We start from the raw sequence: 57,671 nt of genomic DNA on the forward strand, positions 1-57,671 counted from the left end.
CCTGCTTTCTAAGGACTTTATATTCTTGGTCCTGATTGGATTTGGCATCGCTACGCCCATCGCCTACTATTTTCTCAATAACTGGCTTCAGAAATACGATTACCGAACGGAGATGTCGTGGTGGATTTTTGCCGTATCAGGGGCTGGGGCGTTAGTCGTTACGTTGCTAACGGTAAGTTTCCAAAGCATCAAAGCAGCCCTAATCAATCCCGTTAAATCACTACGTTCTGAATAGCAGAGAGTGGGGAGCATGGAGCCAGGATAAACCATGCCCCTTGCTCCACACTCCCTGCACCCCGCTCCGGGCTTAAAGCTATGAAACATCCCCAAAACCTCGGACCGCCCCGCTGGGCTACCCGTCTCCTCACTGGGTGGGGCCATCCCGATACGCAGGAGGAAGTTCAGGGCGATCTGCTCGAACTCTACACGCATTGGGTTGAGACGGTGGGCGAACGTAAAGCCCGCTGGCGCTACGTCCTGAGTGTATTGAAACTGCTACGTCCGCTGGCTAAACAAACTAAATATCAATACCCAACCCCGGAACGTCCCGGAGAGGAACCGCGTACCACCTTTTTTTCAAGTCCTGATATGCTACGTAATTATCTGAAAATCGCCTGGCGGAATTTGGTTCTCCATAAAGCCTTCACTGCCATCAATGTTATTGGGTTAGCCGTTGGGCTCGCTACGTGCCTGCTAATTGTGCTGTTCGTTCTCCATGAACTCAGCTATGATCGCTACCACGCCAACGCCGACCGCCTTTATCGCATGACGATCCACGGTCAGGTTGGTGGCAAAGAAATCAACACTGCGGAGGTAAGTGTTCCGGCGGGTCCGGCCCTCATTCAGGATTATTCGGGCGTAGAAGCCTTCACGCGCCTGAGACAGGACGGTACGTTTATCGTTAAACATGATCACGAAAGCTTTAAGGAGGAACACGTTGTTTTTGCCGACTCCAATGTCTTCAATATCTTCTCGATACCACTATTGAAAGGCCGGGGCGCTGGAACGAATCCTAAAACGGTTCTGACCGAACCCAATACAGTCGTTATCACGGAAACCATTGCCAGAAAATATTTTGGCGAGCAGGACCCAATCGGACAAACGCTGACGCTGGGTACGGCGGGTCTTTTTCGGGTGACGGGTGTGTGTCAGGATGTGCCCTCAAACACGCATTTCCACTACGATATATTCGGCTCGATCCGTTCGATTCAACTGCGCAATACGTGGCTGAGCAGCAGTTGCTTCACCTACGTACTACTACGTCCCGGCTATTCCATCAACAACTTACAGGCCAAAATGCCGGAGCTGGTGAAGAAATACATCGGCTCGGAAATTCAGGAGCTTTTCGGCATCAGCCTGGCCGAATTTACCCGGAAAGGCGACGTCTTTGGCTTTCACTTTCAGCCGGTTACCAGTATTCATCTTCATTCTGACCTCGAGGGCGAAATTGAGCCGAACAGCGACATCAAATACGTTTATATCTTTTCGATTATCGCGGTCTTTATCCTGCTGGTGGCCTGTATCAATTTCATGAATCTGAGTACGGCCGGATCGGCGGGGCGGGCCAAAGAAGTGGGTATACGAAAAGTGCTGGGTTCAGTAAGGCAGCAACTTGTCGGTCAATTTCTGAGCGAGTCGATATTGGTGACCTTCATCGCTCTGCTGGTAGCGCTGGGCATCGTAGTGGCAGTTCTGCCGAGTTTCAATCAACTGGCGGGTAAGCAGTTCGGAATTAGCGCGTTTACGAGTGGCTGGATGTTGCCGGGTATCCTACTGACTTGTTTGCTCATCGGATTGCTGGCGGGTAGCTATCCCGCCTTTTTCCTGTCGGCCTTTAAACCCGTGAGTGTGCTGAAAGGAAGCGTCCGCGCGGGATTTCGAAGTGGCTGGCTACGCAACACGCTGGTAACGACTCAGTTTGTTGTATCAATTGGAATGATTATCGGGACGTTGGTCGTTTATCAGCAACTGCACTTTATCCAGAACAAAAAAGTAGGATTTGACAAAGATCAGGTACTTGTTCTCCACGATACGTATGCCCTTGGCCCCAAAGCAAACGCGTTTAGAGCCGAACTGACGAAACTGTCGCAGGTTCAGGCTGTTACGCAGGCGGGCTATTTACCCGCTGGGGCATCGAACAGTGGAAACGATGGGTTTCAATCGGAAAATGGATCGTCGCCCACAACAACGTATCGGGAAAAAACCTACTACATCGACGAAAACTACCTGCCTACGTTGGGGATCAGTCTGGCCCAGGGCCGAAATTTTTCAAAAGCCTTCCCTTCCGACAGTTCCGCAGTTTTGATCAACGAAGCGGCCGCTAAACGATTCGGCTGGAAAAACCCGGTTGGTCAGCGACTCTCGACCCTCGGGAATGGTAGCCCGGAAAGCAGGCATGTATACACCGTTATTGGTGTCGTGAAGGATTTTCACTTCGAGTCGATGCATCAGCGAATTGCCCCGTTGGTGATGGTGTATGGCGCAGACAATTACCAGATGGCGCTACGTATCCGAACGACAGATATACCCGGATTACTGAAAACCCTCGAGCAACGCTGGAAAGCACAAACGGATAACCCATTCGCTTATTCGTTCTTAAACGAACGCTTTAACACCGTCTATCAGTCTGAGCAGCGCGTCGGGCAGTTGTTCGGCATCTTTGCCGGATTAACGGTGCTTATTTCCTGCCTGGGTCTGTTCGGGCTGGCTATGTTTACGGCGCAGCAGCGCACCAAAGAAATTGGGGTTCGCAAAGTGCTGGGCGCATCGGTAGCCAGCGTGGTAGCGCTGCTGTCGAAAGATTTCCTGAAGTTAGTGGTGATCGCCATCGTTATTGCCTCGCCCCTGGCCTGGTATGCCATGAACCGATGGTTGCAGGATTTCGCCTACAAGATTGACCTTTCGTGGTGGGTATTCGCCCTGGCAGGCTTTCTGGCCATTGGCATTGCACTAGTAACGGTCAGCTTTCAGAGCATCAAAGCGGCTTTGACGAATCCAGTGAAGAGTTTACGAAGTGAGTAACCGAACGTAGCGATTCAGCCCGGACCATACCCTAACTTATTTGACAAAATAGTCGGACTAATGCGCAATGAATCAGTGAAATAATGTAACTTCTCTACAGCTAAATCAGGGGTCGTATGAGAACGTTGCGGATGCTAGTGCTGCTGAGTTTGTCGCTGATTGTTAATGGCCTATGGGCGCAGAAATCTAAACCAGCAACCAGCCTTGAAGCGGGTCTGAAAGGCGAATATTTTAACGGGCCAAACTTCGAACGGAAGGTACTGACCCGCACCGATCCGCAAGTCGATTTTAACTGGAACTGGCAACCGCCCGGACCTGGCGTGCAGCGGGAATATTTCTCGGTGCGCTGGACCGGAAAACTGTTCGCGCCAACTTCGGGCGCGTATCGATTCAGCGCGACGGTAGACGATGGGGTACGGGTCTGGGTGAATGGCAAGAAAGTAATTGACGAATGGCGCAAGCAGGACGACAGCAACTTCGTCGGCGAAATTTCCTTAAATGGCAAGCAGTTTTACGACCTACGGATTGAGTATTACAACGATTGGAAGGGAAGTGTCATTTCAGTGTACTGGGAATCGCCCGAAGACCGAAAGCTCTTTAGTTTTGCGTCAAGACCGCAGAAGACAATCCCAGCTAAATACCTGTTCAGCAAGCCAGATCGACCCAAGACAGCTGCTGCTGTACCGGTGGTGATGCGCCCCCCCGTCGCAGCGAAGTCGGAGACCATCCACACGCTTGTGACGCCAACTAACCGCCCCGCTACGTCGGTCATTAAACCCGCTAGGATCAAACTGACATCAGTGCAGCCGAAACAAGACGTAACACCTGTTTCGGCTGTACGGGTCGAGCCTACGCGGGCATCAATCTTGCCCGAAATGGGCATGCCAACTTCAGCTAATCAACCAGTCGAGCATCTGAAACCAGGGGAAACAGTTGTGCCAAGGAACGTAGTATTTTCGCAGAGCGATTATACACTGCTACCCGAATCCTGTGTCGAGTTGAATAAATTAGTAAAGGCATTACAGGCCACGCCAGCCCTACGGGTCGAGATTGCTGGGCATACTGACAATGTCGGCGATAAACGGTTGAATATGACTTTATCTGAGTTCCGGGCTAAAGTGGTAGCCAACTACCTGATCCGGCATGGCATTTCCGACACTCGCATTACGTCCAAAGGCTACGGTGGTTCGCGACCTGTCACAGACAACATTAGTGAAACCCAACGCGCCCAAAATCGCCGGGTCGAGTTCACCGTTGTTGAGTGATTTTTAGAATTCTTCTGAGGGTAATCGAATCTTCGGCGAATCGAACAACGCATTGGTTGCCAACATTGATTTCGCCTTTCGTCGCACTACGTTCATTCCAGCCCTTGCCCTTGGCCTGAAATTCCCCTGAGCTCTTTCTGTGGTGTCGAGTTTGAGAACCAGATACCACAGAAAGGCCATGTTCTCTTGTAGATCAGCGCTTTTATCAGCAACTTGCTGCCTTACCGTGCTCCGTTAAACTCGCATGAAGTCTGTTTTATTCACGCTGCTCCCATTTCTGCTTGGCGTTTTTTATCTGATCCATCCGTTTGCGCCGTCTGTACAAGTATCCGTTTTCAAAACGTCCGGCGTTACGCTGGAAACAAAGAAGCCCAGCCCGATTACCGGTGCCGATCAGATTTCGGCTTATCTGCCGTATCTGAAAGGAAAACGTATCGGCATGGTCGTTAACCAAACCTCGATTATTGGGAATAAACCCAGTGTTGACAGTTTGGTCAGTCTGGGTGTCAACATCGTAAAGATCTTTGGTCCTGAACACGGCTTCCGGGGTAATGCCAGTAACGGCACTAAAGTTGACGATAGCGTCGATGCCAAAACTGGAATTCCGGTTATTTCGCTGTACGGTAAAAACAAGAAACCATCGCAGGAACACTTAGCCGACGTCGATCTGATGATTTTTGATATTCAGGACGTTGGTTGCCGCTTTTATACGTATATCAATACACTGAACCACGTTATGGAAGCCTGCGCCGAACACGGCAAAGAACTGATGATTCTGGACCGGCCTAACCCCAACGGTTTTATTGTAGACGGCCCTATTCTGGAAAATCATCTGCATTCGGGTATTGGCATGCATCGGATTCCCATTACACACGGTTGTACTATTGCCGAATTCGCTCAGATGATTAACGGAGAAGGGTGGGACCTGCCGAAAAATAAGACATGTAAACTCCGAATCATCAAGGTAGCGAACTACACCCATGATACGCCTTATACGTTACCGGTAATGCCCTCCCCCAATCTCAACACGCAACAATCGATTTTGCTATATCCAAGTACCTGTTGGTTCGAGGGAACCATCATCAGTCAGGGACGAGGTACGTATATGCCCTTCACGGTTTTGGGCGCTCCGGCCTTAAAAGGCATTTATTCATTCTCGTTCCGCCCTGTCAGTCTTAAAGGCATGAGCGAAACTCCCTTGCATCAGGATACCGATTGCTACGGACTTGACTTACGGAACTATGATACCAGCGTATTTCGGAAAACCCGGCAATTGAATCTCCAGTGGTTAATGGAGTTATACAAAGCCTATCCCGACAAAGCCCGATTTTTTGATGCAAGCCAGAGCAAGCAAATCGGTAATTTCGATTTCCGGAGCGGTACGGAAAATCTGAGGAAGCAAATCATCGCGGGCAAAACGGAAAAAGAAATCCGCCAGAGTTGGGAGCCCGGTCTCTCGCAGTACAAGCAAATGCGGAAAAAGTATCTGCTGTATCCGTGATTCGGCTAATGCTTGTCTATCCCGAAAATCAAAGCTATCCTGACCGTTATTCGCTACGTATTGGTTTGTCAGTACGTCAGATCGAAGCGCTTTGAGTTTTGGGAGGCTATCCTTTAATTATCTACGTATCAATCCCTTACATCGAGTGTCCCATTCCTGGTTCAACAAAAGACTCGCCCTCATTCTTATACCAAAATCATCCCTAATTTCACTATAAAGAAACGCCAGAACAGGCAGATCAAAAAAAGCTCGTTCGTGCGCTCACAGGTGAGCGCACGTTTTGCGCAAAACAAAGTGCACTGCTTTTTCGAGCCGAAATCAGGGTCTGGATCGCGTCGGTGGCATGGCAGACAGCCGCCCAAAATAAAAAGACAGGTTCACTACGTTGCTTTCGCCAAAAAAAGATAAATCAGTGACGTAGATCGTTCGAGGCTTAAACTCAGGCTTTACCACGATCTGTTCCTATATACGTTCCTTCATACTTGTATCCAATCCATTCCAATTATGCTGTCTTTCAACGTGCAACACCAAGAATTTGAACCTCCTGAAGCGCTACGGGATGCCATAAAGTGCTTTTGGTACGACAGAAGAGACTCCGGAGAAGGACAATCAAGTTTTGAGGTAACACCTGATGGCTACGCAGAGATTATTTTTCATTTCGGAAGCGCCCTTAGCGTATCTCTCCAAGGAGACTTTCAGCCATTGCCGTCACCGTTTATGATGGGACTGCTTAATCAGCCTGCTGTTTTTTACACGAAAAACCGGTTAGAAATTATTGGGATCAGGTGTTTTCCCTGGACTGTGTTCGATTTACTCGGACTGCCGTCCGGTAAAGATGGGGTGTGCATCCTTGAGCACCCTATTACCCAGCTTCACTCTACGTTGGATGAATGCATAACTGCCGGTAGGCTGGATGAAGCGCTGGTTAAGGTAAGACAGTATTTCCTGAATGCACGGTCGCATGTTGGTACAGACAGTATGCTAGCTAAAGCGGGAGTGGCTATGCGGGAAGCAAACGGCACCATACCGGTAAGCCAGGTAGCGGCAGCGGCCCATGCGACGGTTCGTACACTGGAAAGGAAATTCAGGCAATCTTCCGGCTATACGGTTAAAGACGTGTCCGGCCTGATGCGCTTTGAGCAGGTACGAAACCACTTGTGGCTTGATCCAGATGTCAACCTGGCTGGCTTAGCGCATGAACTGGGCTATACAGATCAATCCCATCTAAGCCGGGAATTCAAGCGCTACAGCGGCACCACGCCAGCGGCATTCGCGCGAAACGCAAAGAAAGGTAAACGGGTTGTAAGTACTGATTTTGTTACGTTTACACAAGCCTGATGCAGGTGTATTTGCCCCCGCCGTAACCAAGCTTTCCCAGCCATTGACTTTATATCGTGGACTAAACAGATAATGCGTAAAAAAAACAAATTCATTCCTGTAAACCCGATGGCTGACGAGTTCGGCGCAGGCATTTCCATTGATAGACTGACTCTTTACGATGTAAGCATTTCGGAGCAAACAACATCAGACGGTTCTGAAGAAGCAACCCAATCCCACCGGCACGACAGTCATTCATTCTTCCTGCTTGAAAGCGGAACCGTTCACATTGAAATTGATTTTCAGCAATATAAAATCAAGTCTCCTTCTGTCATCTACATGCATCCAGACCAGGTGCATCGTACTACAGTATTAGAAAAAATAACCGTCAGCAGTTGGGCAATCAATACTGAAAATATACATGCTGAATACCTGAACTTACTCGAAGACATTACACCCGTAAAACCGTTAACGCTAGCCAAGGAAACGTTTTCTCTTATGTCAGAAGCGGTATCGCTTTGCCTAAAATTTGCCGAACGGAAAAACGATAAATTATATCATTCACTACTAAAAGATAGTTGCAATGCATTGGTTGCGTTGGTTCTTTCACAGTATTTAGCACAAGCTCAGCCAACCGATAAACTATCCCGGTTTGAGATTGTAACCAAAGCCTTCAGGGAAACACTGGAACGTAATTATACCGCGGCTAAACGACCGGCAGAATACGCTCAAAAATTAAACATCTCTATACCTTACCTGAATGAATGTGTGAAAAACACAACAGGCTATTCGGTTTCACATCATATACAGCAGCGTGTAATTTTAGAGGCAAAACGGTTGCTTTATTATTCGGATAAATCGGTAAAAGAAATTGCTACGGCCTTGGGCTATGATGACTACCCTTATTTTTCACGGCTGTTTGCCAAAGTTACGGGAATGACTGCTGTAGCCTTCCGGAACAAAAACCGCGATTAGTCCAATACTTACTTTGTATTGCTGTTTTCTGTCCCTGTCATACGATGTTGCTTTGTGCTATCAAACAAACTCGTACAAATGGAACCGTTAATAGAAAAAAAAGTACTCGTTTCGGGTGCAAGCATGGCCGGGCTTTCAACCGCTTATTGGCTGAACAGAATAGGATACAGAGTGACTGTTGTTGAAATGGCCAGCCAACCCCGGGTCAGCGGTGCGGCTGTTGATCTGCGTGGAAATGCCATAGACATCGTCAAGCGCATGGGCATTTTTGAGCAACTGAAAGCTGACCGATTGCAGGTGGAAAGGGTAGAATTTAAAAATGCCGACGATGGTACGGAAGGTTCAATAGCGCTGCAAAGCGAAGGTGAGGAACTTCCCAACGATGACATCGAAATTGAACGGGATAAATTTGTACGTATTTTATTGGATGTGTTAAAAAAGGATGTCGAATTTGTTTTTAACAACAGCATTACTGCGTTAAGCGAAACGAAAGACGATATAAGCGTTACGTTTAAAACTGGTCCGCAACGTTCATTTGACCTGGTATTTGGTTGCGACGGTATTCATTCGATTGTAAGAAAAATCTGGTTTGGTCACGAAACTGACTACAACCATTTCCTTAACGCCTATTTCTCGCTTACAATCGTAACTAAATTATTGATAAAAGAAAAAACAATGCAGATGTATAATGTGCCGGGCAAGGCTATTACACTTAATGCATATAATAATAAGACTGACATCATTTTTTGTTTCCTTTCAGAAGAAGAAATTCCTTATGATTATCGTGATGCCGAGGGTCAAAGAAAAATTATCCTGGAGCAGTTTGCCGGAGGAAGCTGGCGAACCGAAGAATTACTGGAAGAAGTACGGCATTCGAAAAATTTTTACTTTGATAAATTCTGTCAGATAAAAATGCCGTCCTGGACAAAAGGCAGAGTGGCGCTGGTAGGCGATGCGGGCTATTGTGCTTCACCTGCTGCCGGAATGGGTGCCTCATTATCGATGGAAGGAGCCGCAACAGTAGCCGATGCTCTGCAAAAACACAACGGAAATTTTGAATTAGCGTTCGATGAGTACAACCAAAATTTGCGTCCGTTTATTGAGGAAGTCCAGGCCACTGCCGAATTGAATGTTAGAGAAAATTTTATTCCAAAAACCGAAGAAGCTATTCGTAAAAGAAACGCCCAAACCATAGCCTTTTAGTGGTTGAAGCAGAGAAAGGAAACAAGCCGCAGGCAACGATTTTGTCGCGTTTATACAAGCCTGATGTAGGAGCATTCCGGAATTTTGCATTGTAATTAAACAAGGCAAACTATGTTACTCAACAATAAAAAAATCGCCATTATTGGTGCAGGGCCGGTTGGCCTTACTATGGCAAGGTTGCTACAGCAAAAAGGGGCAGAGGTAGTCGTTTACGAAAGAGACAAAGATGCCCAAACAAGGATTTCTGGCGGTACGCTCGACCTTCATAAAGGTTCAGGGCAAGATGCAATGAGAGAAGCTGGCTTGCTGGAGCGTTATTATGCAATGGCTACACCCATGGGAAGAACCGTGGTCGACGAGCAAGGCAACGTACTGCTCTCTAAAAAGCCTACGCCTGAAGACCAACATGACAATCCTGAGATAAACAGAAACGATTTAAGGCAATTACTGCTCGACAGCTTAGCCAGCGATACCGTTGTTTGGGACAGGAAGTTTACCGAACTTGACGAGCAGAACGGACAATGGCAGCTGCATTTTGAAAACAACGTATCTGCAACCGCAGACCTCGTCATCGGAGCCAATGGGGGAATGTCTACGGTAAGAAACTATGTTACAGACGCCGAAATCGAATACACCGGAACGCTTATTCTCCAGGGCGAAGTGCCGCAACCGGAAAAGAAATGTCCCAGGTTCTACCAACTGTGCAATGATAATATACTCATGACCGCCAGCAATGGCAATTTGCTGGTTGCCAACCCCAGGAACGGCGGAATATTGACCTATAACGTAATTTTCAAAACACCTGAAGAATGGAGTCTGAACAAGGCATCAAAGGCTCAGGATAAGGATAGCCTTATTACGTTCCTTTTGAACAGATTCGCTCAGTGGCATGAATTGTACAAAGAATTATTTCGCTCAACAGCTTCATTTGTGATATGGCCAACGAGAAAAATTCCGCTGGATAAACCCTGGAAAACGAATCGTCCTTTGCCAATAACGCTTATTGGAGATGCCGCCCATATAATGCCGCCCTTTGCCGGTCAGGGTGTAAACATCGGGCTGATGGACGCATTAATTTTATCCGAAAACCTGACTAACGGAAAATTTGAAACCATAGAAGCTGCCATCAACGACTATGAACAACAAATGGTTGTGTATGCAACAGAAGCCCAATCGGATACAAGCAGAAACGAACTAGCGATGCGTCATCCTGACTTTTCTTTCCAGAAATTTTATCAATAAACTAGACGACGCTTCCGGAATAGTCGTGAATACAGGACGGTCAATGAGTGCTGCGCCACTTTCCTACTCAAAACGTTGACGTGTGAATATGGGGGCTGAATCAAATGTAGTTCAGGTAGTGCAGAAAACCGATTACCTATAAGCACTGTAATTATTCTCGATGGCCAGACCACCGTTAACGCTAATCTTGAGCACAATGGTAATGGCCCGAAACTAAGACTACGACAATTTATGTTCGTACCTTTGTGTGTTGTTTTCAACCACTAACGACATAGTAAAAACTAAAATCGGAGGGCTTTGAACCCTCGCAGATCACGAAATGAGTAAACACGGACGAATTTTAGTCGCCATGAGTGGCGGCATTGATTCTTCACTGGCAGCGGTTCTGTTGCACGAAGAAGGCTATGAGGTTATTGGCATGACCATGAAAACCTGGGACTATGCTTCCTCAGGCGGTACTAAAAAAGAAACGGGCTGTTGCAGCCTCGACAGCATTAACGACGCCCGCAACATTGCCGTAAGTCTCGGCTTTCCCCACTACATTCTGGATATACGAGAAGAATTTGGGGATTCTGTTATCGATCATTTTACGGGCGAGTACCTCGAAGGACGTACGCCCAACCCTTGCGTTCTTTGCAATACGCACATCAAATGGGATGCTCTGCTCCGCCGTGCCGACCGGCTCGATTGCGAGTCGATTGCAACCGGTCATTATGCACACATACGTACTGAAAATGGGCGTCATATTATTTCAAAAGGTATTGATAATCTGAAAGATCAGTCCTACGTATTGTGGGGTGTATCGCAGGAGAGTCTGAGCCGGACGAACCTGCCGCTGGGGCATTTGCGGAAATCCGACATTCGCGAGATGGCGAAAGAGCGGGGGTTTATGGAGCTTGTTACGAAATCGGAATCCTACGAAATCTGTTTTGTGCCCGACAACGACTACCGGGGGTTCCTGAAACGACGGATGCCAGGTCTGGAAGCCGAAGTCGCCGGAGGTAATTTCATCATGGAAGGTACCGGTAAAATTCTGGGAAAACACCAGGGATATCCGTTCTACACGATTGGTCAACGAAAAGGCTTAGGCATGGCGTTTGGCCAGCCGATGTTTGTGACGGAAATTCGGAAAGACACGAATGAAGTGGTATTGGGACTGGATAAAGACCTGCTGCGCGACGGTATGATTGTGAGCAAGCTGAATTTGCAAAAATACGAGCATATTAGTGACCCACTCGAAACCGTTACGAAAGTGCGTTACAAAGATTCCGGTACCCCGGCCACTATTTCGCAAAATGGCGACAAGATCGAAGTGCTTTTCCACGAAGGCGTATCAGCCATTGCGCCCGGTCAGGCAGCCGTGTTTTATGAAGGCGATGACGTAGTAGGTGGGGGCTGGATCATGAAAAGCTTCCGCCAGTCTGATAAGCTACAGAACGATGGTCAAGGAATAATCAGAACAACTGCAAACGAAATTCTATAGTCCGTATAACGTAACGCTTTTTTAGATTTCATACGTTATTATCTAACAAAAAGCCTGGAAGTTGTAGCCTTAATCTACACACTTTCGGGCTTTTTTGCCGTTGCCTAAATTGCTTGGGAAAATAGACTACAATTTGTTTACTTACTGACAGTTAGCTCAATCTGTAGATACCTGTTAACCTCGCCCATACCATGAACTCGATCTCTTCTGCTCTCCCCCAGACCATTATTCCGTTAAACAACCGCGAACGTCAATTTCTCCAGTTAGCCTGCTCCGAACTGACCTATGTGCAAATCGCCGACCGCATGTGCGTTAGTCCGCGTACGGTAGATGGCTATCGTGAAGCGCTGTTCGTACGTCTGCGTCTGAGAAGCCGGGTTGGCCTGGCTCTCTGGGCTGTAAAAACAGGGATCGTAATCCTGTAACAGCTTAAAAAGGTTTTTTTCTGAAACACTTTTTGTTGCTGGCCAGTACTTAAGCATAGGGTCATCTCACCAGTCTATGCCGCTTTTCGTTATTATTCGCCACGGTCAGTCGCAGTGGAATTTAGAAAATCGCTTCACCGGTAGTGCCGATCCTCCCTTAACGGACCTCGGTCGGGAGGAAGCTCGCGAAGCGGGGGCATTGCTTAAAGCCAGTCAATCGTCGGAGAAACTGTTCAGCATGGGCTTTACGTCGGAGTTGCAACGAACGATCGAAACCATGGATATTATTCTCAGGGAGATGGGTCAACCTGATTTGCCAATTGAACGTAGCGCGGCTCTGAATGAGCGAAAATATGGCGACTTGCAAGGGTTGAACAAAGCCGAAGCAGAAGAGCGATTTGGTGTTGAACAACTGTTTCGCTGGCGCCGTGGTTACGAAGACCGGCCAACAAATGGCGAAAGCCTATCTGACATTTATGAGTTGGTGGTTCACTATTACGAAACAACCATTCTGCCTCATTTGCAGAACGGCCAATCCATATTAGTGGTGGGGCACGGTAACAATCTGCGTGCTTTACTTATGCATCTGGAGCAGGTAAGTGCTAAATCGATCGAGGACGTTGAATTAGCGACGGGCATTCCGCGCCAATACGAGTACGACCAGGCGACCGGTACATTTGCCCTACTGCCGAAGTAAAGACGCATTTCTTTACCTTCGCTCCATGAAAAAATTTCGTTACTTATTGCTCGTGGCAGCGCTGTCGGCTGCTGTGTTTTTCCAATCTCACGCTCAATCAACCGACTGGGTGGAGTTTGTCAATCCGCTCATCGGAACTGACTCTAAACCCAGCTTATCCAATGGCAATACGTACCCCGCTATTGCGCTGCCCTGGGGCATGAACTTCTGGTTACCCCAGACTGGCAAAATGGGTGACGGGTGGGCTTATACGTATGCTGCCGACAAAATCCGGGGATTTAAACAAACGCATCAGCCCTCGCCCTGGATGAACGATTACGGTCAGTTTTCAATCATGCCCATTACCGGTAAACGACGTATCCATGAGGACGAACGCGCCAGTTGGTACTCGCATAAGGCCGAAATTGCCAAGCCGTATTACTACAGTGTTTATCTGGCTGATCACGACGTAACAACCGAGATTGTGCCAACGGAACGGGCGGCTTATTTCCGTTTTACGTTCCACAACACCGATAGTTCCTTCGTGATTATCGACGCCTTCGACAAAGCCTCGTATGTGAAAATCATCCCGAACGAACGGAAAATTATTGGGTACACAACCCGAAACAGTGGTGGCGTTCCGGCCAATTTTAAAAACTACTTTGTTATTTATTTCGACAAACCATTCACATCAGCACAGACTTCGCACGGGAAAACACTAAGCAGCAATCTCGAAAATCAGTCAACCCACGCGGGCGCTATTGTTGGCTTTAAAATGGCCAAAGGCGAGCAGGTTCAGGCGCGGGTAGCGTCGTCGTTTATCAGCTATGAACAGGCCGAACGAAACCTGGAGGAGATTGGTACGGATTCGTTCGAGGTGGTTAAGCAAAAAGCAAAAGCGGCCTGGAACAAAGAATTGGGTCGTATTCAGGCAGAAGGCGGTACGTTGGCGCAGACGCAGACATTCTATTCCTGTCTATATCGATCTCTGCTGTTTCCCCGGAAATTTTACGAGTTCGATGCCAGCAAAAAAGTCGTGCATTATAGTCCGTACAATGGTCAGGTTTTGCCTGGCTATATGTTCACCGACACGGGATTCTGGGATACGTTCCGGTCGATGTTTCCGTTCCTGAACCTGATGTATCCGTCGCTGAACGTGCAGATGCAGGAAGGCCTGGCCAATGCCTACAAAGAAGGCGGCTGGTTACCCGAGTGGGCGAGTCCCGGACTACGTAATACGATGATTGGCTCGAATTCGGCGTCGATCATTGCTGATGCCTATCTGAAAGGTGGTCGTGGTTACGACATCAATACGTTGTATGAAGCTATCCTGAAAAATACGGAGAAAGAGGGGCCAATGGACGCCGTTGGGCGTCGGGGCGCTACGTATTACAATGAGTTAGGCTACGTGCCGTACGACGTGAAAATCAACGAAAATGCCGCCCGGACTCTGGAATACGCTTACGACGATTTTGCTATTTATCAGTTAGCCAAAGCGCTGAAACGTCCGCAGGCTGAAATCGATCGCTTTGCCAAACGCTGCCAGAATTACCGAAATCTGTTCGATCCAACGACGGGGCTGATGCGCGGCAAGAACAAAGACGGCTCGTTTCAGTCGCCGTTCAATCCGTTCAAATGGGGTGATGCGTTTACCGAAGGCAACAGTTGGCATTATACCTGGTCAGTTTTTCACGATGTGCAGGGATTGGTTGAGTTAATGGGCGGGCGTCAAAAATTCGTCGCTAAACTTGATTCGGTGTTTACGCTTTCGCCGATCTACGATGAGTCGTATTATGGAAGCGTTATTCACGAAATTCGGGAGATGCAGATTGCCAATATGGGCCAGTACGCGCACGGAAATCAGCCCATCCAACACATGATTTACCTGTACAATTATGCGGGTGAACCCTGGAAAGCGCAGTATTGGCTTCGTGAGGTGATGAACCAGCTTTATCTACCGACACCCGATGGCTACTGTGGCGATGAAGACAACGGCCAGACGTCGGCCTGGTACGTATTTACGGCGATGGGTTTTTATCCGGTTTGCCCCACTACGGACCAATACGTCCTGGGAGCGCCACTGTTTAAAAAGATAACTGCAACGCTGGAAAACGGAAAACAGGTGGTTATTAACGCGGCTAACAACAGTGCGCAGAATCGCTACATCAATACGTTGCAACTGAACGGAAAACCCTATGCCAAAAACTGGCTGAGTCATCAGGAACTACAGAAAGGGGCTGTTCTGGATTTCACTATGTCTGCAAAACCAAATCAACAGCGAGGCACCAAACCAGCCGATTTTCCGTATTCGTTCTCAACGGGAGAAACGAAATAAATTACCGCTTCACGTATACCTTAAATCTGTTAAATTTTACTTATTAACTTAATAATCAGCGCTTTTTGTCATTCCGGCCTTGGGAGGAATCTCAAGCTTGACTAGTATACGACGTTGAGATTCATCCCAAAGTCGGAATGACAAAACCACACCCGCACTATTCCATTTTAGAAAGTTTAAACAGGCAACCCTACATGAACTATTCATTAAAAAGTGCAGAGTACTAAAACACTTTCCGTTGCTACGTAGTAAGCTATTGAGTTTATTACGCCATTCTATGTCACTCTTCGTTATCGTCCGCCACGGCCAATCCCAATGGAATGCCGAAAATCGTTTTACCGGTACGACTGACACCCCCCTAACCGATCTCGGTCGACACGAAGCGCATGAGGCCGGGATTCTACTGGATGCTCATCAGCCACCCAATTTCGGGATCGGCTTTACGTCGGAACTACAGCGGGCAATCGAAACGATGGCGATCATTCTGGACGAAATCGACCAGACCGACTTGCCCGTTGAACGTAGCGCAGCTCTTAACGAGCGCATGTATGGCGACTTGCAGGGAATGAATAAAGACGAAGCTCAGGAACGCTTCGGCGAAGAACAGGTTTTCCGATGGCGACGTGGGTACGCTGACCAGCCGCCTAATGGAGAAAGTCTGGCTGATACCCACGCACGCGTGATTCCGTATTTTAAAAAAACCATTTTGCCGCATTTACAGGCCGGACAACCGGTACTGGTCGTGGCACACGGCAACAGCCTGCGGGCTTTAATGATGGAGTTGGAGCATATTAGTCCTGAAGACATTGAAAAGGTCGAGTTGGCAACCGGCATTCCACGCCAGTATGAGTACGACCCGGCGAGCAATACGTTTAAGTTGCTGCCAAAATAGAATTCTTCCGATAACTTTCCTGTTGTCCTCAGTGCATAAGAATTAAATTCTAAAATCGAATGAAAGCCGTTGTATTAAGTGATTGGGGTGGACCTGAAAACTTTGCTGTTCAGGACGTACCGAAACCCGCGATTAAAGCCGACGAAGTATTGGTAAAGGTGAAGGCATTTGGCGTAAACCCTGCCGATTTTAAAACCCGAACGGGTAATGCGCCTTATTCGCAAAAGTATACGCACCCAATTATTCTGGGCTGGGATATGGCTGGTGAAGTTGACGAAGTTGGCAGCAACGTAACAGATTTTAAACCGGGCGATGCGGTTTATGGTATGGTTAACTTTCCTGAACCCGGTCAGGCCTATGCGGAATACGTAGCAGCACCAGCCGCGCATCTGGCCCTGAAGCCCGATACGTTGTCGTTCGAAGAAGCCGCAGCTGCTCCATTGGCGGTGTTAACGGCCTGGCAGGCGTTGACGCAACACGGCCAGCTAAAAGCAGGCGAAACCGTTCTGATTCAGGCCGCATCGGGGGGCGTTGGACACCTTGGCGTTCAGATCGCTAAAACGCTCGGTGCCCATGTGATTGGCACAGCTTCTGGCAAAAACGAAGCGTTTGTGCGCTCGCTCGGTGCCGACGAGTTTATTGATTATACCCAAAATAAAGTAGAGGATGCTGTTCACGACATCGATCTGGTATTTGATACCGCTGGTGCCGACACCATTTTTACTTCAGCAAAGGTGTTAAAACCGAAGGGCCGATTGATTTCGATTGCGTATGGCGCAATGGATAAAGTACTGGCGGAAAGGCCCGATATTCACGCCGAGCGAATTCTGGTGCATACCAGTGGCGACGATCTACGTACCATCAATCAACTCATTGACGAAGGGAAACTGAAAATCAGCGTGAGCCAGGTGTTGCCCGCCGATCAAATGGCCGAAGCGCATCGACAACTGGAAAGCCGCCGAACAACCGGCAAGATTGTGCTGACATTTTAATCTTGCGGCAGTACTGTAGTGTCTGCTGGAGCGGTTCGAAAACCTGACACTATAGTACTGCCGCAAGATTACGTCTTGCGCTTTTTCTTACGGGCCGATGGAAACAGTACGTTATTCAGAATCAGCCGATAGCCGGGCGAGTGAGGATGCAACTTCAGGTCCGTAGGGTTTCGGAAGCCGCCCCCGCGTGAGCCTTCGGGATCGTGACCACCGTAAAAAGTCCACTGCCCCCGGCCAACTTCGCCGTAAATATACCGGTCGGAGCTTTTGCCTTCACCCATCACCAGGCTGCTTGGCTTAACGGCTCCTTTTCGAAAGGCTGTCGTCTGCCCGAAAAATTCTTTGATAATCGACTCGTGATTTTGACACAGCATAGCCGGAATTACATCCCACTTGGCTGAAAAATTGAACAGTTCGAAAAAACCGCTCGACTGCTCGTAGCTACGTCCTGCGGATGAGTTGATGTCGGAGAAGGTCGAAAATCCCCGGTAGCCATTGTCAGCTTCGAGCGTGAAATTTCCGAAGGCCAGGGTTTTTGTGAAGTCGAGCTTTTGCTGAGCATCCGCATCTACGCCATCGCCGTCGTATTGACTCCCCACAATATCAAGTCCTTCTGCGGCCAGAGCAATGTCGAGGGTTTCGCCAGCGGAACACATCGCAAACAAATAGCCTCCACCCGCGCAGAATTCCTTGATTTTTTTAGCTACCGATAGCTTCATCTGCGATACTTTCGCAAAGCCATATTTGTGGGCAATGTCTTCCTGTGCTTTGATGTCGGCCACCGACTGGCGGTGCATGTTACGTCCGTACTGACCCGTAAAATCTTCGTGGTGCAGGTGTAGCCAATCGTATTTCGCCAGATCACCCTTCAGAATTTCTTCATCATATACCAGTTCGAAGGGAATTTCAGCGTAGGTGAGTACCAGCAGCACCGCATCCGTATTTTCAAACTCAGCGGGACCCACCTTGACGGGCGAATACACGATGATTTTAGCCGCCTTCTGCAACGTAACGACGTTCATGTTCAGATCTGGATCGGACAGTTGCTGGCGAATGGAGGCCGCTTTAGCATCTGAGACCGTCTCGAACGAAACCCCTCGAACCCGGCACTCCGTTTCAACGGCAGTGCTGTATTTTGTCAGGAAACTGCCGCCCCGGTAGTTCAGCAGCCAGTCGACATCCTGATCGTCTTTCAGTATTTTGTAGGCAATGCCATACGCTTTGAGGTGATTCGTCTGCTGATCATCCATCGGAATCAGGATAGCGTTGGCCCAACTTAACGTAACGGCGCAAAAACTTACCAGCAATAGCAACAGAAAAGATACGTACTGTTTCATGGAGTGCTTTATTTTTGACCCAACTATCTTCAGTCATATGGCTATCAGGGATCTTATCGGATCCGTGCACCCTGATTGACTGCTTAATGACGATCTAATGACTCGCTACGGTGTTACGCTACTCCTTTTTACTCTGATCACTATGGCCTGCAATCGCCATTCAACTATTGTTCATTCACCCATTGTGAAGACAGGCGTATCGCAAACGCTCGCGCAAGCTAGAAAACAGTCTGTCAGTCAACTGGCGTATGCATTAAAGTTCGACATTCCTGCGCAGAAAAACCAACCTATTCCAGCGAGTGAGACGATTACTTTCGATTGGCGAAAAAACAGTGCCCCCCTTCAGCTTGATTTCAAGGAAGAACGTACTCATATCCAGAATGTTTCCGTCAATGGAGTTATGGTCCCCATTGCCTTTGAGAGCGAACATTTGCTTATTTCTACTGCTTTTTTGAAGCCGGGCACGAATACAATCTCGATCCAGTTTACGGCAGGGAATTTATCGCTGAATCGGAACGAAGAGTACCTCTACACACTGCTTGTTCCCGACCGGGCGCGAACGGTATTTCCCTGCTTCGATCAGCCCGATCTGAAAGCGACGTTTCAGGTTTCGCTGACAGTTCCGGCCCACTGGCAGGCGATGACCAATGCACTCGTCGCAGATTCGACCGTTGCTGCTGATCGCAAGACAATCAATTTTCGTACCTCCGAATTAATCCCGACGTACCTCTTCTCGTTCGTAGCGGGCAAGTTCACTCCAGTGATGCGCACGTTGAGCGGGCGGCCGATGACGTTTCTTCATCGCGAGACGGATACCACAAAAATTCGATTGAGCATGGACCCGATTTTCAATCTCCATGCTGATGCGTTACGTTTCCTGGAAGACTATACGCAGGTATCCTACCCGTTCCAGAAATTCGATTTTGCGGCCATTCCCGATTTTCAGTATGGCGGGATGGAACACGTCGGGGCGATTGACTACCGCGCGTCCAGTTTGTTTCTGGACAATGGCGCCACCCGCGACCAGAAGCTGTCGCGCGCTACGTTGATCAGTCACGAAACGGCGCACATGTGGTTTGGCGACATGGTGACAATGCGTTGGTTTGAGGACGTCTGGCTGAAAGAAGTCTTCGCCAATTTCATGGCCGATAAGATTACCGAAGTGTCCTCGCCCGATGCGAATTATGACCTTCAGTTTGTGGTCGATCACTTTCCTGCCGCTTATGCTGTTGACCGCACCGAAGGAGCCAATCCTATTGGGCAACCCCTGGCCAACTTGAAAGAAGCCGGTACGTTATATGGCGGCATCATTTACCACAAAGCGCCGATTATGATGCGGCAACTGGAGCGGCTCATGGGCAAAACGGCGTTGCGCGACGGTCTTCGGGAATATCTCAAAAAATACGCATTTAGCAACGCTACGTGGGCCGATCTAATCGCTATTCTGGATGCCCGTACGCCAACTGACCTAGCCGCCTGGAACCACATCTGGATCAACGAAACTGGCCGACCGAAGATCACATATCAGTTGGACAGGCAAGGCGACAAAATTACCCGATTCGCTATTTCGCAGACTGGGGAAGATGGCACCAAACGCGTATGGCCGCAAGGGTTTGAAGTCGCGCTGGTTTACCCGGACCGAGTGGACGAACTGACCGTGAACATGAATCAGGGGCAGGTCGAACTGGGCGAAGCTGTCGGCAAGTCCGTGCCGGACTTTATCGTCTTTAACTCATCGGGTCAGGGTTATGGTATTTTTCCGGTCGATGCCGCCATGATTCCAAAACTCGCTACGTTGAAAAATTCCGTAACGCGGGCAGCCGCTTATATCAATCTTTACGAAAACATGCTGACGGGGCAAGTTAGTCCGGTTATGTTGGGCGCTACGTATCAGAATCTGTTAAGCAAAGAATCGGAAGAATTGAATCTGCGCTTGCTGACCAATCAATTATCTGACCTTGTCTGGAATTTCACCCGGCCCGAAAATCGCCCGGCTTTAGCAGCGTCTATGGAGCAGGCTTCCTGGCAGGCAATGGAGCAGGAAGCCGCTACGGGTAAGAAAAAGCTCTTGTTTCGGCTCTATCAGAACATAGCCATCAGCCGCGAAGCTCAGGATCGGTTGTACGCCATCTGGAACGAACAGAAAGCTCCGACGGGTGTTACGCTCACCGAAGACGACTACACATCCCTGGCGCTAGCTTTAGCCGTACGCGACTATCCGGCCGAGGGCATTCTGGCGAAGCAGTTGATACGTATCAAAAACCCTGATCGGAAAAAACGGCTGGAATTCATGATGCCCGCTTTGTCGAGCAACGTAACGGAGCGGGATGCATTTTTTGCATCGCTGGCTTCCGAATCGAATCGGGAACACGAAGCCTGGGTAACAGCCGCGCTGGGGTATCTGCATCATCCACTACGTACCCAGACGTCTGCGAAATACCTACCCAAGAGTCTGGATTTACTGGAAGAGATTCAGCGTACGGGCGACATTTTTTTCCCCGAATCCTGGTTACGTTCCACTTTTTCGGGTTATCAAACAGCCGAGACCACACAATTGGTACGTCAGTTTCTGGCGGATAGGCCGACCTATAATGCTCGTTTACGAGCTAAACTGCTCCAGGCCGCTGACGGTACGTTTCGGGCGAGTCGATTGCTGTACGACCAGAAACAACGATGATAATGACGGGCTTATAAAGACAAAGCGCCGAATCATTGACCCGGCGCTTTGTTGTATAGAACGTGCTTCTATTTCGTTATTGGTTCGCAGCTTCAGCAGCGGCAGCCGCTTCAATGGCTTCGATGGCCGAGCGGTTTTTCTCGTTATACTCGTCACGTTTCGTTTCGAAGTACGCGAAGATGTTCGTGATCGCGTCTAGATTTTCGGCAATTTTCGAGTGCATGTCGCCGAGATCTTTTTCCAGACGTGAGTCGTTCAATCCGTTCATGTTATCAACTTCGATCTTGCCAATTTTCTCGATCAACGCTGTCTGGCTGTTTTGTAGGTCTTCCAACTCATTAACAACCTTATTCATCAGCTCGAGCTTCTGTAACTTATCCATTTCGTTTCTTTTTTATTGAGTATTTCATATAAACGCACTGATGGCGGAAAGGTTTGACTAAGTTGTTTTCTGATAACGTTCATACAAGGTTGTAACCGTTACTGTTTTCCAGCCAGTACGTGTATAAAGCTGTCGTTGGTTAACTACCTGAATCTGCTGATTACTAACAATCTTGATCGAGTCAGGCCTTCCCCAGCGAATTGGATCAGGTGACGGACTCTTGTCCGGATCAAGTGTTAATTCGGTTAGTGACTCATTAAAATGACAACGTCGGGTGACGGGCTGTTCGGCGTAATTGACAATGATGCGTGGATCGTAATCAATCGGTCCATCAATCGGTTTTCCGGGAAGACTCAAATACTGTTCCGGCCAAAACTGGGTAAACAAAAATTCGTCGGTCGCTACGTATTCATTCCTGCTGACAATGTTAATCTGCATGGCTCCTCCTGAACTCAAACCCGCAATTTCACTAAACAGATCGATGCTGGCTTTTCCGTCAAGATTGATGTCTATGGGTTCGCTGGCAGTCACCTGGGTAGGTTTATATTTACCATGAAACCGTTCACGCAGTGCCGTTACGTCTTCGTTAGGCGCAACCGGGTCGGAATGGCATCCGCAGACACCAAGTAGAAAAATAAAGCTGAAAAGAGCGTTCGTTTTCATACGTACTAATGCATTTGAGCAACTACGTAATAAGACTCTTTTTCAAACCAGTTAGTTTGAAGGAAGATCAGCATAGGTAGTGTGTAAGTACGTCATACGCCGATAGCTACAAAATCTGACCCATTCTTAGTCTCATTTCCACATCATAACGACGACTGAAATGCGAGTAAAATGGGTCAGACGATCGGTTCTTGTATTTTCAGAAAGTAGCTAAAACGTACTTACATTCAGCCGATCTCCCGTTACGCACTTACCCGATAAGGAAGGGGTAGCGATGCCAGCGTTCAGAATGGCGGCTTTGACCTGGGCGGCCGTTGCCGATGGATTAATCGATTTATACAGTGCAGCTGCCCCCGTTACGTGTGGCGTGGCCATCGACGTACCGCTGTAAGATCCATAGGCGGGTGTTGAACCGGTATACGGCAACGTTGAGTAAATGCCTGAGCCGGGTGCACCGATGTCTACCGTTGTTGCTCCATAATTCGAAAAGCCTGATTTCGCCCCCGTTGACGTAATCGAGGCTACGGCAATGACATTAGCATTGGTATAGTTCGATGGATAGTTAGGCGTTGCGTCGTTGTTATCGCCAACACCGTCGCTGCCCCCGTTGCCTGCCGCGGCAATGAACAGGATATTCGCATTATTGGCTCGGGTGATGGCGTTCTGTAACGCTTGCGAGAAACCTCCGCCCCCCCAGGAATTATTACTGGCCACAATATTCAGTCCGTGACGCACTTTCAGATCGGTCAGGTAATCGATTGCCTTGATGGCGTTGGCTGTTGATCCGCCACTGGCTCCCAGAAACTTAAGCGAAATCATCTTTACGTTCCAGCAAACGCCCGCGACGCCTATGCCATTACCGCCTTTCGCGCCAATCGTTCCGGCTACGTGTGTGCCGTGATCATCGCTCGTACCATCATAAACGCTGGCATTATTAGCGGCAAAATCCCAGCCATTCACATCGTCGATATAGCCGTTGCCGTCGTCATCCTGCCCGTTGACCGTTTCGTATGGATTAACCCAGGCGTTGGCGCTTAAATCCGGATGTGTGGTCATGAATCCCTCATCAATGATACCGACGTATACCGAACTTGAACCGATCTTGTTAGCCGCCCAGGCATTTCCAGCCCGGCTACCGTACTGATTGGCGGGTGACGTAGTGGCTCCATACATTCCCCAAAGCGATCCGTTGGTATAATACGGGTCGTTGGACGTAGCCTGGTGCGTATAAATGAAGTTCGGCTCAACAAAATCGACACCCGGTAGATTTTCCAGAAGTTGCAGCACTTGTTCCATCTGTTTGGTGGTGCGCACCAGCAGAACGCCGTCCGTTAGTCCGGCGCGTTCCATCGTTTTTGTGTAAATCGTTTCAGCAATCGTCCCTTCAATCAGTTTCAGGATGGGTAAGCGGCTAAGCACACTCAATCCTTTCGAAAATTGAATTAGCACTTCACCAGGTACGTACTGTTCGCCAGTAGCCAGACGAGCGCTGGCACTCGAAGACGCGGGGGCTGGTGCGTCTATTTTGATGTCAGATTGACAGTTGCTAACCAGAAAACTGGTAGCCAGAACGGCGGTAGCCACGCCCAGACGGGTCAATACATTTTTTAGCATAGACTTAGAAGTTGGAAGTGATTTTAGCTAGGTTTTAATGTCCTTTTAACCTATGCATATTACGATATTTATTTGTATTCGTATTGGTTTAATTGTAAATTAAATTTTTTTAAAAACCGCAATTAAGTTAACTAAATATTGAAAATATGCAACCATTTGAGTGAGAAGCGATTTGAATTACTTTAATAAACGTCGTGCGGGGAGGTGTCCAGACGGGCCCAGCAATTCGTTACGCTCAGCCTTAAATCAAACGATTGTTTATTACACCACAGGGATTAAGCTATCGGCTACTAAAAACTGCTTCGAAATGAGGATTGGGCTTTTCACTCATACAACATCAACCAGTGTCGATCGTGAGCAATTACCCGGATATGGCACTGACGGGAATAGCAACGAGTTGGTAAAACAAGCACGTGATCAGCTTCTAAAATCGATCTGTCAGGCAACGAATACCGATTCAGGATATCTACTATAGAAAACTCCACGGTGATGACCGCGGGGTTTTCTATAGAGCCAAAAAAATAGTATTGATTTAAAGGTAGACTTATATAAGATTGGGGACTATTGCTTTCACTTTGGAGTCAAACCGATTTAGGCGCGAATAAGCCTTCATTTCATGTCTTACCTTCGAAGCCTGTCTCGTTGAGGCAGGCTTTTTTTATACGCTTCTTCACCTTTACTCCTTACGCTAATGAATCTTATCTATTACCGTCCAGTCAACCATCGCTGGTTTTGGGCACAGGCCAGAATGCCCCCGCTCAATGAGGCTTCACCTGTATTTCAGACGGAGTCAGTATGGACGGCTCCGGAGCTTTCACGAGTGTAATGTTATCGCAATGAATACTAGTTTTTAACGAACCATGGATTTAACCTTTTACCATAATGAAAAAGCTTTTTTATACATTATCGGCGTTGCTGAGTCTGCCTGTACTGGTGACGGCTCAGACCAACTACGTAGCGAATACGCCCAACTCCGGCAGTCCCAGCAGCTACAATACGTTAGTTGGGCCTTCGGCGGGTAACGCAACCATGTCGGGCAATCTAAACACATTCATGGGCTTCAATGCGGGTGTAAATAATACGTCAGGTGCTCAAAATACCTTTTTGGGGATTATTGCAGGTTCGTCAAACACAACCGGCGGTTTCAACGCTTTTGTAGGAGCTGGCTCAGGACAAAATAATACAACGGGTGACCAGAACGCCTTTTTAGGTGCTTATGCTGGCTCATCAAATACAACGGGTAGGGGCAATGTTTTTCTTGGAGCTACAGCGGGGCAAAATAACGCAGGGGGTATTAGTAATTCCTTTGTGGGTATGGGCGCGGGGCAAAAGAATACGGCGGGGTCTAATAATACATTTTTAGGAACTTTTGCTGGCTTATCGCACACGACGGGAAATAGTAATGTCTTTATAGGTATGCAGACGGGTTATTATACCACGACAGGCGTCAATAATTCGTTCTTAGGGACGAGTGCCGGACAAAATAACTCGACGGGAAGCGGCAACACCTTTATCGGTAGTCAGGCAGGCTACACAAACACTACGGGTAGTGATAATTCTTTCATAGGCAAAGAAGCTGGCCGATTTAACTCAACTGGTATCCAAAATACGTTTACCGGAACCTTTGCAGGTTTTAGTAATTCGGCGGGAAGTGATAATGCATTTATAGGGTATTCGGCTGGACTGGCCAACACAACGGGTAATACGAATACCTTTATTGGTAGTCAGGCGGGTCGAGTCAACACGACTGGAAATAGTAATTCCTTTGTTGGAGCGCAGGCAGGACTAAACAATACGACGGGTGTGTCCAATGCTTTTTTTGGTGCTAGTGCGGGACAAAATAACTCAACGGGTGATGGTAACGCCTTCCTGGGCTTCTCGGCGGGTCAGTATAACACAACGGGGGCAGGCAATACATTTACAGGAGGTAATGCTGGTCCACTAAATACAACAGGTAGCTATAATGCCTTTACGGGTTATGGTGCTGGTAATCTTAATACTACAGGCTCCAACAATGCCTATGTTGGTAATCGGGCTGGTGCGACTACTACCTCTGGGAATGGGAATACATTTATGGGTAGTTTCTCGGGTTACGGTAATACAACAGGTGGGCAAAACACGTATCTGGGGCAGAATACTGGTTTTATCGGGAATGCTTCAGGCAATAACAATGTCTTTATCGGCTATCAGGCAGGTGTCGATGCGGCTGGTACGGTGGTCAACAATGCAGCCGCTATCGGAGCGAATGCGATTGTTACCCAAAGTAACAGTATAATATTAGGTGGAACCGGATCGAATGTTATAAAAGTTGGTATTGGGAATACGGCTCCGCAGAATCGGCTGGAAATTACGCAGGGCGTAGCCAACCAGTCGGGGTTGCGGTTTACGAATCTGACCAGCAGTTCGCCCGCTACGTTGCTCAACCAGACTAAATTCCTGACCGTTAATGCCAGTGGTGACGTAGTGCTGGCTAGTTCAACTAACTCGGCTCGTATAGGGGCAGATGCCTGGCAGGCCAATGGCGATAATCTCCAGAATACCAATGCAGGCGGGGTTGTTATCGGCTCGGGCGTAAGCAATACGCCAGCGGGTTACCGGCTCTACGTAGCAGATGGTATTCTGACGGAAAAAGTAAAAGTGGCCATCAAGACAACTGACGACTGGAGCGATCGCGTTTTTGAGAAAGGGTATCGGTTGCGTAGTCTGGACGAAGTGGAGCAGCACATTAAGCAGAACGGTCATCTGCCCGGCGTACCATCGGCTGATCAGGTGGTTAAAGAAGGTATTGATGTAGGCAAGATGGATGCGAAGCTTTTGGAAAAGGTTGAGGAGCTTACTCTGTATATGATTGAGCTGAAGAAAGAAAATCAGGCGTTACGTCAGGAGATCAATAAGATTGCCCATAAAAAAGCTAAGTAACATGGCAAAGCTATCAATACTTATCGGGCTTTTGCTGAGCAGTCTGCTGGCTACTGCACAAGCCATTGAGTCAAACCGCAGGCTGACCAGCGGCTATCAGGCCCAACCCCTCGAACAAGCCACGGCAACGCTAACAGCGGCTAACCTGGTAGGTCCGGGTACGCCAGTGGAGTATAAAGCCGCGCAGGCAATAATACTTCAGCCCGGTTTCCAGGCAAGAACAGGTTCAGTATTTGCCGCCCGTACTGGCGTCGTTTCGTTGCTGGCTATGGCAGAAGGCGAGTCTGGTTCGCTTATGATTCGGGCTTACCCTAATCCTATCGAAGAAGCTACGATCATCTCCTACGTACTGACCCGATCGGGGCGGACCAGCTTGCAGATTCGGGATTCAGAAGGCAGACTGATCAGTCGTCTGATCGATGGGCGGCAGGAGGACGCGGGTCGACATTCGGTCGAGTGGAAAGCAGCGGGTGTTCCGACGGGTACATATATGTGTATTTTAGAGACCGGGACGCAACGAATCTCCAGACGGCTGATCCGAAAGTAAACGCAGAGCCCATCCGTACGGTTGGGCTCTGTCAGTTGTTTACGAGATACCTGATCGGCACCAGTCACCAGGCATTACGGACGTAACGGGTCTACGAGTATAGCTTAAGCGGGTTGATAAATAAGGCCGCAGCCTTCAACAGCAAACAATTGATCAGACTGAGCCAGTGGAGATAGTACGTATGCCTATCGGACGTAGCAATGGTTTATTCTTGTTGCAGGTAGGTACGGACCAGGAATACAAAACCATAAAAATTACTCAAACACTAATTTCTTCCGCACCTGTTTACGATTCCCTTCACTGTCTGACTATAGAAGTCAGATGATGGAGGGGATCGTTATTAAAAATAGGAGTACATAGACTTATAATGCCGTAAAAGCCTTTTTTACTTTTTTGAGAAACACTTTTTTAAACTCCTACTCATGAATAGAGTTATATAAACAGTATCTAACAACAACGTTAATGAAAACTTTATTGAGTAGTCTAGTCATTGGTCTGCTGGTTGCCGGTTCAGCCATAGCGCAGCAAACTAATTCGCAATCGTCATCCGGTGTTCGTCCAACGACAACAAACACTGGCTCGCTTGGAACCGGCACTACGCTCGAACAAAACAGTTCTGCCAACACTACTTCGGGTACGACAACGGATATATCAACACAGAATAACAGCTCCGCTAACTCAGATCAATCTAAGCCGCTGGGTACAAATCCCAATAATGGTACTAAAGCCTCTACTGGACTAAATACAACGCTTGAGCAAACCAGTGCTGGAACAGCTTCGGCGGGCACGGTTACGCCAACAACTACCGACAAACGTAGCAGTACTACGACAACCGGCACTTCGGCAAAAGCCCGAAAGAAACGTAGTGAACTGGTTAACCTCAAGCCTAATCAATAATCCTGAATGATTGGTCGAATCAATACCCAATCATCCTTTTTTACAATAGATTTTAAGTGACAATTCACACATAAACGATTCACTAATAAACCAACTACGATTATGAAAAAGATGCTTATTGCTGCGGCTGCCATTGTTATGATGTCGGGCGCAGCCTTCGCTCAGGACGACGCAAAGAAGGCTCATAAAGAAATGAAGCACGAAGCGAAAGAAATGAAGAAGGAAGCCAAACGAGCAGGTGACGACGCTAAAGCCGACGCTGCCAAGGACATGAAGAAGGCTCATAAAGAAATGAAGAAAGAGGCTAAAAAGACCGACAGTAAGTAGGTCAATCGCTAGCCAATAAGAAACTTTTGTTCAGAAAAAGGCCCTCACTTACTGTGAGGGCCTTTTTTGTTGTTAGCTGAAAATATTATTAGGCAGATTCTTGATTATAATTAGTAAACCCATTACTATTGCAGTGTACTATTTATCTAATACACTAGAACGTTGCTTCTTATGATAGAGCTAAGTAATGTATCGTTTGGCTATCAGCGGGGAAGACCCTTGTATGATGATCTGAATCTGCGTTTATCAGCAGGGTCCATTTACGGCTTATTAGGGCCTAATGGAGCAGGTAAGTCAACCTTGCTGCGGTTGATATCAGGTCTGCTTTACCCAAGAACAGGCCGGATTCAGGTGGGTAACTATATACCTGCTGAGCGTAAACCAACCTTTCTGGAAGATCTGTTTCTCCTGCCGGAAGAATTTTATTTGCCACCCGTTCGTATTCGACAGTTTGTTGACTCAAACGCACCCTTTTACCCGCGCTTCGACCGGGTACAAATGGCGGGTTACGTTCGCGAATTCGGTCTGACCGACGATCAGAAATTAAACGAACTGTCGTATGGCCAAAAGAAAAAAATACTCATTGGCTTCGGACTGGCAACCAACACTACGGTCCTGTTGATGGACGAACCCACAAACGGCCTGGATATTCCCTCGAAAGGCCAGTTTCGGCGCCTAGTAGCCGGCGCCGTAGATGATCGCCGGACAGTGGTTATTTCCACTCACCAGGTTCGGGATCTTGAAGCACTCATTGACCCGATTGTTATCCTGAATGAGCGGGGAATAGCCCTGAACGCCAGCGTAGAAGAAATTACCGCCCGGCTGTGGTTTGGAATGGTGTCGGGCAACGACCGGCCTGAACTGGAAACCTCCCAGCCACTTCTTTATTCAGAACGGGCTGTGGGTGGCTACGCACTCGTTACGGAGAACCCGGCTTCGGAGCCGAGTCGGTTGGATCTGGAGCGCCTGTTTAATGCTGTGCAGGCTGAGCCAGAGCGTATCAGACAGTTATTCTCATCTACTTTAACACTCACCAATGTATGAATCAGACATTTTCAATAAGTCGTTTCGGACGCCTTTTATGGAGGTATTTTACCGATAACCAGAGGCAGTTACTAGTCTATATGGGTTTGCTTATCATCGGTTTATTTGTGTTGACGTTGTTCACGTATCAGGGCTTGCCAAACGCAGTTAACCACCAACGACAAATTCTCTTTTTTTTATTAGGCTGGCCCTGCTGGTACGTATTTACTGTGCAACAGACGGCTGTTTTGAGTCAGAAAGAACGGGCGATCAACTATCTTATGCAACCGGCTTCGCAACTTGAAAAAATTCTCCTGATCTGGCTTATATCGGGAATCGGCTTTATAGTTGTTTATCTATCGGTTTTTTATGTATTCGATGCCATCTGGGTTTCATACACCAACAACCGCGACTGGTCTCCTGAACAACTGGAAGCGATACGGAGAATGGGAAGCTCTATGACCATCGGCTCAATTTTTAGTGAACTAGGAACCAGCGGCACACCCGCGCAGATGTGGGTATTTACGGTCTTACTGCATCCCTTCGTCATGGCTTTTTCCTTACTGGTCCGGCAGTATACATTGCCGCTGGTGGTGGTCATTGCCTTTGCGCTGCTGATTTTTGGCTGCTTTGGAAACAATGTCCTCCTGCATGCGCTCACCGGCTCTGAATCCATTGGCAGCCCTACGCCTTTTTCCAGCGCCAGCGCTATATCACCTATTGAACATTACCAATACCGTAGGATCGAGATACCCCAGCCCATAGGTAATGGAATTCGCTATACGCTAGGGATTGTGGTAGTCATTCTATTGTACGTAACCGCCTATTTCAGGCTTAAAGAACGGGAGGTATAGGTATGGATTTTCGTGATAAACAAGCTATATACCTGCAAATTGCCGAGTATGTGAGCGAGCAAATTTTATTGGAACGCTGGTCGGTTGGCGATAAGATTCCCTCGGTACGCGACCTGGCTGCCGAACTGGAGGTGAACCCGAATACGGTTATGCGCACGTACGATTTTCTGGGTCAGAAAGGTGTCATTGCCAACAAGCGCGGCATTGGCTATTTCCCCACGGATGACGCTACCGACCGGATCAAAGCCTTTCGGCGAGAACAATTTCTGGAGAATGATCTGCCTGTTTTCTTCAGAAATCTATACCTGCTAGGTATTGAACTGTCTGAAATCGAAACGCGCTATGAACAATTTGTAGCGACTAACTATCAATAAACACTAATGTGGACAGGATCCGAATTACTATATCCCTATGAAAACAAGTCATATCCTTTTGAGCATTATCACTGTCATTACGCTGACAGGCATGGTTGCAACCGATGTATTGTTGAAGCAACAGTATACTAAAATTGATTGGGGTAATCCGTATCAAAACTTTGACAGGCGGGCGCTCCCAATCGCAAAACACCTGGTCATTGATGCGACTCCAACTGTCGAAGTTATTGTCGAAAAAAGTGCCAACTCACAAGCACTTCTGTCACCTGAAATGGCCAGGGCATATCATATGCGTCAGCAAGGCGATACGTTATTTCTATCGTTCAAGACGGATGAAAAAGGGAAATATCAGAGCCCGCGCGATAACAGTTGGGGGAAACTGGGAGTCGGTGTCGTGTTACGAATGCCTGCCATTGAAAATCTGCGGGTGAAAGACGGTTGTCTGACCTTGCAAAAACTAACAGCCGGGCCACTAACCGTTTCGTTGCAGAATACCCGCTTACGAACCGAAAAGGTAGACTCAAAAGGCGACCTTGAGTTAATCGAAAGTCAGAATAGTTTTGCCATGCTCGGTGCCGATCATTATCAGTCGTTACGGATTACTGTACAGGATTCCAGCGGTATCCAGGTCAATGACAGTCAGATTGACACGTTTGCCGCCAGCGTATCACCGAAAGCGGAGGTACAATTGCGCGGAAAATCGTTAAAATGGCTAAGTAAAACGGGACAATAAGTTGAGGTAATAAGACTAGGTCAGTTCTGGTTTTATACCACTTTCGATTGTCCGAACCTCGTCTGAATCCGTAGATGAATTACGTAGAATGGGAAGGGTAATCCGGAACGTAGTGCCTTTACCAACCGTCGACTCCACTTTGATATGGCCCCGGTGCAATTCAATAATACGTCGGGTTAAAGCCAGACCAATGCCATGCCCCTTAACGGTCATCGTTATTTCTGAGCGGTAAAACGGCTCGAAAATATGCGGCAAATCGTTCTCCGAAATTCCATAGCCCTGGTCACTGAAGTTCAGCCGTACCCAGCCCGTATCAAAGGAAAGTCGCACGGATACACTTTTGTCGGAGGAATATTTGCAGCCATTTTCCATCAGGTTCTGAAACGCCGTTTGCAAAAGCGATTCTTCACCATGAACCACTAATTCCTCTTCCCGGTCAGGCAAATTATCAAAGTCAATATCGATCTGGTAGTCAGGGTTTTTACTAACGAGTTGACTTTGTGCCTGCCATAGAAGCTCATCAATCCGCACGGGCTGGTAGTTAAGCGTAACGACGTCTGAACTGGCACGGGCGAGTTCGAGTAAGCCGTTTACCAATCGGATCATGTTTTTTACTTCGTCGAGTAGACCGTCCAGCGTGATTTCGTAGTCATCCGTTGAACGGGCCTGCAGGCGGGTTACCTCAATCTGCCCCATCATAACCGTCAGCGGAGTACGTAATTCGTGGGAGGCATGCGAAACAAAACTTTTCTGTAACACAAACGCTTCTTCGAGTCGGTTGAGCAGGTCGTTGAACGTACTGGCCAGATCGGCCAGTTCGTCGCGTTGTCGCCCGACGTACAACCGCTGGTGAATGTTCGTCGCGGAAATGGCATTGGCCTGACCAATGAGTTCCGATATGGGTCGGAGTGCATCGGTAGCGAATAAATATCCCGCAATACCAACAATGATCAGACTTAGTAGCCAGCCGAAAAATAGAATTTCCCGAAGTCGAGTGAGCTTACTTAATCCATAGCGGTCGTTTCCCGATGCGACAATGATAAGAGACTGGCGATTGGCATTCAGATGACGAACGCCGACAGCTTCCAGGTCACCGATTCGAACGTATTGCGATTGGCGAAGGGTAATCTTATTCAGAAAATGAATTGTTACCGGAAAACGCGGATGTTGCTTGCTCTGATTATACAGCACAATGCCCCGGTTGTTGTAAATGGTAACCTGCTCATCAGCTAAGATGGGTAGATCGTTCTGCGGTACCTCACCTACATCTTCCCGAAGCCGAACGGTTGTGTAGGCCTTTTCCTCAAGCCGCTGCCGAAATTCCTGTTCTCTGAACTGATCATACAGATAATAGACAGAGACTGTGAAAAGCAGCATGATCGATGCGACCAGGAGCACAAACAGGACTGTTAGACGAGTACGAATGTTCATAGAACCAGCAGAGAGCGTGGGGTGGGGGGCGATCCGTCGTCACGGCAGAGGGCAATTACATGGCGTACGCGACTTAAAGTCCGTACTCCACGCCCTCTGCTGTTACTCTTCTTTCAGCATGTATCCCATACCAATTACGGTATGAATCAGCTTATGGGGAAAATCTTTGTCTATTTTTTTTCTAAGAAAATTCACGTAAACATCAATGACGTTGGTGCCGGTATCGAAGTGAATATCCCAAACTTTCTCCGCAATATCAACTCGTGATACGACGCGGCCACGGTTGCGCATAAGGTATTCGAGCAGCCCGAACTCCTTAGCGGTCAGGTCGATACGTTTGTCGCCCCGGCGCGCAATTTTTTCGTTGAGATCCAGTTCCAGATCAGCTACCCGCAGTACGTTCGACTGCATTCCGGTATCGTTACTACGTTTGGTCAGTGCCCGTAAACGAGCCATCAGCTCCCGGAACTCAAACGGCTTAACCAGGTAATCGTCAGCTCCCGCTTCAAAGCCCGTTAATTTATCGTCGACGGAGCCCATGGCCGTTAGCATTAGTACGGGCGTTCGATTCTGCTCCTGACGGATCGACTGGACAACGTCGAAGCCATTCATCTTGGGTAAGTTTATGTCCATGATAATCACGTCATAGAGATTATTCAGGGCCATATTCCGACCAACCTGCCCGTCGAAAGCTACATCTACTTCGCAGGCTTGCTCCTCCAGCCCTTTCCGGACGAACGAGGCCAGTTTCGGCTCATCTTCAACCACCAGTATCTTCATATCGGCAACATACATAGCTCTTGTCTGATTTAAAAACGGTAGAATAAATTATTTGTGTACGAAGTAGGAATATTAGTTAGCATACGTGCCAAAAGTCAGTAGGTCACTCTATTCCTTTTCTGTTGCTCAAGGTCGGATTAGCGTATTAAAAGAGGTTGAAAGGCGAATTAAAAATGAATTAAACCCGTAGCTGTTCCGCTGAACCGATTGAAAACAAAAAAGCCGCTCCGAAAATCGGGGCGGCTTTCCGCTTCTATCCACACCATTTCAAGATAGACAACCAGGCGGTCGTCAGATCTTGATGTTCAACCTTCCCTTTGTAAAGGATCTTTATGCTAAATTTAGCGATATCTCTTCTAGATGACGGACCGTTAAAGGGCCTGTCTGTACCCAAGCAAGCACTATATTAATGCAAAGGTTGCAAGTTCTTTTTATAAAACGATAATCTACGCTCAAAATTATTAAACGGTTATAAAAAGTCAACTAAATTTTACCGAATCAGGTACTAAATCTCGCTGAACTTATGCCTGTAAAAAACATAGAAGATCAGCGGAAAAATGAACAACGTTAATAGCGTAGCCGTAATTAAGCCGCCAATGACTACAATAGCCAGCGGTTTTGCTGTTTCGGAGCCTATTCCGTGCGAAACCGCTGCCGGAATAAGACCGATCCCGGCCATCATAGCAGTCATAACGACCGGTCGTATACGCGAGACAACCCCCTCGCGAATCGAATCGCTAAGTGGTATGCCGCCCCGCAGGTTTTTCTTGAAGACTGAAATTAGAATCACCCCGTTCTGAATACAGATACCAAATAAGGCAATGAAACCAATGCCTGCTGAAATGCTAAAGTTAACGTGCGTAATCAGGAGGGCGGCAATACCGCCAATGATTGCAAACGGTACGTTGAACAACACCAGACCAGCGTCTTTTACGTTGCCAAATAATACAAACAAAATAAAGAAGATCGCCAGTAAACTAATCGGTACGACCTGCGCCAGGCGAGCCGTAGCCCGTTGCTGATTTTCAAAATCGCCTGCCCATTTCATCGTATAGCCCGATGGCAGCTTTACGTTAGCTTGCACTTTTTGCTGGCCTTCGGCAACGGCACCGCCCATGTCGCGCCCACGTACCGAGAATTTAACGGCGCCATAGCGTTGACCAGCTTCCCGAAAGATCAATACCGGTCCACTCTGGGTATAGACTTGCGCGATTTCTTTGATCGGGATCATGCTGCCGTTTTCCGTTGGCACCATGAGTCGGCTGATCTGCTGTTCGTTGGACCGGAACGGACGATCGTAGCGAATGCGCAGGTCGAATTTGCGCTCACCTTCGTAAATCTGCGTTGCCGCTTTTCCCCCAATGGCCATTTCAATAACGGCCTCGGCCTCGGCTTTATTGACCCCGTAGAGAGCTAACTTGCGTTCATCTAACTCAATCCGCATTTCGGGCTGACCCGTTGTTCGAATAACGCCCAGATCTTCGATACCCTGTACCGTTGCCAGTTGTTTCTGAACTTCTTTTGCTTTTTCTTCCAGAATGGTTTGATCGGGTCCGTAAATTTTAACCGCAATAGACCCTTTCACGCCCGACACGGCTTCTTCGACGTTATCCATAATGGGCTGTGAGAAACCGAAGCTGACGCCCGGAAAAACAGCCAGTTTCTCCTGCATTTTATCGACCAGTTGTTCTTTCGTCAGCCCGCTTTTCCACTCCTCCTGTGGGTAGATATCGACCAGGAATTCAATGTTATAGAAACCCGTCGGGTCGGTCCCGTCGTTTGGTCTACCTGTCTGAGAAATAACACCTTTTACTTCCGGAAACTGCTCGAACATGTGGCGCATCTGCACCGTTTGCTTCACCGACTCAGGCAGCGAAATACTCATGGGCATCGTAGCCCGCACGTAAATGGAGCCTTCATTCAGCTCGGGTAGAAACTCAGTACCCAGCAGGCTAAATCCCGACAGGCCAACTACCACGAGAGCCGCCGTAATAAGCAAGCTAATTCGTTTATGAGCAAACGTATAGCCGAATGCCTGCGTCGCGTACTTGGTCACTACGTTAACGAACGGGTTGTGCTTTTCGCGGACGTTTTTCTTAAGCAGAATACTGGCCAGTACCGGCACGAGTGTCAGCGTAAAAATTAGGGCGCCGAGTAAGGCAAAGCCGAGCGTCCAGGCCAGGGGCGAGAACATTTTGCCTTCTACTTTCTGAAACGAGAAGATAGGAACCAGACACGTAATGATGATGAGTTTGGAGAAGAAAATCGCCTTACCCATTTCGGTACCCGTTTTGCGAAGAATTCCCAGTTTTGCCAATTTGTTAAACCGGGGCATACCTTCTTCATGGGCCATTTGGTCGAGCGTAACGAAAATCCCTTCTACCATCACCACCGCTCCATCGACGATGATACCAAAATCAATGGCACCCATGGACAGCAGATTCGCCGACATGCCTTTGAGTCGCAGACAGATAAAGGCAAACAACAGCGCCAGCGGAATCACAATGGAGACCGTAACCGTTGTGCGCCAGTCGGCCATGAAAATAAACACAATGACCGTTACGAACACGATACCCTCGATGAGGTTATGTGTAACCGTATGCGTCGAAAAATTGATCAGCGTTTCGCGGTTGTAGAACGTATTGATCTGTACATCGCTGGGCAGAATACTCGTGTTCAGCTCGTTGATCTTGGCTTTCACCCGTTCGATGACCTCGCTTGGATTTTCGCCTTTGCGCATCACCACAATACATTCTACTACGTCGTCTTTTTTATCGCGGCCAGCCTGTCCCAGCTTCGGCAGAGCCGATTCGGACACCTGCGCTACGTTGCGCACCATGATGGGTGTTCCTTTAATATTTTTGACGATCGTGTTCTGAATGTCCTGTTGATTCCGTAGCAGGCCGATCCCCCGCACCACGTAGGCTTCTGAATTTTTCTCAATAACGTCGCCCCCTACGTTTACATTAGCATTCGCGACGGCCTGGTACAATTGCAGCGGGGTAATGTTATAGTTCATCAATTGACGCGGATCAACCGAAATCTCGTAGGTCTTCACCTCGCCACCGAAACTGACAACATCGGCCACGCCCGGTACGCTCTTCAGCTGCCGTTCGATCACCCAGTCCTGTATCGTCTTAAGTTCGCGAGCGGTGCGCGTTGTGGATTGAAGCGTGTAACGAAAAATTTCGCCCGTTGGTCCATAGGGTGGCTGAACGTCTGGACGAATACCCTCGGGTAATTCAACCCCACTCAATAAGTTATTGACCTGCTGACGGGCAAACGTATCGTCGACGCCATCTTCAAAAAGGACCTTTATAACTGATAGACCAAACAGCGAGGTCGAGCGAATATCAGTACGTTTCTGAACCGAATTCAGGCCAATTTCGACAGGAATGGTTACAAACTTCTCGACTTCCTCCGCCGAGCGACCAGGCCACTGGGTAATTAGGGTGATCTGCGTATTAGTAACGTCGGGGAAGGCCTCAATCGGGGTATTCTGGTAACTGATTACGCCCGCAACAACAGAGAGCGCCGTCAGGAAAAAAATGAAAAACTTATTCTTGAGCGAGAAGGATAAAATACCTTTGATGAATTTGTTCATACCGATTACGGCGCACGGATTTTTAAGCACACAAAGGTGTTATTCCTAACTTAAATCGGTCTTAAGGCTCGGTTAAAAGGAGATTAAACCAGAGAAAAAATACTTAAGTAGAAGTTGACTTCCAGTTGAGCGCAGTTTGGAGCCTACGCTTAACACGGAATGACTTATACAACCTCAATTCTACACGGTCTGCCAACAATTATGTAAGGGTTACAAGGCTGTAGCATGCGACCTTTGTGATATAGATTTGGTTATATAGGCAAACAAGCAAGTCGTATGAAAACGCTGAAATTTAAAACCAATATCAAGTGTGGTAACTGTGTTGCCACCGTAACGCCTTTTCTGAATGAAGCTGTTGGTGAAGGTCACTGGCAGGTCGACATTAAGGACCCCAACAAAACTTTAACGACTAACACCGAAACCGCTACGCTTGCCGACATCCGTCAGGCTATCGAAAAAGCGGGCTATAAGGCTGAACCACTATCCTGATGTCAGAGCTAGTACTACGCCAATTTAATTCGTATTACTGGTACCACGGGTTTTAACCCGTTTTTTGAGACAATTCCCGAACGGGTTAAAACCCGTGGTACCTTTTTCTCAAAGGCTAAAAAGTAAACGTACCGGAATACGTTCCGGTCTCCGGGTATGCATACAACCCTTAAACAATCTGCTGAAGCGCTCGTCAAATCAGAACATGCATCCGATATCCGGAAAACCTATCCGGTGCTGGAAATGAGTTGTGCGGCCTGCGCGGTCAGTGTTGAATCCATGTTGAAGCATACGCCCGGCGTTAGCGATGCGGGCGTGAACTACGCGAACCAAACGGCCTGGGTGCAGTTCGATCCGAAAGCGGTAACACCGGCGGAACTGCAGAATACCGTTCGCTCGATTGGATACGACCTTGTGGTTGATGCCGAAGATCCGCACCGGGCCAACGTTTGGGAGGTTCAGGCAGAATCGCAGCAGCAGCACTACCAGTCGCTTAAACGACGTACCATCTGGGCAATAATCCTGTCGCTGCCTGTTGTGGTAATCGGGATGTTTTTCATGGATCGAAACGTTGGACTGCTTGCGTATGCCAACTGGATCATGCTCGTTTTATCGGCTCCCGTTGTGTTTGTGCTGGGTCGATCGTTTTTCGTAAATGCCTGGAAGCAGGCCCGGCATGGAAAAGCCAACATGGATACACTGGTGGCGTTAAGCACGGGCATTGCCTTTCTGTTTAGTACGTTCAATACCGTCTATCCTGAATTCTGGCATCGTCGGGGGATGCATCCTCATGTCTATTTCGAAGCAGTCGCAGTTGTTATCACCTTTATTCTGCTGGGTAAACTACTGGAAGAACGGGCTAAATCGAATACGTCTTCGGCCATTAAGAAGCTGATGGGGCTGCAACCCAAAACGGTTCGACTGGTTGAAGGGGATTCGGAGCGGGAGATTCCCATTACGTCGGTTCAGGTCGGTAATCTACTGTTAGTACGTCCCGGTGAAAAAATTCCGGTAGATGGTGTGCTCGAGTCCGGGCAGTCGTACGTCGATGAGAGCATGATCAGTGGCGAGCCGGTTCCGGTTGATAAACAAGCCGGTGCGAAGGTGTTTGCCGGAACGATTAACCAGAAAGGCAGCTTTCGGTTCCGGGCCGAAAAAGTAGGCGGTGATACGTTGCTGGCGCAGATTATTCGGATGGTGCAGGACGCTCAGGGTAGTAAAGCCCCCGTACAGCAGACTGTCGACCGGATTGCGGGAATTTTCGTGCCTATCGTGCTCAGTATTGCGCTGCTAACCTTCGTTGTCTGGATGGTATTCGGGTATTATCTCGTTCCTGGTGCTGATCCGTTCACAACGGCTTTACTAACTTCCGTCACGGTACTGGTCATTGCCTGTCCGTGTGCATTAGGGTTGGCTACGCCAACGGCGATCATGGTTGGCGTAGGGAAAGGGGCTGAGAACAATATCCTGATTAAGGACGCCGAAAGCCTTGAAGTTGGTTACCGGGTCAATGCCGTAGTGTTGGATAAAACGGGTACCATTACCGAAGGCAGGCCCATCGTTACGGATTTGGTCTGGGCAGTTTCTGAAACTGAACAAGCCCAATTGAAAGCCATTCTTTACGCGCTGGAATCTCAGTCTGAACATCCCCTGGCCGAGGCCATAACGACGTATCTGGCTGACGTCAAGCCCGTCGCGCTGGATAAATTTGAGAGTGTAACAGGGCGCGGTGTTACGGCTCACTACCAAAATCACACCTATTTCATCGGTAACCAAATCCTGCTGGCAGATCAACAGACTGCACCATCTGATACGTTAACGCAGCAGGCCATGCACCTACAGAATCAGGCGAAAACGGTTGTGTTCATGGGGCGTCTTGACCAGGACACTCAAACTGGAGACGTATTAGCTATCATCGCGATTGCCGACCCCGTCAAGGCCAGCTCGAAGCAGGCGATTGATACGTTGCAAAATCGGGGTATTGAGGTATACATGCTCACCGGCGATAATGCCCAAACGGCAGCCGCTGTGTCTAAACAGGTTGGCATTAAGCAGTACAGGGCGGAGACGATGCCTGCCGATAAAGCCAATTTCGTGAAAGAATTGCAAGCGGCTGGTAAGGTGGTGGCAATGGTTGGCGACGGCATCAACGATTCGCAGGCTCTGGCGCAAGCCGACGTGAGTATCGCCATGGGGCGTGGTTCCGATATTGCAATGGACGTAGCACGGATGACGCTCATTACGTCGGATTTAATCAGCGTACCAAAAGCTCTTCAGCTATCGAAGCAGACCGTGCGCGTTATCCGGCAGAATCTGTTTTGGGCCTTCATTTACAACCTCATTGGTATTCCGCTGGCTGCCGGAGTGCTTTACCCGGCGTTTGGTTTTTTACTCAATCCAATGATTGCCGGAGCGGCTATGGCCCTAAGCTCGGTATCGGTTGTGAGCAACAGCCTGCGATTACGGAGGATGAAATTTTGATTAGTCTATGTAGCGTGAGGGTAACCCGTATGACATGAAATTGCGGGTTTCCACCCGCGTGCTACTTGACGCGACAAGCAAAAGCCCCACCAGTTTCCTGGCGGGGCTTTTATAATCTATTAGCTTAATCAATATTCTTACTTCACCGTTCCCCGCAGAGCACGTGGGATTTCGATGCTGGCTACTGGGTTCGATGCCTGCTCAAGCATTTCCAGGTTTTGCAGCGGAATCTGACCAACCCGAACCGATTTGCCCAGATCAAGACCTGATACGTCGACATCGATGAAATCAGGAATATTTTCGATAGCTCCTTTGACGCGCAGTTTCCGAACGCGTGTGACGAGCTTACCACCCTTCTGAACACCTGGAGCCGTGCCAATCAGACGAACCGGAACCGCAATTTTAACGGGTTTTTTGTCCGTCACCAGCAGGAAGTCGGCATGTAACAGCGTATCACTAACTGGGTGGAACTGAGATTCCTGAAGGATAGCCCGGTACTCGTCGCCCTCAATGTTGAGTGCCACTTCATAAATATTGGGCGTATACAGCAAGTCACGGAACAGGATCGCCGGCGCGTAAAAATGCACCTGCTCTTCTCCGCCATACAATACGCACGGAACATTACCCTCGGCCCGAATCGCTTGTGATTCCGTGCGGCCGAGATTCGCTCGTTGATACCCTACAATCTCGATTTTTTTCATACTATGTTTTGCCGAATGTCCACGTCCGGCCGAAAAAGATGAAAATTTCCGGGTGTGGACACCCGGTACTACGCTTAATTTTTTATAAACAATGAACTAATAGATTCATGATCCCGAATGCGGCCAATGGCTTTGGCAAATAACTCGGCCACCGACAACACTCTGATTTTTTCGTTAGACTGCTTCAACGGTAACGTATCCGCAACAACTAACTCCTCCAGCACCGAACCGGCAATGTTTTCGTGCGCCCTACCCGACATGATCGGGTGCGTACAAATTGCCCGTACGGACAAGGCACCTTTATCCAGAATAATCTGAGCCGCTTTGGCCATCGTGCCACCCGTATCGATCAAATCATCGACCAGTACTACGTTGGCCCCTTCCACATCGCCGATGACCTGCATTGACGCAATTTCGTTGGCCCGTTTGCGGTGTTTATCGCACAGCACAATGTCGGCGTTGAAATGCTTCGCGAAGGTGCGGGCACGGTTGGCACCACCAACGTCCGGCGAAGCAACGACCAGATTCTCTAAATTCAGGCTTCGGATGTACGGCACAAACACCGACGTACCTTCCAGATGATCGACCGGAAAGTCGAAAAAGCCCTGAATCTGTCCGGCATGAAGGTCAATCGTCATCAGCCGATCCACGCCCGATGCGGCCAGCATGTTCGCTACTAGCTTAGCCGCAATCGACACCCGCGGTTTGTCTTTCCGATCCTGCCGGGCATAACCGAAGTACGGAATCACCACCGTTACGTAGTGCGCCGAGGCTCGCCGGGCGGCATCGACCATCAGCAACAGTTCCATCAGGTTATCGCCGGGCGGGGGTGTCGACTGAATCAGAAACACGTCGCAACCCCGAACTGATTCCTCAAAACTGGGCGACATTTCTCCATCGCTAAACCGTCGGCAGGTATAACCCCCTAAGTCTTTGCCGTAGTAATGCGCAATTTTTTCAGCTAAATACGTTGACTGAGTGCCTGAAAAAATCTTAACCGGGTTGTAGGAAGCCATGAGTGCCGGACAAATTTCCCGCAAAGGTACGGAAAAACCGGGCAGGTTGCGCTCAAAACGTAAATGTTTGTCAATGAAACGCGCGTATTATTTTCCCGAAACCGACGAACGGAGCCGAATTTTCTGATAAACAGTCACGCTTAGCAGAGCGGCCAGCATACCCACAAAAGCGCCCATCAGCACATCGAGCGGGTAATGAGCGGCTACGTAGATGCGACTATACGACACGAGGGCTGCCCACAGGAATATCCACTTTGGCCAGCTATACTGTTTGCCAAACAGCAGCCAAAGACTCATCGCCAGGGCAAACGTCGTGGCTGCGTGTGAGGAGACAAAACCAAATCGACCGCCACATTCCATTACCGGATGAATCAGTTTTTGAAGTGCCAGTTCGTGACAGGGACGGAGTCGATGGGTGAGGGGTTTAATGATCGACGAGGCCAGTTGATCGCCAAGGGCTACAGCGGCACCAATGGTGAGTAACAAGCCGATCGCCTGTTTTCGGTACCGGTAGATCAGCCAGCCAACGAGCAGGGCATAAAAGGGAATCCAGGTATTCCGTTCCGTTACCCAGATCATCAGCGGATCGAGCCAGGGCGCGTTGACGTTGTTCAGCCAGAGAAAGAGATCGGTGTCGAGTTGATTAAGCGTTTGTAGCACTGTTGTTGGTCATGCTCACTTTGTGGTAGATATCCTGCATCGACAAAGTAACATCACCAATGGTAACAATCATAGTGAGCGTAGCATAATCTTCGTTGAGCCAATGGTGACTATCCTGTTGTTTGGTATAAACCGAAACAAAGGGTACTCCCTGTTCAATATATATAATATGCTGTACTGATTCCAGTTGTTTGTAGTAACGTAGCTTGACATGCATATCCTCCCGGTACATTGAATCGGAATAAACCTCAACCAAAATGTATGGATTAGTAATACTTGACTCCTGGCCTTTTCTGGAAAACAGCTGACTTTCGCCTTTCATAACCAGCACATCGGGCTTGACGGCTAATTCGCAGGACGGTATGTATACCAGCTTATTACTACCCATTACACGAATGTCTGGTATATTATAAAAAGCTGTTCTTAATGCTGCTCTAACATTTAAAACTATCGTTTTGTGTCTATCACTTGACATGCCAATTTGTGCCCGAATTTGATCGCTTGCATACTCGATGTCGTACTCTATCGGGAAAGGCTCTTCGCTCATCTCACCCGGTGAAGCGGTAATAAATACCACGTCTTCATGCTTGAGCCGTTCGGTTATTTGCCTTGCAAGAGGGGCACTTACGAAATACTCGTGGGTTTTATTAAAGATATGTGATTGCTCCAACCTTAACAATCTAATTGCTGTAACTTGTAGATTAACTATGCTCTGCTGATAGAGTTATTGACCGTTAGATGCTAAACTCAGCATATTATGACCAGAATGGTAAGTGAACACAGTGCTTTAGCTGCTCTGTACTGGTTTTTTTACTTAATCAGCGGCTATGTAGGCTTGGGTAGCATAACTATACTTTTTATTCCAATAGCTAGTATCCATTGCCTGGCTTTGATAATTCGAGCTTTAACCGCTTCTGCGCCTGACCGTTGTCGATATTGGCTTAGTCTTCTGAGCGTATTGCTTGTAGCAGGTATTGGGTTAGCTGTATTCCTTATGGTAGCCAACGTAGATGATTAATAATTCAGCTATTGTGACCTAGGAAGCCAAATTCGAGTATCTGTTGCTGATCTACAACACCAGAAACTGACTGAGGTAGTTCCGGGCGGTTAGAATAGCGGTTTTTACATCCTCCGGGCTGCTTTCGTAGGCTTTGTCTTCGACTTCGATACAAACCGGTCCCCGATAGCGAACGTCGGTCAGGGCTGCGAAGAAATTGCGCCAGCGGACATCGCCCAAACCAGGCAATTTGGGCGAATGATACTCCAGCGGATTGGCCATAATCCCCACCCGATTGAGTTTATCAGGATACAGTTTCACGTCTTTAAGGTGGATGTGATGCAGGCGGTCGCGATAATCGTAAATAGGCCGGATTTCGTCCATCATTTGCCAGATCATGTGGCTTGGATCGTAGTTCAGGCCCAGCGCCCGCGACGGAATGATCTCAAACATGCGGTCCCAGATGGCGGGGGTGGTTGCGAGGTTTTTGCCGCCTGGCCATTCATCGTCCGTGAACCACATCGGGCAGTTCTCGATACCGATCTTTACGTTGCATTCCTCGGCTACCTTTACGATGGCAGGCCAGTGCTCGGCGTATAGTTTCAGATTGTCGGTGATGCTCAGCGAGGGGTTGCGGCCAATGAACGTATTGACAACAGGAACCGCATCGGCGGACCGGTCCAGTTTGGCAGCCGCCCGAATAATTTTCTTGATGTGTTCCCGGTAGAATTCGGCCTGTTCCGGATTGGGGTCGAGTGGATTCGGGTAATACCCCAAGCCTGAAATGGAAACGTGATGCAACCGGGTCAGGGTACGAATCTGCTCAATGGGCAGGTTATCGACATCGACGTGTGTTACACCCGCATAACGCCGGGTGTCGCTTCCCCCGCTGGGCCAGCACATCAGTTCTACGCATTTGAACTTGTGATCGGATGCAAATTGCAATACGCCATTCAGATCATAATCAGCCAGAATCGCCGAAACAAAGCCAAGGTTAAGCATGTGATGAAACAAGACCGGTACGTCGGTGCGATGAAAAGTTAAGGAACGTCGATTGCGTCAATCCTGATCCGTTTGGTACAGAAACCCGTGAACAGATCGGGGAAACACGAATTACGTACTGACAAAAATAAGGGGAGGATTTTTAAAAGCCTTTCATTCGTGCTTCGGGATCGTTGAAGGGGCTGAAAAAGCCAGCAAGACAGACTCATTACATAACCACTTATCCGATGATTTAGACGGTCTATAGCCTGATTCCCGCACTTCATCAGAATTTGATTTCGCACCCGGAAAGCGACCCCTAGTTTTGTCCGCAAATGAACAAGGTTTGTCCACTTGCGGACATAGACAAGGCTTGGTGTAAAGATTAACTTGCTGATAATCAGATAAAAATCTAATTGGCACAAGCTTTGGACTAATCATAGCAACACAGTAAACAACTAATTTAACCACCAAACACGACACGACCATGTTACCAGTAATGACTAAAATTGCCGCTTCTTTTTTGTTGAGTGCTTCTACATTGATCAATCCTACGCCAACGACACCGAAGGCTCTTTCGTTTGATGCCAGCGCTTATGTGACCGTTAACCATGAAATTCGGGTGGCCGTCGCAAAAACCGCCGAAGCTCCCGTTGACATTGTCTTACGGGGTCAAAACAATCAGGTGCTGTTTCAGCAGAGCGTGAGCAAGAAAGACACAAAGTATGCTGTAAAACTGAATGTTGATCAACTGACTGATGGTCAATATGAGCTGGAAGTGAAATCGGCTGAAGGGAGCATCCGTAAGCAACTGACGGTATCAACACAGCCCGCCCAGCAAACCAGCCGTTCGATTGCTATGCAGTAATCATACGAATAGAAAATAAGAAACAACCAAAGCCCGGCACTCGTCGGGCTTTGGTTGTTTTGACGAAGTACGTAGCACTGGGGTAGAAACCGGCACAATCCATTTTGTATTTCGTCAGTTACGTCGGGTGCTACCCCGGTGATACATACGTACTGCTAAGTACTCAAGTACAAATAGCTTAGATTATTTTAAGAGGGCGTTTTTGTCATGCTGACGCAGGAAGCATCTTCGGTAACTGAGATAATGCCTGCTAGCGAAGATGCTTCCTGCGTCAGCATGACAAAAAATAATCTAATGTATTTTACTAACCCACTTATCAATCAATACGTATTAGTTTCCTGCGCTGATCAATGGTCAGGATGTGCTCTTTTAAAAAATCTTCCCCTATGATGACCTGGTTGGCTCTGTTGGAATAATAAACTTTCTGACCGCTTACCTTAATGTTTCCCAGCCTGAGTTCATCCGTAATAAGCGCTTCCTGCATGGTGAAGGTCGTGTTGGCCATCGTGATGATTCGTTGGTTGGGCGTATTGACGTAGTGAATGCCGGTCAGCAAATACATCGGTACGTGGAAAGACACATCTGACCCCGTATCCAGACTGAAGAACAAATCCTTTTGCCCGATTTTCCCGGTAACGACAAAAGGCTTCTGATAGCTGAGAACTCCACCAGCGCGCGCATCCAGGGCCTCATGCGACACAAGCAACTGCTGGGCCGGACCATCGATCGTTAAGAGATAATTGTAGAAAAAATCCCGGCCAATGACGCCATCAATCGGTGCTTGTTTCGGACTGGCCTTGTAATCACTCGCAACCAGTTTGAGACCCGAGTGCGAAATCGAACCAACGCTGAGCTTATCGACAGCGACCAGAATCTCCCGTTTTACCTGATCGCCACTCGTGTTTTCCTGGAAGCCGACAATGTTTAACTGAAGTTCTTTCGCGACGCGGTAATCGATCCGTCCAATCCCGGACACTCCGGAATCCAGCCTGAACTGATAAGGCCCATGCCCGTTGATGTGAACCGCTACGTAGATCAAATTCTCCCGGATCGTAAACGGAATCGTTTGCCGACCCGATTGACCAACCGCCAACTCACTGAACAGGAAAGAAAGGGTAACGAACGCTCGGGCGAAAGTACGTAGCATGCAATACGGCTGTGATTTCAGGCTTATCCTTCGCTGTGAACGAGCCATAATTGCCTTTAGTATATTAATTATCGTAAGCTACATCAAGCTCACAAGTATAACCTGGCTGACGATTATCTAGTGAAACTGACGTTTACTGATGCATGAACCAGTCTTTAAAAATCCGCACGATGACATTTGATTAATCCGCTTAGTAATGCCATGTCCGTATAATAAACTTTATAACCTCACTCACGAGTCAATAACAGTATAAAACGAAAAGTGGGAGTCAGATACATTTCTGAAAATCAAATATTTAAGTGTTTACAACTTTTATAGTATACATTATTTTATTTTATGTGTATAAACGATAGAAATAACTTATATTTACATTAATTTATTTACTGCGACATTAAAAGTCATATTTGAAGACTGACAGCAAAAATACAAAAAAACGCATAAGTAATTGAATATAAGATACTTACCGAAAAGGTAACTCTAACAAGTAAGCGTCTGAAGAACAGCAAGAGAATTATAGCAACAATATTTATAAATGGAAAAGAGTATTACTTTCGTATCTTCAACTTGATACAATTTAAAATTAGCATTAGCTGCTATTGCCATAAGCAGTTGTTGAGGTTGTAATATTTTGTTTGGAAGAAATTTTATGATGTAATATATTATACACGTAAAATAAAAAAATATATACTTTAATGTTACTATGTACCTAAGCAGTACTAAATCGAGATGTTTAAAAAAAATATTCACATCTATTTTGACAGGCCCATAAGTCAAGAAAAGATTAAATCTTTTAAGGAGAATCTATATTACTATGACTTAGAATTCTTTGGTCAAGTTAATTCTAACGATATCATTGGAGTATTACAATCATCAGGAATGTTTCAGCTAATAAAAGCGCCTTTAATAAAGGCGCTTGACCAATCTGGTCTAGGAGAATATGTAAAAAGCCTTGACATTACAAATTAATAAATAGATAAATAAAAAAGGAGAGAGACATATATATGTCTCTCTCCTTTTTTATTTATCTAAAACATAACTCAACGATTTCCAAGGCAAGAGAATTCCAATGACTAGATACATATTTACTAAAATCTACATCAAGGTTTTTAAACCTGTTATTGTAAAATTCAAAATCTTTAGGGCCATTCTGGCTTTCAAGCGAAATTTTATATGCTCGAAGAAAAGCTACAATTGTTGTAGCCGACAATATTCCTTCATTTTTATTTCTCGGTTTCCAATCGTGCTTATACTTATCTTTCAAGGCACAAAAATAATCTGATAGTTTTTTTCCACAATAGATCACATATTCAGAAAGCGTTCCATCATCAGTTACTTTATCCCCCCCTGATAATATCCAGAACTTGTATAAAGTAAAATTATCCTCGCTCTCATCCAAGGCAACTAGTGATTGCAACCCAAACTGTAGAATTGTAGGAGTTTTGATCCCTCCTTTAACTAAAGCAGAGTCTGAAAATAATCCAGAAAATGGTTTATTCTGATTCAAATATTTTATAACATTGTTAGCAATGCCAACAGATGAATAAGGATCAGTAAGGGACTTAATATATTGAAGTAATTGTCTATTAACTGTTTTTTGTTCGTTATTAATTTGTAAAAATATCTCACTTTCAAGCTTTCTCTTGCTATATTCTGTGAATTTAGTTTTATCAAATAATAAACCCGTTACAAACAAATGTCGCTTTTTTCTCAATGTATTGATGCTAGCCTCTAATGAATCTGTACCTTCATAATGTGAATAAATTCTATGCTGCCCATCGATTATACCAATGGTATTTATCTTATATGGTATTGTCATTGAAATATTTGAAAAGCCAATAGCCGAAAAAATGTCGATTTGATCCTCTTTTTTTGTTTCTAGGTTTAAAGCACTAAAGGAAGTATCAAATGGTAATGTAACAATAATACTATCTATGAAAGTCCTTTTATGCTCTGATAGAAATTTCCTTATGTTCTCAAGCTTTTTCTTGTCAAGTAATCGTTGATATAAACCTATTGAACTATCCCAGCTATCCTTTCTTAATACATATGCGCACTCCATTAAAACTTTTGCACTCATAATGAAAGTTAATACTTGAACACCATCTGGAAAACCTGAAGCAGTTTCAGGCATTATTACAGCTGTCTCAATTTTTTCTAAAGGCAAGCTAGATACTGGATTACCAATATCTGATATATTTAATTTGAGAAATTTAAATAGTTCAAATCTTGCAGTATGCTTTATTGCATTTGAAACATTACTAAAATACTCTAATGAATTCTTATCTATAAAAGTTATTTTTGAAAAATTCTCTTTCTTTTCTTGGGAAATGACATTATCAGGTATATATATATAAAAGAACTTGTACTGCTTATCTGAATATTCATCAAACTTATTAAATTCTTTTCCAAATCTATTCTTTAGCCATATAATAAAATTCGGAAAGTCGGAAATTATTTTTCTGAAAAAATAATCTTTCTTTTTCAAATGGTCATTATCATCAGAAACAGTCTGCTCAACCATCAAAATTATATTCTCATATAAAAATACATTATCTAGCTCTCCTTTTTGTCCGCCAAAAGTTTCGTGTATACCATCTGTATGAAGGTATTGGAAACCCATATTTTGAAAAATCTTATTTACTTTATTATTAAGGCTTCTTTGTCTTCTAGCTTGAATTATTTCTTTAGTGGTTTTTTTTATAGTTTTCTTTGGACTTTTTCTTTTTTTAGGGTTTGAGGTTTTCATAGAATTTCGAAGGAAAGTATAAAAAAAATAAAAATCGATTAATTGATTAGCCAAGATTTTGGTACTTGAGCTACTTTATCTCCTGGAGATGGGACGTGTATAGGCCTATTTATCGGGCGTGTCTTTAACTCCCCAGCTCTTAATTTTGCCAACCTATCTTTTGCTATTTCGCAATATTTCGGCTCTTTATCGATTCCTACCGAATTTCTATTATTTTTCAGTGCTGCTATTAAAGAAGTACCAACTCCAGCAAATGGATCTAGTACCCAGCTATTTTCGTTTGTTAATGCAAGTACACATCTTTCGACCAATTCTACCGGAAATTGACAAGGATGTAATGTTTTTTCTAAGTGATTTGCTTTAACATTTGGAATATCCCATACTTCTTCTTCCCAATCTTGTAAAATTACCTGCCATATATCAGAGGGATTTTTCCCTAAAGGATTACCAGATGGTTGCCCTTTATTACTTCCTTTATGATAAAGCTTTCCTGGATATTTAGATGGTATTCTTACATTATCAAGATTAAATGTGTATTTGTCACTTTTAGTAAACCATAAAATGGTTTCGTATCTTCCTGAAAATTTATTTTTCGCTTGTAAGCCATGACCATAATGCCAAATAATACGATTTCTCAATTGTAAACCGTATTTTTTGAATATTTGATAATAATAAATGTCGAGGGGATAAACTTCTCCTTTATGAATATAATTTCCTATTTGCCAACAAATACTACCGTCATCGCTAAGAACTCGAATTAGTTCTTTTATTACTACTTCTTGTGAACTTAAATAATTTTCAATCGACTGTTTAACTTCGTATTCTTTTCCAACATTGTATGGGGGAGAAGTTACTATTAAATTGAACTTTTTATCTTCATAAGATTTCAGTACATCTAATGTATCACCACAGATAAGGTCTGCTTTAAGATCAGGATCAATCAGGTCGAATAGCATTTTATTCTTTAGTTAAAACAATTTACAAATAAGTAACAAAATCAAGTCATTAACAAATGCAAATAGTTTGACATTTGATTTTTATTACTTTTTAGTTTTAATAACAGTAATAAAATGCTAAAAAGAAACCCTCAATACATAATGTTTTGAGGGTTTCTTTATTATCACTGAATACGGTTACATTTCAAGTTACATCTAAACTAAAAATCCTTCAAAACAGCTCATTTTGAAGGATTTCTAACTTTTTCGTGCACTTGTAGGGATTCGAACCCCAAACCTCCTCATCCGTAGTGAGGTGCTCTATCCAATTGAGCTACAAATGCGTTTCCCATTGATTGGGAGTGCAAAAGTAGGGAGAAAAAGCAGGCTTGTCAACTTATTTTCCTGAAAAATTTGCTTTGCGCTTCATCAGGAAAGCACCAATCCCTTCCATAGCGTCCGCCGATCGGCCTAATGTATCCTGATTGTCAGCTTCTTGATCGAGTTGGTGGTCGAGGTTGGAGTAGAGCGATTGGTTGAGCACAAGTTTCATCGCACCGATGGCGCGGGTAGGAGCGGTGGCATAATAGTCTACGACGTCGGTAACGGCTGCGTCCAGATCAACCGCTGGAACGGAGCGACTTACCAGGCCCAGTTGAGCCGCTTCGGGACCATATACGCGTCGGCCGGTGCTACACAGTTCGAAGGCGCGTTGCGGGCCGATGAGCCGGGGTAGAAAAAACGTCGAACCGGCGTCGGGCATCAGGCCAATGTTGACGAAAATCTGGCTAAAATACGCGTCGTCCGCGCAGATCACTACGTCGCAGGCCAGCGCCAGTGAGCAACCCGCTCCGGCTGCTATGCCATTGATCCGTCCGATAACGGGTTTGGGCAGGTTGCGAATAGCCCGAATCATGGGGTGATACGTCGTTCGTAATGATTCGCCGAGGTTAAGTCCGCCTGCCGATAAGCCAGCGGCAGCCCCTTCTTTCAGATCGGCGCCCGATGAAAAAGCTTTGTCGCCCGCGCCCGTAATGACCACGACGCGGACCTGCTCATCCGAACCAGCGGCTTCTACGGCCGCGGTAATGTCGCGAATCAGACCGGGACTCAGCGCATTGTAAACCTGAGGTCGGTTCAGGGTAATGCGGCAAACCGCGTTCGTTACGTCGTAAAGCAGGTTTTCGTACATGAGGCTACGTCGGTGGTCAGTGGATTTAGATAAAGAACCAGTAAACGGTCAGGAGGCCCGTGACGAATCCCAGCGCCAGGCCCGCGCCGATCTGGGCCGGGGTATGGGCGTTGAGTTTCAGACGGGCACTGGCTACCAGGCCCGTGAGGAAAACGAGCACAAGCAGGGGTATAAACAAATCGCTTACGTCAAATCGGGCAATAAGACCAGCAATTACGCCAATCACGCCCCCAATGCCAATCCCATGCGCGCTGATTTGCCAGGATAAACTGATCACGCCACCGAGCAGGATAGACACCGCGATACTCCCAATCAAAATCCCAATTTCGGGCGCCAGAGACGAAACGGCCCGCATCTGAAAACTGAACAGGTACGCCACCAGCAGATAGATCAGCGCGGTCATAAAATAAGGCAGACGCCGATCGGACAAATTGGTCAGCTGCATATCCTGGACGTATCCTATACGAAGAAGGTAATACGTTAGCACGGCTGGCACCATGAACGTACCCACGAAAATCAATACCAGCAAACTTAGCCGCAGGGAGTCGCCAAACATATCCAGGTTCAGCGCACTTGGTGCCAGAAACAGCAATACAGCGAACAACAGCGTCGGCATCAGGAGCGGGTGAAAAATAACCGACAGAAAAAGGGCAAAAGGCTTTGTCAATGATGACCGGGTCGCCGGAGCGATGATGAATGATGAATGATAACTATTTGTCAACCTGTTAGGTCAGTCTCTTACGTAAACGTATCAGCTGTTCTCATTTATAATTTATCATTCTTTTACAGTTCTTTTCGTAATCGGGCAACAGGAATATTCAACTGCTCACGGTATTTGGCTACGGTACGTCGGGCGATGTTATAGCCGCGATCGTTCAGGATTTTTTCAAGTTTGTCGTCTGAGAGGGGATTGAGTTTCGGCTCATTATCAATCAGGTCTTTCAGAATATTTTTCACTTCCCGGCTGCTGACATCTTCGCCCGAATCGGTCGAAATTCCTTCGGAGAAGAAATACTTCAGTGGGTAAATCCCAAATTCCGTTTGAATGGACTTGCTGTTCGCTACCCGCGAAACCGTTGATACGTCCATGTCGATCATGGTAGCAATGTCTTTCAGGATCATGGGCCGAAGCCGGGATTCGTCGCCGTTTAGGAAAAAATCGTACTGAAACTGCACGATCGCGTTCATGGTCCGGAGCAGGGTTTGCTGCCGCTGCTTGATGGCATCGATAAACCACTTGGCCGCGTCTAGTTTTTGCTTCACGAACGACACCGTTTCTTTCAGCACCTTATTCTGCTTTTTGCTCTTATCATACGTATCGAGCATATCGGCAAACGAGCGACTGATCCGCAGTTCCGGCGCGTTCTTCGAGTTTAGCGTCAGTTCGAGTTTGTTGTTGTTATTGGTCAGAATAAAATCCGGAATCAGGTATTGAACCGTTCCCGACTCGCCTTCTACCGAGCCCGGTTTAGGGTTCAGCCTGATGATCACGTCGACGACCTTTTTAAGTGATTCGTCGCTGATATTGAGTCGTTTCTGGATTTTATCGTAATGTTTCCGGGAAAACTCGTCGAAAAATTCGTCGATAATACGAATGGCTAACGTAACGCAGGAATCAGACTGGTCCTTACGTCGAAGTTGCAGCAACAGGCATTCCTGCAAATCGCGGGCGGCAATACCCGCCGGGTCAAACGACTGAATCTGGTGCAATACGGCTTCTACCTCGTCGGTGTCGGTAAAGATATTCTGGGAGAAGGCCAGGTCGTTCACAATGGCCTGCAGCGAACGTCGGATGTAGCCGTCGGCTTCAATGCTCCCAACAAGTTGCAGGCCAATGATTCGTTGTTCTTCGGTTAGATTCAGATACCCGAACTGCTGCATGAGTGAGTCGATCAGGCTCGAACTGGTCGCCAGCGGCATATCGCGCTCTTCTTCGTTATAATTGCCATCGCCCTGCATTTTATAACCCGCGTAATCTTCATCCTGAATATAGCTGTCGATGTCCAGATCGTTGTCACGCTCTTTGTAATCATCCAGTTCATCGTACGGGTCGTCTTCTTTCTGATCGTAATCGTCGTCCGCCCCCTCTTCCAGCGCCGGGTTTATTTCCAGCTCTTCTTCGACACGTGTGTCTAGTTCGGCGGTCGGAATCTGCAAAAGCTTGATAAACTGAATCTGCTGCGGAGATAGCTTTTGCTGGAGCGACTGCGAAAGACTTAATTTCTGCATGATACGGCTATAGATTAATCAGTTACGTTGAGTGATTGGTGAAATAGGCAAAGTGCCCTTCGCAAATATCAGACCAAAATAATAAGATTTTTGTTTTTATGCCTGTGAATTTTGTGTAAAGTATTCACACACTACCTTCGTGTTTATGACAAATAAGCTCTACGATACGTCGCTAAGTCTCCTGACCGATCTGTACCAGATAACCATGGCCTACGGCTACTGGAAATCGAAAACAGCCGAAAAAGAAGCTGTGTTCAATCTGTATTTCCGGAAAAACCCATTTAATGGGGGGTTTACCATTGCCTGCGGACTGGCCAATGTCATCGGCTATATCGAAAACTTTGGCTTCTCGAAAAAAGACCTGCGTTACCTGCGCAGCATGACCGGTAACGACGGGAAACCGCTGTTTGAGGAGGGGTTTCTGGAATACCTTGCCAACCTGAAACTGACCTGCGACATCGAAGCCGTTCCCGAAGGGACAGTTGTGTTTCCAAACGAGCCACTCGTGCGGGTGCGTGGACCGATTCTGCAATGTCAACTGCTCGAAACGCCCCTGCTGAATCTGATTAATTTCGAATCCCTAATTGCGACGAAAGCCGCTCGGTTGCGGTTAGTGGCCGATACCGATACGTTGCTTGAATTTGGACTACGTCGGGCACAGGGCGTGGATGGGGGCATGACGGCTAGCCGGGCCGCTTACATTGGTGGTTGCGATGCTACGTCGAACGTACTGGCCGGTAAGCTTTACGACGTACCGGTACGGGGGACACACGCTCATAGCTGGGTGATGTCGTTCGATGATGAGCAGCAGGCGTTTGATACGTATGCCAGCGTATTGCCCAATAACGTAACGTTGCTGGTCGATACGTACGATACGTTGCAGGGGGTTCGTCATGCGATTGAAACAGGACGCATGCTGGAAAAACGCGGGTATAAACTGGCCGGCATCCGGCTCGATTCGGGCGATCTGGCGTACCTGAGCATTGAAGCCCGGAAGCTTCTGGATGCGGCTGGTTTTCACGAAACGGCCATTGTGGCCAGTAATGATTTAGACGAAACGATCATCAATAGCCTGAAGCAGCAGGGCGCAAAAATTAACATCTGGGGCGTTGGGACCAAGCTCGTCACGGCCTTCGATCAGCCTGCGCTGGGCGGTGTTTATAAATTAGCGGCTTTGCGGAATGAATCTTCGGGAGCCGAAACGTCGGACCACCGTGAGACGGGCCACCGTGTGACGGACCACTGGGTATACAAGATGAAATTATCCGAACAGGCGATTAAGATCTCAACGCCGGGCATTCAGCAGGTACGGCGGTATCGGGATGAGCGGGGTTTTATGGCCGACATGATTTTTGATTCAGACATGAATGAGACCGATCATCATCTAACGAACAAACCAGCCACGATGATCGACCCGCTGGATTTTACCAAACGCCGTCGCTTCGATCCGAAGCAGGCGTATGAGGATTTGCTGGTTCCTGTTTTTCAGAACGGCACGTGCGTTTATGCGTTACCAACGGTTCACGAAGTACGGGCGCGGGTACAGACCCAGCTGGCCAGTCTGCATTCGGGCGTGAAGCGCTTTGTGAATCCACATACGTATCCGGTTGGCTTAGAAAAGAACCTCCACGAGCTGAAGACGGAGTTAATTATGAAGCTACGGGAAGGCGTTGAGCAATAGGATGAAACGAGATTGTTACTCATTTCTTTATTTCTTAATCCCAGACTAACGGACTGTATCAAACTTTTCTGTTTTTTTACCAATCCAATCATGCTAATATCTCCATCATGCAACCTATTGAACTAGTGGTATTTGATATGGCCGGCACCACGGTAACCGACCACCACGAGGTAGAGCGGTGTTTCGCTGAGGCCGCTAACGAAACGGGCCTCTCCGTTTCCGATGAACGGATTCTGGCCATGCAGGGCCTGTCGAAACGCTACGTATTCGAAACCCTCTGGAAAGAGCAACTTGGTAATGAAACGGATGTAACGCCACAGGTTGACGTATCATACGATGCGTTCCGGCGCATTCTGGAAAATCATTACCGGACGCACGGTGCAACGCCCACCGAAGGCTGTCTGGAAACATTTGCCTACCTGCGCGAACGCGGTATCGCTATTGCCCTGACAACAGGCTTTTATCGGGTCGTAACGGATATTATTCTGGAGAAACTGGGCTGGCTGAATGGCCTGAACGACCAACGTATCGGAAGCCCTGACAGCATGATTCAACTGTCCATTGCCAGTGATGAAGTAGAGCGCGGCCGACCGTACCCGCAGATGATTGAAAAAGCGATGCACATGCTGGGCGTGAGCGATCCGAAAGCGGTTGTCAACCTTGGAGATACGCCTTCTGATTTGCTATCAGGTCGTGCGGCTGGGGTTGCGCTGAATCTGGGCCTCACGAATGGCACCCATTCTCGCGAGCAGTTGGAAGCGTACCCGCATGACCGGTTGCTGGCCTCACTCAAGGAACTGCCCGCGCTGGTAAGCTCCCGGACCGAAACGATTAATGCATAGCAGGAAGAAGGGGAGGAGAGGGACGAAAGAGAGGAAGGATAAGTAGTCAACGTTCGTCTCTTTTCTCCCTTTCGTCCCTTTTCTCCTTTCTCCCTTTCCTCCTTCAATTTATGCCTTCTTACGATTTGATTGTTATTGGTGCCGGCACGCTCGGTACGTTTCATGCGTATCATGCTGCCAAAGCCGGACAGCGTGTATTATTGCTCGAAAAAGACCGGTACCCGGTTGGTGCCACCGTGCGCAATTTCGGGCAGGTAGTGCCATCCGGGTTAGCAGGTCGCTGGTTTGATTATGGTCGCCGGAGTCTGGAAATTTATCAGCAGATTCAACAGGAAACCGACATAACCGTTCGGCAAAATGGCACGATTTACATTGCATCGGACGCTGACGAATGGACACTGGCGAATGAACTCCACGATCGCTACCAACGGATCGGCTATACCAGTGAGTTGCTGAGCAAAGCACAATGTCTGGCTAAGTATCCGTCGCTGCAACCTGATTACGTTGTAGGCGGCATTTTCTTTCCGCAGGAAATGAGCGTTGAGCCAGAGCAGATGATTCACCGGCTGATTGGGTATGTACAGCAAAAATATGGCGTTGATTATCGGCCAGGTTCCGTTGTGATCGATGCCGAGTCGAATGCCAGTGGTGTTACGGTAACGCTTAGTAATCGGGAGCAATTCCAGGCTGGGCGCGTGCTCATTTGCAGCGGTCACGAAGTGCGCTTGCTATTCCCGGACGTATTGGCGAAGGCTGGTTTGGTAGTCAGTAAATTACAAATGCTGCTGGCTGAACCGGTGGCTGGTCTGGCCCTGCCGGGAAATATTCTGACAGGTTTAACAATACGTCGATACGAAGCTTTTCAGGAATGTCCATCTTACAACAATCTGAAAACGCCAGAAGCGCTGGCCGAGCTTAAAAAATGGGGAATTCATATTCTGTTCAAGCAAGCTATTGATGGCTCAATCATCGTGGGTGATTCGCACGAATATGCCAGCGCGACAGAGGCCGAAGACCTAGGTTACCATACGCAGGATCACATTAATGAGCTGATGCTGGCCGAAGCCCGACGGATTGTTACGTTTCCGTTAACGATTAAAAAAACCTGGGCGGGTTTCTACAGCCAGACAAAAGACGAAATCTTTGAACATACTGTCGATGAGCGTATTCGCATCGTTACGGGTATTGGTGGAAAAGGCATGAGTTCGGGAGCAGGC

Annotated in this window: 48 protein-coding genes and 1 tRNA gene (2 of these 49 running past the window's edge); 30 read left to right on the forward strand and 19 right to left on the reverse strand. The window is 47.4% G+C overall.

Annotated elements, in window-relative coordinates; genetic code table 11:
* The 14 genes from IC230_RS11385 to IC230_RS11450 all read left to right on the forward strand — a co-directional run.
* Positions 1-235, forward strand: partial view of an ABC transporter permease gene (locus IC230_RS11385; protein ID WP_223860591.1) — the 3' portion only. Its footprint begins 2,387 nt before the window's first position; only the last 235 of its 2,622 coding nucleotides appear in the window; its start codon lies beyond the left edge, outside the window; it ends in the stop codon at positions 233-235.
* An 80-nt stretch (positions 236-315) separates the two neighbouring features.
* Entirely contained in the window at positions 316-3,021 is a 2,706-nt protein-coding gene (locus tag IC230_RS11390) for an ABC transporter permease (protein WP_191039106.1), read from the forward strand.
* A 116-nt stretch (positions 3,022-3,137) separates the two neighbouring features.
* Entirely contained in the window at positions 3,138-4,286 is a 1,149-nt protein-coding gene (locus tag IC230_RS11395) for a PA14 domain-containing protein (protein ID WP_191039107.1), read from the forward strand.
* 244 nt (positions 4,287-4,530) lie between these two features.
* The gene (locus tag IC230_RS11400) at positions 4,531-5,787 is read left to right on the forward strand and encodes an exo-beta-N-acetylmuramidase NamZ family protein (RefSeq protein ID WP_191039108.1); all 1,257 of its coding nucleotides are present in this window, start codon (positions 4,531-4,533) and stop codon (positions 5,785-5,787) included.
* Between the two features lie 504 nt (positions 5,788-6,291).
* Complete coding sequence (locus tag IC230_RS11405; RefSeq protein WP_191039109.1) at positions 6,292-7,125, forward strand: helix-turn-helix domain-containing protein; 834 nt, start codon at positions 6,292-6,294, stop codon at positions 7,123-7,125.
* A 72-nt stretch (positions 7,126-7,197) separates the two neighbouring features.
* The gene (locus IC230_RS11410) at positions 7,198-8,079 is read left to right on the forward strand and encodes a helix-turn-helix domain-containing protein (protein ID WP_191039110.1); all 882 of its coding nucleotides are present in this window, start codon (positions 7,198-7,200) and stop codon (positions 8,077-8,079) included.
* 78 nt (positions 8,080-8,157) lie between these two features.
* Positions 8,158-9,282 carry an FAD-dependent monooxygenase gene (locus IC230_RS11415; RefSeq protein WP_191039111.1) on the forward strand — a complete coding sequence of 375 codons (1,125 nt, stop codon included), beginning with the start codon at positions 8,158-8,160 and terminating at the stop codon, positions 9,280-9,282.
* A 111-nt stretch (positions 9,283-9,393) separates the two neighbouring features.
* Positions 9,394-10,524, forward strand: coding sequence for an FAD-dependent oxidoreductase (locus IC230_RS11420; protein WP_191039112.1), 1,131 nt, complete (start codon positions 9,394-9,396; stop codon positions 10,522-10,524).
* A 319-nt stretch (positions 10,525-10,843) separates the two neighbouring features.
* Positions 10,844-12,007 (forward strand): tRNA 2-thiouridine(34) synthase MnmA, encoded by a 1,164-nt coding sequence (mnmA, locus tag IC230_RS11425; RefSeq protein WP_191039113.1) that lies wholly within the window; start codon positions 10,844-10,846, stop codon positions 12,005-12,007.
* 191 nt (positions 12,008-12,198) lie between these two features.
* Positions 12,199-12,432, forward strand: a complete 234-nt coding sequence (locus IC230_RS11430) for a response regulator transcription factor (RefSeq protein WP_191039114.1) — start codon at positions 12,199-12,201, stop codon at positions 12,430-12,432.
* 76 nt (positions 12,433-12,508) lie between these two features.
* Positions 12,509-13,129, forward strand: coding sequence for a 2,3-bisphosphoglycerate-dependent phosphoglycerate mutase (locus IC230_RS11435; protein ID WP_191039115.1), 621 nt, complete (start codon positions 12,509-12,511; stop codon positions 13,127-13,129).
* Between the two features lie 25 nt (positions 13,130-13,154).
* The gene (locus tag IC230_RS11440) at positions 13,155-15,443 is read left to right on the forward strand and encodes a GH92 family glycosyl hydrolase (protein WP_191039116.1); all 2,289 of its coding nucleotides are present in this window, start codon (positions 13,155-13,157) and stop codon (positions 15,441-15,443) included.
* Between the two features lie 277 nt (positions 15,444-15,720).
* Complete coding sequence (locus IC230_RS11445) at positions 15,721-16,335, forward strand: 2,3-bisphosphoglycerate-dependent phosphoglycerate mutase (protein WP_191039117.1); 615 nt, start codon at positions 15,721-15,723, stop codon at positions 16,333-16,335.
* A 59-nt stretch (positions 16,336-16,394) separates the two neighbouring features.
* Positions 16,395-17,327: an NADP-dependent oxidoreductase gene (locus IC230_RS11450; RefSeq protein ID WP_191039118.1), complete on the forward strand. Its 933-nt coding sequence runs from the start codon at positions 16,395-16,397 to the stop codon at positions 17,325-17,327.
* Between the two features lie 68 nt (positions 17,328-17,395).
* Here IC230_RS11450 and IC230_RS11455 read toward each other — a convergent pair whose 3' ends face one another.
* Positions 17,396-18,664 carry an asparagine synthetase B gene (locus tag IC230_RS11455; RefSeq protein WP_191039119.1) on the reverse strand — a complete coding sequence of 423 codons (1,269 nt, stop codon included), beginning with the start codon at positions 18,662-18,664 and terminating at the stop codon, positions 17,396-17,398.
* A 142-nt stretch (positions 18,665-18,806) separates the two neighbouring features.
* On the opposite strand from IC230_RS11455, the gene IC230_RS11460 reads away from it, so the two are divergent.
* Positions 18,807-21,341: a M1 family metallopeptidase gene (locus IC230_RS11460; protein WP_223860592.1), complete on the forward strand. Its 2,535-nt coding sequence runs from the start codon at positions 18,807-18,809 to the stop codon at positions 21,339-21,341.
* Between the two features lie 76 nt (positions 21,342-21,417).
* Here the strand turns inward: IC230_RS11460 and IC230_RS11465 are convergent, their stop codons facing one another.
* The 3 genes from IC230_RS11465 to IC230_RS11475 form a co-directional block, all read right to left on the reverse strand.
* Positions 21,418-21,723 (reverse strand): hypothetical protein, encoded by a 306-nt coding sequence (locus IC230_RS11465; protein WP_191039121.1) that lies wholly within the window; start codon positions 21,721-21,723, stop codon positions 21,418-21,420.
* Between the two features lie 57 nt (positions 21,724-21,780).
* Positions 21,781-22,386, reverse strand: coding sequence for a hypothetical protein (locus tag IC230_RS11470; RefSeq protein ID WP_191039122.1), 606 nt, complete (start codon positions 22,384-22,386; stop codon positions 21,781-21,783).
* Between the two features lie 210 nt (positions 22,387-22,596).
* On the reverse strand, positions 22,597-24,000 hold the full coding sequence (locus tag IC230_RS11475; RefSeq protein ID WP_191039123.1) for a S8 family peptidase: 1,404 nt from the start codon (positions 23,998-24,000) through the stop codon (positions 22,597-22,599).
* A gap of 691 nt (positions 24,001-24,691) precedes the next feature.
* On the opposite strand from IC230_RS11475, the gene IC230_RS34460 reads away from it, so the two are divergent.
* From IC230_RS34460 to IC230_RS11515, 9 genes are all read left to right on the forward strand, one after another.
* Entirely contained in the window at positions 24,692-24,826 is a 135-nt protein-coding gene (locus IC230_RS34460) for a hypothetical protein (RefSeq protein WP_262893158.1), read from the forward strand.
* A gap of 56 nt (positions 24,827-24,882) precedes the next feature.
* On the forward strand, positions 24,883-26,919 hold the full coding sequence (locus IC230_RS11480) for a beta strand repeat-containing protein (protein WP_223860593.1): 2,037 nt from the start codon (positions 24,883-24,885) through the stop codon (positions 26,917-26,919).
* Between the two features lies 1 nt (position 26,920).
* A complete protein-coding gene (locus IC230_RS11485) occupies positions 26,921-27,466 on the forward strand; it encodes a T9SS type A sorting domain-containing protein (RefSeq protein ID WP_191039124.1) in 546 nt (181 codons plus the stop codon).
* Positions 27,467-27,928: 462 nt separating this feature from the next.
* A complete protein-coding gene (locus IC230_RS11490; RefSeq protein ID WP_191039125.1) occupies positions 27,929-28,363 on the forward strand; it encodes a hypothetical protein in 435 nt (144 codons plus the stop codon).
* 102 nt (positions 28,364-28,465) lie between these two features.
* Positions 28,466-28,690, forward strand: a complete 225-nt coding sequence (locus IC230_RS11495) for a hypothetical protein (RefSeq protein ID WP_191039126.1) — start codon at positions 28,466-28,468, stop codon at positions 28,688-28,690.
* A gap of 171 nt (positions 28,691-28,861) precedes the next feature.
* Entirely contained in the window at positions 28,862-29,734 is an 873-nt protein-coding gene (locus IC230_RS11500) for an ABC transporter ATP-binding protein (protein ID WP_191039127.1), read from the forward strand.
* Positions 29,731-30,567, forward strand: a complete 837-nt coding sequence (locus IC230_RS11505) for a hypothetical protein (RefSeq protein ID WP_191039128.1) — start codon at positions 29,731-29,733, stop codon at positions 30,565-30,567. The genes IC230_RS11500 and IC230_RS11505 overlap by 4 nt, the downstream gene beginning before the upstream one ends.
* A 2-nt stretch (positions 30,568-30,569) precedes the next feature.
* Positions 30,570-30,941: a GntR family transcriptional regulator gene (locus tag IC230_RS11510; protein ID WP_191039129.1), complete on the forward strand. Its 372-nt coding sequence runs from the start codon at positions 30,570-30,572 to the stop codon at positions 30,939-30,941.
* A gap of 37 nt (positions 30,942-30,978) precedes the next feature.
* On the forward strand, positions 30,979-31,674 hold the full coding sequence (locus IC230_RS11515; protein ID WP_191039130.1) for a hypothetical protein: 696 nt from the start codon (positions 30,979-30,981) through the stop codon (positions 31,672-31,674).
* Between the two features lie 15 nt (positions 31,675-31,689).
* On the opposite strand, the gene IC230_RS11520 is transcribed toward IC230_RS11515, so the two are convergent.
* The 3 genes from IC230_RS11520 to IC230_RS11530 all read right to left on the reverse strand — a co-directional run bounded on the left by IC230_RS11520 (position 31,690) and on the right by IC230_RS11530 (position 37,489).
* A complete protein-coding gene (locus IC230_RS11520) occupies positions 31,690-33,105 on the reverse strand; it encodes a sensor histidine kinase (RefSeq protein ID WP_191039131.1) in 1,416 nt (471 codons plus the stop codon).
* Between the two features lie 102 nt (positions 33,106-33,207).
* Positions 33,208-33,885, reverse strand: coding sequence for a response regulator (locus IC230_RS11525; protein WP_191039314.1), 678 nt, complete (start codon positions 33,883-33,885; stop codon positions 33,208-33,210).
* A gap of 505 nt (positions 33,886-34,390) precedes the next feature.
* The gene (locus IC230_RS11530; RefSeq protein WP_191039132.1) at positions 34,391-37,489 is read right to left on the reverse strand and encodes an efflux RND transporter permease subunit; all 3,099 of its coding nucleotides are present in this window, start codon (positions 37,487-37,489) and stop codon (positions 34,391-34,393) included.
* A 276-nt stretch (positions 37,490-37,765) separates the two neighbouring features.
* Between IC230_RS11530 and IC230_RS11535 the strand changes: the two genes are divergently transcribed.
* Both IC230_RS11535 and IC230_RS11540 read left to right on the forward strand, forming a co-directional pair.
* Complete coding sequence (locus IC230_RS11535) at positions 37,766-37,978, forward strand: heavy-metal-associated domain-containing protein (RefSeq protein ID WP_191039133.1); 213 nt, start codon at positions 37,766-37,768, stop codon at positions 37,976-37,978.
* A gap of 156 nt (positions 37,979-38,134) precedes the next feature.
* Positions 38,135-40,459 (forward strand): heavy metal translocating P-type ATPase, encoded by a 2,325-nt coding sequence (locus tag IC230_RS11540; RefSeq protein ID WP_223860594.1) that lies wholly within the window; start codon positions 38,135-38,137, stop codon positions 40,457-40,459.
* A gap of 137 nt (positions 40,460-40,596) precedes the next feature.
* Here the strand turns inward: IC230_RS11540 and IC230_RS11545 are convergent, their stop codons facing one another.
* From IC230_RS11545 to IC230_RS11565, 5 genes are all read right to left on the reverse strand, one after another.
* Positions 40,597-41,160 (reverse strand): 50S ribosomal protein L25/general stress protein Ctc, encoded by a 564-nt coding sequence (locus IC230_RS11545; protein ID WP_191039134.1) that lies wholly within the window; start codon positions 41,158-41,160, stop codon positions 40,597-40,599.
* A 74-nt stretch (positions 41,161-41,234) separates the two neighbouring features.
* Positions 41,235-42,176 (reverse strand): ribose-phosphate pyrophosphokinase, encoded by a 942-nt coding sequence (locus tag IC230_RS11550; protein ID WP_191039316.1) that lies wholly within the window; start codon positions 42,174-42,176, stop codon positions 41,235-41,237.
* 87 nt (positions 42,177-42,263) lie between these two features.
* The gene (locus IC230_RS11555; protein WP_191039135.1) at positions 42,264-42,836 is read right to left on the reverse strand and encodes a phosphatase PAP2 family protein; all 573 of its coding nucleotides are present in this window, start codon (positions 42,834-42,836) and stop codon (positions 42,264-42,266) included.
* Positions 42,820-43,383, reverse strand: a complete 564-nt coding sequence (locus tag IC230_RS11560) for a Uma2 family endonuclease (RefSeq protein ID WP_191039317.1) — start codon at positions 43,381-43,383, stop codon at positions 42,820-42,822. Before IC230_RS11560 ends, IC230_RS11555 begins: the two co-directional genes overlap by 17 nt.
* 522 nt (positions 43,384-43,905) lie before the next feature.
* The gene (locus IC230_RS11565) at positions 43,906-44,835 is read right to left on the reverse strand and encodes a sugar phosphate isomerase/epimerase family protein (RefSeq protein WP_191039136.1); all 930 of its coding nucleotides are present in this window, start codon (positions 44,833-44,835) and stop codon (positions 43,906-43,908) included.
* Between the two features lie 466 nt (positions 44,836-45,301).
* Here IC230_RS11565 and IC230_RS11570 point away from each other — a divergent pair, with 466 nt between their 5' ends.
* The gene (locus IC230_RS11570; RefSeq protein WP_223860595.1) at positions 45,302-45,682 is read left to right on the forward strand and encodes a hypothetical protein; all 381 of its coding nucleotides are present in this window, start codon (positions 45,302-45,304) and stop codon (positions 45,680-45,682) included.
* Positions 45,683-45,998: 316 nt separating this feature from the next.
* Here IC230_RS11570 and IC230_RS11575 read toward each other — a convergent pair whose 3' ends face one another.
* From IC230_RS11575 to rpoN, 7 genes are all read right to left on the reverse strand, one after another.
* On the reverse strand, positions 45,999-46,829 hold the full coding sequence (locus tag IC230_RS11575; protein ID WP_191039137.1) for an aspartyl protease family protein: 831 nt from the start codon (positions 46,827-46,829) through the stop codon (positions 45,999-46,001).
* Positions 46,830-47,850: 1,021 nt separating this feature from the next.
* Positions 47,851-49,575 carry a DGQHR domain-containing protein gene (locus IC230_RS11580; protein ID WP_191039138.1) on the reverse strand — a complete coding sequence of 575 codons (1,725 nt, stop codon included), beginning with the start codon at positions 49,573-49,575 and terminating at the stop codon, positions 47,851-47,853.
* Positions 49,576-49,613: 38 nt separating this feature from the next.
* Positions 49,614-50,531 carry a DNA-methyltransferase gene (locus IC230_RS11585; RefSeq protein WP_191039139.1) on the reverse strand — a complete coding sequence of 306 codons (918 nt, stop codon included), beginning with the start codon at positions 50,529-50,531 and terminating at the stop codon, positions 49,614-49,616.
* Between the two features lie 249 nt (positions 50,532-50,780).
* A tRNA-Arg gene (locus IC230_RS11590) sits at positions 50,781-50,854 on the reverse strand.
* Positions 50,855-50,907: 53 nt separating this feature from the next.
* A complete protein-coding gene (locus IC230_RS11595) occupies positions 50,908-51,702 on the reverse strand; it encodes an enoyl-CoA hydratase/isomerase family protein (RefSeq protein WP_191039140.1) in 795 nt (264 codons plus the stop codon).
* 25 nt (positions 51,703-51,727) lie between these two features.
* Positions 51,728-52,369, reverse strand: coding sequence for a hypothetical protein (locus IC230_RS11600; RefSeq protein WP_317171785.1), 642 nt, complete (start codon positions 52,367-52,369; stop codon positions 51,728-51,730).
* Positions 52,370-52,485: 116 nt separating this feature from the next.
* Positions 52,486-53,931 carry an RNA polymerase factor sigma-54 gene (gene rpoN, locus IC230_RS11605; RefSeq protein ID WP_191039141.1) on the reverse strand — a complete coding sequence of 482 codons (1,446 nt, stop codon included), beginning with the start codon at positions 53,929-53,931 and terminating at the stop codon, positions 52,486-52,488.
* A gap of 145 nt (positions 53,932-54,076) precedes the next feature.
* Between rpoN and IC230_RS11610 the strand changes: the two genes are divergently transcribed.
* The 3 genes from IC230_RS11610 to IC230_RS11620 all read left to right on the forward strand — a co-directional run.
* Positions 54,077-55,612: a nicotinate phosphoribosyltransferase gene (locus tag IC230_RS11610; RefSeq protein ID WP_191039142.1), complete on the forward strand. Its 1,536-nt coding sequence runs from the start codon at positions 54,077-54,079 to the stop codon at positions 55,610-55,612.
* 107 nt (positions 55,613-55,719) lie between these two features.
* Positions 55,720-56,454, forward strand: coding sequence for an HAD family hydrolase (locus IC230_RS11615; protein WP_191039143.1), 735 nt, complete (start codon positions 55,720-55,722; stop codon positions 56,452-56,454).
* 110 nt (positions 56,455-56,564) lie between these two features.
* Positions 56,565-57,671: the 5' portion of a TIGR03364 family FAD-dependent oxidoreductase gene (locus IC230_RS11620; RefSeq protein ID WP_191039144.1), read on the forward strand. 45 nt of this gene lie beyond the right edge of the window; only the first 1,107 of its 1,152 coding nucleotides appear in the window; it begins with the start codon at positions 56,565-56,567; its stop codon lies off the right edge, out of view.

Origin of the sequence: Spirosoma validum (assembly GCF_014699035.1) — a bacterium.
GTDB classification, from domain to species: Bacteria; Bacteroidota; Bacteroidia; order Cytophagales; family Spirosomataceae; genus Spirosoma; species Spirosoma validum.

Bases quoted from the DNA above. Each gene is read 5' to 3' on its own strand.
- IC230_RS11390 (WP_191039106.1), top strand. From the start codon at position 316: ATGAAACATCCCCAAAACCTCGGACCGCCCCGCTGGGCTACCCGTCTC.
- IC230_RS11395 (WP_191039107.1), top strand. From the start codon at position 3,138: ATGAGAACGTTGCGGATGCTAGTGCTGCTGAGTTTGTCGCTGATTGTT.
- IC230_RS11400 (WP_191039108.1), top strand. From the start codon at position 4,531: ATGAAGTCTGTTTTATTCACGCTGCTCCCATTTCTGCTTGGCGTTTTT.
- IC230_RS11405 (WP_191039109.1), top strand. From the start codon at position 6,292: ATGCTGTCTTTCAACGTGCAACACCAAGAATTTGAACCTCCTGAAGCG.
- IC230_RS11410 (WP_191039110.1), top strand. From the start codon at position 7,198: ATGCGTAAAAAAAACAAATTCATTCCTGTAAACCCGATGGCTGACGAG.
- IC230_RS11415 (WP_191039111.1), top strand. From the start codon at position 8,158: ATGGAACCGTTAATAGAAAAAAAAGTACTCGTTTCGGGTGCAAGCATG.
- IC230_RS11420 (WP_191039112.1), top strand. From the start codon at position 9,394: ATGTTACTCAACAATAAAAAAATCGCCATTATTGGTGCAGGGCCGGTT.
- mnmA (WP_191039113.1), top strand. From the start codon at position 10,844: ATGAGTAAACACGGACGAATTTTAGTCGCCATGAGTGGCGGCATTGAT.
- IC230_RS11430 (WP_191039114.1), top strand. From the start codon at position 12,199: ATGAACTCGATCTCTTCTGCTCTCCCCCAGACCATTATTCCGTTAAAC.
- IC230_RS11435 (WP_191039115.1), top strand. From the start codon at position 12,509: ATGCCGCTTTTCGTTATTATTCGCCACGGTCAGTCGCAGTGGAATTTA.
- IC230_RS11440 (WP_191039116.1), top strand. From the start codon at position 13,155: ATGAAAAAATTTCGTTACTTATTGCTCGTGGCAGCGCTGTCGGCTGCT.
- IC230_RS11445 (WP_191039117.1), top strand. From the start codon at position 15,721: ATGTCACTCTTCGTTATCGTCCGCCACGGCCAATCCCAATGGAATGCC.
- IC230_RS11450 (WP_191039118.1), top strand. From the start codon at position 16,395: ATGAAAGCCGTTGTATTAAGTGATTGGGGTGGACCTGAAAACTTTGCT.
- IC230_RS11455 (WP_191039119.1), bottom strand. From the start codon at position 18,664: ATGAAACAGTACGTATCTTTTCTGTTGCTATTGCTGGTAAGTTTTTGC.
- IC230_RS11460 (WP_223860592.1), top strand. From the start codon at position 18,807: ATGGCCTGCAATCGCCATTCAACTATTGTTCATTCACCCATTGTGAAG.
- IC230_RS11465 (WP_191039121.1), bottom strand. From the start codon at position 21,723: ATGGATAAGTTACAGAAGCTCGAGCTGATGAATAAGGTTGTTAATGAG.
- IC230_RS11470 (WP_191039122.1), bottom strand. From the start codon at position 22,386: ATGAAAACGAACGCTCTTTTCAGCTTTATTTTTCTACTTGGTGTCTGC.
- IC230_RS11475 (WP_191039123.1), bottom strand. From the start codon at position 24,000: ATGCTAAAAAATGTATTGACCCGTCTGGGCGTGGCTACCGCCGTTCTG.
- IC230_RS34460 (WP_262893158.1), top strand. From the start codon at position 24,692: ATGAATCTTATCTATTACCGTCCAGTCAACCATCGCTGGTTTTGGGCA.
- IC230_RS11480 (WP_223860593.1), top strand. From the start codon at position 24,883: ATGAAAAAGCTTTTTTATACATTATCGGCGTTGCTGAGTCTGCCTGTA.
- IC230_RS11485 (WP_191039124.1), top strand. From the start codon at position 26,921: ATGGCAAAGCTATCAATACTTATCGGGCTTTTGCTGAGCAGTCTGCTG.
- IC230_RS11490 (WP_191039125.1), top strand. From the start codon at position 27,929: ATGAAAACTTTATTGAGTAGTCTAGTCATTGGTCTGCTGGTTGCCGGT.
- IC230_RS11495 (WP_191039126.1), top strand. From the start codon at position 28,466: ATGAAAAAGATGCTTATTGCTGCGGCTGCCATTGTTATGATGTCGGGC.
- IC230_RS11500 (WP_191039127.1), top strand. From the start codon at position 28,862: ATGATAGAGCTAAGTAATGTATCGTTTGGCTATCAGCGGGGAAGACCC.
- IC230_RS11505 (WP_191039128.1), top strand. From the start codon at position 29,731: ATGAATCAGACATTTTCAATAAGTCGTTTCGGACGCCTTTTATGGAGG.
- IC230_RS11510 (WP_191039129.1), top strand. From the start codon at position 30,570: ATGGATTTTCGTGATAAACAAGCTATATACCTGCAAATTGCCGAGTAT.
- IC230_RS11515 (WP_191039130.1), top strand. From the start codon at position 30,979: ATGAAAACAAGTCATATCCTTTTGAGCATTATCACTGTCATTACGCTG.
- IC230_RS11520 (WP_191039131.1), bottom strand. From the start codon at position 33,105: ATGAACATTCGTACTCGTCTAACAGTCCTGTTTGTGCTCCTGGTCGCA.
- IC230_RS11525 (WP_191039314.1), bottom strand. From the start codon at position 33,885: ATGAAGATACTGGTGGTTGAAGATGAGCCGAAACTGGCCTCGTTCGTC.
- IC230_RS11530 (WP_191039132.1), bottom strand. From the start codon at position 37,489: ATGAACAAATTCATCAAAGGTATTTTATCCTTCTCGCTCAAGAATAAG.
- IC230_RS11535 (WP_191039133.1), top strand. From the start codon at position 37,766: ATGAAAACGCTGAAATTTAAAACCAATATCAAGTGTGGTAACTGTGTT.
- IC230_RS11540 (WP_223860594.1), top strand. From the start codon at position 38,135: ATGCATACAACCCTTAAACAATCTGCTGAAGCGCTCGTCAAATCAGAA.
- IC230_RS11545 (WP_191039134.1), bottom strand. From the start codon at position 41,160: ATGAAAAAAATCGAGATTGTAGGGTATCAACGAGCGAATCTCGGCCGC.
- IC230_RS11550 (WP_191039316.1), bottom strand. From the start codon at position 42,176: ATGGCTTCCTACAACCCGGTTAAGATTTTTTCAGGCACTCAGTCAACG.
- IC230_RS11560 (WP_191039317.1), bottom strand. From the start codon at position 43,383: ATGAGCGAAGAGCCTTTCCCGATAGAGTACGACATCGAGTATGCAAGC.
- IC230_RS11565 (WP_191039136.1), bottom strand. From the start codon at position 44,835: ATGCTTAACCTTGGCTTTGTTTCGGCGATTCTGGCTGATTATGATCTG.
- IC230_RS11570 (WP_223860595.1), top strand. From the start codon at position 45,302: ATGTTACCAGTAATGACTAAAATTGCCGCTTCTTTTTTGTTGAGTGCT.
- IC230_RS11575 (WP_191039137.1), bottom strand. From the start codon at position 46,829: ATGCTACGTACTTTCGCCCGAGCGTTCGTTACCCTTTCTTTCCTGTTC.
- IC230_RS11580 (WP_191039138.1), bottom strand. From the start codon at position 49,575: ATGAAAACCTCAAACCCTAAAAAAAGAAAAAGTCCAAAGAAAACTATA.
- IC230_RS11585 (WP_191039139.1), bottom strand. From the start codon at position 50,531: ATGCTATTCGACCTGATTGATCCTGATCTTAAAGCAGACCTTATCTGT.
- IC230_RS11595 (WP_191039140.1), bottom strand. From the start codon at position 51,702: ATGTACGAAAACCTGCTTTACGACGTAACGAACGCGGTTTGCCGCATT.
- rpoN (WP_191039141.1), bottom strand. From the start codon at position 53,931: ATGCAGAAATTAAGTCTTTCGCAGTCGCTCCAGCAAAAGCTATCTCCG.
- IC230_RS11610 (WP_191039142.1), top strand. From the start codon at position 54,077: ATGACAAATAAGCTCTACGATACGTCGCTAAGTCTCCTGACCGATCTG.
- IC230_RS11615 (WP_191039143.1), top strand. From the start codon at position 55,720: ATGCAACCTATTGAACTAGTGGTATTTGATATGGCCGGCACCACGGTA.